A 55,681-nucleotide genomic window follows, 5' to 3' on the forward strand; every position below is an offset into this window, starting at 1 on the left:
GCGCATCAGCGGCAGGCGGGGCCGGGCGGGCCGGCCCCCCCCCCCCCCCCCCCCCCCCCCCCCCCCCCCCCCCCCCCCCCCCCCCCCCCCCCCCCGCGCCCGCCCCGCCCGGACGATCGCCGCGACCGGCCCTATGGCCAGCGCGATGAGCGTCCGCGTGATGGCCAACGTGACGGTCAGCGCGACGGTCCCCGTGACGGCCCGCGTGAAGGTGGTTTCCGCGACCGTCCCCGTGACGACGCCCGCGGCCCCCGCCGTGACGATGCGCGCGGACCGCGCCGCGACGACGCCCGTGGTCCCCGCCGTGATGACGCCCGTGGCCCGCGCCGCGACGAGGCGCCCCAGGCCGAGCCCGCCTACCGTCCGCTCAGCGGCATCCGCACCTACCGTCCCGCCGACGGTGGCGCCAGCCGCGAAATCCCCGTCAAGCGTGCTCCCGAGCCGCTGCAGGAGCAGGTTCCCGGTGGCGTGCGCATCAACAAGCGCCTGGCCGACATGGGCCTGTGCTCGCGCCGCGAGGCCGACGAGTGGGTGGACAAGGGTTGGGTCCGCGTCAATGGCGAACTCGCCGTGATGGGCCAGAACGTGGTGGCGGCCGACCGCATCACCGTCGAGCGCGAGGCGCGCGAGCGCCAGGACCAGCAGGTCACCATCCTGATCCACAAGCCCATGGGCTATGTCAGCGGCCAGGCCGAGGACGGGCACGAGCCCGCCGTGGTCCTGGTCACGCCCCAGAACCACTGGAACCAGGACACCAGCCGCACGCGCTTCAACTTCGCGCAGCTCAAGGGCCTGGCGCCCTGCGGCCGGCTGGACATCGACTCCGTGGGCCTGCTCGTCATGACCCAGGACGGCCGCGTGGCGCGCCAGATCATTGGCGAAGACTCGGAGATGGACAAGGAGTACCTGGTGCGCGTGACCTACGGCGACCGCGACATCGACGTGCAATCCGTGTTCCCGGCCGAGCAGCTGGCACGCCTGTGCCATGGCCTGTCGCTGGACGGCGAGGCACTCAAGCCCGCCAAGGTGGACTGGCAGAACCCCGAGCAGCTACGCTTTGTGCTGACCGAAGGCAAGAAGCGCCAGATCCGCCGCATGTGCGAACTGGTGGGCCTGCGCGTGGTGGGCCTCAAGCGCATCCGCATCGGCCGCGTGACGCTGGGCAACCTGCCTGTGGGCCAGTGGCGCTACCTGGGTGCACACGAGAGCTTCTGACACCGCGTGAGCATCCCCTGCGGCCCGTTGCGCACGTTTGCGCAACGGGCCGCACTCACTTGTGGCGGTGCCGGTGTTTGGAGTGCGCTCCATTCCCGGCAACCTGCTCGACAAGACCTACATGCCGGGCCTGGGCTCCTGCGGCGTCAGGCCTGCGACCACATCCGCAACAGGTTGTGGTACGTGCCGGACAGCGCGGAAAGCGCGGGGTCGCCCGGGTGGCGCACCGTCAGTTGCTGGATCTGCTGGTCCAGGTCGAACAGGATGCGGCGCTTCTCGTCCGAGGCCACGAGGCTGTGCGTCCAGAAGAAGCTGGCGTAGCGCGTGCCGCGCGTGACGGGGTTGACGCGGTGCAGGCTGGTGCCGGGGTAGACGATGGCGTCGCCCGCAGCCAGCTTCACGCTCTGGTGGCCGAAGGTGTCCTCCACGATCAGCTCGCCGCCTTCGTACTCGTCGGGCTCGCTGAAGAACACGGTGGTGGAGACATCGCTGCGCACCTTGATGGCCGTGCCGGGGATGGTGAAGATGGCGTTGTCTATATGGTTGCCATAGGTGCCGCCGCCCTCGTAGCGGTTGAAGCGCGGCGGCAGCACCTTCAGCGGCAGGGTGGCCGACATGAACAGCGCGCTGGCCCCCAGCTTGTCGAGGATGAGATTGCCTATCGCCTGGCCGGCCTGGCTGTCCAGCGGCAGCTGCAGGTTGGCCTTGACCTGGGCTGCCAGAGGGCCGGCCGTGGCGCGGCCGTCCTGCCAGGGGGCCTGCTCCAGCGCCTGGCGGCACTGGCGCACTTCGTCGGGGCTGAGCAGGGCGGGTATGCGGAGCATCATGGCAGGCGGTCTTCAGGGGGAATCAGCGAGTGTCCCGCAAAAAAGCCCCGCAGGCGGCGATGGCCTGCGGGGCTTTGCGGTGATCTGCGCAGCGTCAAGCCGCTGCGCGTTCGCCCGGGGCGATCAGCAGATCAGTACGTCCACTTGAGCGAGGCCACGGCCGAGCGGCCTGCGGCCATGGTCGCGTAGTGGGGCGAGCGGATGCCGCTGTAGTAGACCTTGTCGCCCAGGTTGTACAGGTTCAGCTGCACGGTCAGGTTGCGGTCGATCTGGTAGGCCACCATGGCGTCGTAGCGCGCATAGCCGCTGGCACCCTTGGTGACGATGCCGCCATCCACCGTGGACAGGATGTAGCTCTGGTTCACGCTGCTCTGGGCGTAGATGCCCAGGCCCACGGTCAGCTTGGCCATGGGCTTGTAGCTGGTCCACAGGCTGAAGCTGTGCTTGGGCGTGTTGGGGAAGGGCTGGCCATTGGCCACGCTGCCCGCGCCTGCGTTCTTCTGCTCGCTGTCCATGTAGGTGTAGCCGCCGAAGACGCTCAGGCCCGGCAGCACGCTGCCCGTAAAGCCCAGCTCCACGCCGTTGACCACCTTGTTGCCGCCCATGTAGGTGACGCCGTTTTCGGTGATGCGCGCATTGGTCACATCGTTGCGGAACAGCGCGGCGGTCAGCGCCAGGCGCTTTTCCATCAGGTCCCACTTGGTGCCCAGCTCGAGCGAGCGCGTCTTCTCGGGAGCGAGGTTGGCCAGCTGGTCGGTGGAGATGCCCAGGTCCTCGTTGCCGTTGCCCAGCATGGAGCCGCCGGGGCGCGAGGAGGTGCCGATGCTGGCGTAGATGCTGCCGTTGGTGGCCGGCTTGTAGACCAGGCCCAGCTGGTAGTTGAACAATGTGTCCGAACGGCTCAGGTCATAGGCCGGCGTGTTGCGGCCGGCGGGGCCGGAGGCGCTGAGTTTGTAGTGGTCCATGCGCAGGCCGGCATTGAGCAACCACTGGTCGTTGAACTTCAGCGTGTCGAAGCCGTACAGCGCCACGGTGTCGATCTGGTTGTGGCTGGGGTCGCCCAGCGTCACGGGCAGGTTCCACAGCGGGCTGCTGTCGGGGTTGTTCAGCGAGGCGCACCACAGGCTGGCGGCCGTGCAGGTGGTGTTGGTGGTCTGTACGGCAGCCGTGCGGGATTCTGCCTTTTCCTTGGACAGTTCCAGGCCGAACGAGTAGCTGTGGCCCACGCTGCCGGTCTGGGCCTTGCCCGTGAATTCCGAGAGGTTCTGCAGCGTCTTGATGTCGGCCACGCGTGCATTGCCACGGCGGAACACATAGCCATTGACGACATTGCCCTTGCTGTCGTCGGGCTGGGTCCACAGGTAGTCCTGTTCGGTCTTGCTGTAGCGCAGGCTGTTGCGGAACTTCTGGGTGTCGGTGAACTTGTGCTCCACGGTGGCCGTGAACAGGTCGCTCTTTTCCTTTTCGTAGTCGCGGCTGGTCAGGCCGTACCAGTTGTCGCGGTTGTTGCCGTAGGTGGGACGCACCACGCTGCCGCCGCGCAGGCCGGCCGCAGCCGTGCTGCTGTACAGGTAGGGCACGCCGCCATCGGGAATGTTGTCGGTCTGCAGGTGCTGCCAGGACAGCGAAACCTCGGTGGGCGTGCCCATGCCGAAGGTCACCGTGGGGGCAATGCCCCAGCGCTTGTTCTCGGGGCCGCTGCGGCCGGGAACGTCGGCGTCGTGCACCATGGCGTTCAGGCGCAGGCCCACGCCTTCGCCCAGCACGCGGTTGGCGTCGATGGTGGCGCGCCGGTAGCTGTCCGTGCCCAGGCCCACGTCGCCGCTGATGAAGTTCTCGTTCCTGGCCTTCTTGGTCACCAGGTTGATGGAGCCGCCCGCGCCGCCACGGCCTGCATAGGCCGAATCGGCGCCCTTGATGACTTCCACCGCTTCCAGGTTGAACACTTCGCGCGTGCCGGCCGCAATGTCGCGCATGCCGTCCACGAAGGTGCTGGCCTGGGCATCCATGCCGCGGATGAAGGGCTGGTCTCCCGAGGGGTTGCCGCCTTCGCCGTTGCCGAAGGTGATGCCGGGCGTGGACCGCAGGGCTTCCTGCAGGCTGGTCGCGCCGGTCTGCTTGATGATTTCCTCGTTGATGACCTGCACCGTCTTGGGCGTGTCCACCAGCGGGGCCGTGAACTTGGCCGAGGAGGCGTTGTCGGTCTTGACGGGCGCTTCGGTCGAAGACGTCACGTTCACGGTGCCCAGCGTGGTGCTGGTCTGCGCGAAGGCCGAGGTGCCCGCGAGGCACAGGGCAGCGGCAAGGGCCAGCTGGGTGAGGTTCGCGGGGGGGAGGATTTGTTGGATTTTGCTCATGTTCACTCCGATGAAAGCCCGCGGATTGTTATTGCGAATCACTAGTGTTCGGTTTCTGCTTCGTAAAGTTGGCCTGTTTGCCCTGGGTAAAAGTCCTTCGCGTTGCCGCCATGCAACAAACGAAAACCGTGTTTCACCAAAGATTCAATGAAAAAAGCGGCTGTCGCCAGCCGCTTGAGTCTGCTGCGAGGCGCCTGCAGCGCCCGTCCCTGGCCTTAATCGTTGGCCGGGTTGGCCAGCAGGGCCTTGTAGATCACGGCGCCGATCAGCGCACCCACGATGGGGGCGACCCAGAACAGCCACAGTTGCGAGATGGCGATCTCGGGACCGAACAGGGCCGGGCCCGTGCTGCGCGCGGGGTTGACCGAGGTATTGGTCACGGGAATCGAGATCAGGTGGATCAGCGTCAGGCACAGGCCGATGGCCAGCCCGCCAAAGCCGGCTGCCGCGCGCTTGGCCGTGGCGCCCAGGATGACCAGGATGAAGAAGGCGGTCATCACCACCTCGGTGACCAGGGCTGCCGTCATGCCGTAGCCGCCCGGCGAATGCGCGCCGTAGCCGTTGGTGGCAAAGCCGCCGATGTCGGCACCGGCCTTGCCCGTGGCGATCACATAGAGGATGGCCGCGCCCGTGATGGCGCCCAGCACCTGCGAGACGATGTAGCCCGGCAGTTCGCTCCAGGCAAAGCGCCCGCCCATGGCCAGGCCCACGGAGACGGCCGGGTTGAAGTGCCCGCCCGAGATGGGCCCGAAGGCATAGGCGCCCGTGAGCACCGTCAGGCCGAAGGCCAGCGAGACGCCGACCAGGCCGATGCCCACCTGCGGGAAGGCGGCGGCCAGCACGGCCGCACCGCAGCCGCCCAGGGTCAGCCACAGGGTCCCGAGGAATTCGGCGGACCATTTTTGAACAGAGCTGTGCATGGAAAATCTCCTGAAGCAGGCCCGCCATTGCGCCCGGGCCCTGCGCGCACCGTCCGCCGCACAGCGGAAAGTGGCGCAGTTATAGCCCTGCGCCAGCCCCGCCGTGAGGGCGAAAAAGTGAACAATCGTCCAGAGCCTGCGCCGCCACAGGGGCGGCGGGGTCTTGATAATGCGCTCGCCGGCCCGAGATGAGGGCTGATTTTTTCCCTGTTGTGAACCCATAGGACATAGGACACTGTCTGCATGAGCAAGCAAACCCATTCTTTTCAGGCCGAAGTTGCACAGCTGCTGCACCTGGTCACGCATTCGCTGTACTCCAACCCCGAGATCTTCCTGCGCGAGCTGGTCTCCAACGCCTCCGACGCCTGCGACAAGCTGCGCTTCGAGGCGCTGAACGATGCCTCCCTCTATGAGGACCAGCCCAACCTGGAAGTGCGCGTGTCCTTCGACGCCGCTGCCAAGACGCTGACCATTGCCGACACCGGCATCGGCATGAGCGAGCAGGAAGCCATCGACAACCTGGGCACCATCGCCAAGAGCGGCACCAAGGCCTTCATGGACAAGCTGTCGGGCGACCAGAAGTCGGACTCGCAGCTGATCGGCCAGTTCGGCGTGGGCTTTTACTCGGGCTACATCGTGGCCGACAAGATCACCGTGGAAACACGCCGCGCGGGCCTGCCGGCCTCCGAAGGCGTGCGCTGGACCAGCGGCGGCACGGGCGAGTTCGAGGTCGAGCAGATCGAGCGCCCCCAGCGCGGCACCAGCATCACGCTGCACCTGCGCCCCGAGGCCGAGGAGTTCCTCAACGCCTGGAAGATCAAGCAGGTCATCGGCAAATACTCCGACCACATCAGCCTGCCCATCCTCATGGAAAAAGAGGAGTGGAAGGACGGCGAGAACGACCAGCCCGGCACCATGGAGAAGACGGGCGAGTGGGAGACCATCAACAAGGCCAGCGCGCTGTGGACGCGTCCCAAGAAGGACATCACGGCCGAGCAGTACCAGGACTTCTACAAGGCCATCAGCCACGACTTCGAGAACCCGCTGACCTGGAGCCACAACCGCGTCGAGGGCAACACCGAGTACACGCAGCTGCTGTTCATCCCGGCCAAGGCGCCGTTCGACCTCTACAACCGCGACAAGAAGGCCGGCGTCAAGCTCTACGTCAAGCGCGTCTTCATCATGGATGACGCCGAGGCGCTGATGCCCGGCTACCTGCGCTTCGTCAAGGGCGTGATCGACTCGGCCGACCTGCCGCTGAACGTCAGCCGCGAGCTGCTGCAGGAAAGCCGCGACGTGCGCCTGATCCGCGACGGCTCGACCAAGCGCGTGCTGTCCATGCTGGAAGACCTGGCCAAGCACGATCGCCACGACGCTGCCGCTGACGCGGCTGCCGACGGCGTCACCGACGTGGTCAGCGAAGAGGACAAGGCCAAGGAAGGCAAGTACAGCCAGTTCTACGCCGAGTTCGGTCCCGTGCTCAAGGAAGGCCTGGGCGAGGACTTTGCCAACAAGGAACGCATCGCCAAGCTGCTGCGCTTTTCCTCCACCAGCCAGGACGAGGCCATCGTCTCGCTGGCCGACTACAAGGCCCGCATGAAGGAAGGCCAGGACGCGATCTACTACATCACGGCCGACTCCCTGACCGCAGCCCGCAACAGCCCGCAGCTCGAAGTCTTCCGCAAGAAGGGCATCGAAGTGCTGCTGATGGCCGACCGCGTGGACGAATGGGCCATGGGCTACCTGACCGAATTCGACGGCACGCCGCTGCAGTCCGTGGCCAAGGGCGCCGTGGACCTGGGCAAGCTGCAGGACGAAGAGGAAAAGAAGGCCGCCGAGGAAGCGGCCGAGACCTTCAAGCCCCTGCTGGCCAAGCTCAAGGAAGCGCTCAAGGACAAGGCCGAGGACGTGCGCGTGACCACGCGCCTGGTGGACTCGCCCGCCTGCCTGGTGGTGCAGGACGGCGGCATGAGCCTGCAGCTGGCGCGCCTGCTCAAGCAGGCCGGCCAGCAGGCGCCGGACGCCCGCCCCGTGCTGGAGGTCAATCCCGAGCATCCGCTGGTCAAGAAGCTGGACGGTTCGGTGCATTTCCATGACCTGGCCAACATCCTGTTCGACCAGGCCGTGTTGGCCGAAGGCGGCATGCCCGAAGACCCGGCCGCCTACGTCAGGCGCGTGAACGCGCTGCTGGCGTGAGTTCCTCACAAGGATTGCCTCGCCGCATTCCCTAGGCCTTAGTGCCTGCTCACTGCCGCGCCAGCGCGCGGCAGATCAGCATTACAAGCCGGTGCCAGCCAAGCTGCCACCGGCTTTTTCGCGTCTGCAATCCGTGAGGAAAACCGGTAGTCGTCGGTGGACTCACGAAAAACTCACAAATACCTCTAAATACTCACTTTTGTTAAAAATTCCAGATCATATTTACTTTTGGTAATAAAGAATCATCATGCCTCCTTTTGGTGCGTCCGGTAGTCGGCTTTCTGACAGAGCTGTTCCAGCTGGGCACCTCGTGCGTCCGTGCCTGCGGCATTCGGCGCTGTCAACGAAGCAAAAGAGAGGTTTGTATGGCTTTCACGAGAAAGGGCTGGCTGGCGCGTGCGCTGCTGTCCGGCGGCTTGCTGGCAACAGCGGCTGCCGTGGCGGCGCCGGCCGACACCGACATCCTGGTCAACCAGGACGGTCTCTATGACGGACAGGACGCATCGGCAGGCCCTGCCGGCGGCAACTTCACCTATGTGGCCAAGGTCAGGCACAACAACATCGGTCCCGACGCCGTAGGCGTCACCCTGACCGAGGTGCTGCCCGTGGGCGCCGTGTTCCAGGGCTACAGCAGCAGCCCGGGCGGCATCACCTGCACGGCACCCGCGGCTGGCACGGTGCTCACCGCAGGCAACAACACGCTGGTCTGCAACATCGGCAACCTGGCGCCCGCCGATGGCTTCAAATCCGTGGGCTTCGAGGTCATCCTGCCGACCGTCGGCACCAACTGGCGTGCCGTGGCCAGCGCGCGCATGGCCTCGCCCGACTACGACAACGACCAGAACAACACGCAGCTGGACCGCAACTTCACCACCACCGAGGCCGCCGATCTGGCCATCGCGATGGCGGCTCCCGCCAGCGTCGCCAACGGCGGCGCCTTCCAGTACACCATCGACGTGCAGAACAAGGGCCCGTCCGAGGTGCCCGCCGGTGGCCGTACCGTGGTGCGTTTCCCCGTGCCCAACGGCGCCGTGGTCACGGGCGTGCCCTCAGGCAGCGGCTGGAGCTGCACGCCGGCCTCGGGCTATCCGCTGATCTCGGGCGAGCTCAGCTGCACGCGCGGCGGCCCGGTGCTGCCGGGCGCCGTGCTGCCTTCCATCTCCGTGCCGGCCATCGCCAACATGAGCGGCACCATTGCCGGCGCTGCCAGCGTCAAGGGCTACAAGGACGCCAGCACGGAGATGCCGGACGGCCAGTCCGGCAACAACACCGCCAGCGCCGCCGTGGTCTCCAGCGGCAGCGAGTTCGTGGATGTCTCGCTGCGCAAGCAGGTGGCGCCCACGGTGCTGGATGCGCTGCAGGCGACCGAGGTCACCTACACGCTGCAGCCGCGTCGCGAAGGCGGCTCCATCGTGCCTCGTGACCTTACCGTCACCGACACGCTGCCGGCCGGCGTGACCTTCACGGGCTTCGACGGCAGCACGGCGCCCTGGAACTGCGGCCACAACAGCGGCACCATCACCTGCACCCATGCGGGCGAGTACCCGGTGGCCGGCTACGCCAACATGCAGGCCATCCGCTTCAAGGCCAGCGTGGCTGCGGGTGGAACGCCGGGTGCGCAACTGGTCAATCAGGGCGTGATCGGGGTTCCACCCGAACTCAACGAGCCCAACAAGACCAACAACACCGATAGCGCGGCGGTGAGCTTCAGCAACGATGCACGGCTGCGCCTCGTCAAGGCCGGCCCCAGCCGCCCGGTGCTGGCAGGTGAGGAGTTCCAGTACACGATCACGGTGACCAACAACGGTCCCATGCCTGTGCTGCCGAATCAGCTGATCACCGTATCCGACACCCCTGCGGACAACCGAATGACCGTCATCGGCATGTCCGGTGCGGGCACCGGCGCGGGTGACTGGACCTGCGCCGCCCAGAGCTGCACCTCGACCGCGGGCCTGGCCGTGGGCGCCAGCCGCCAGATCACGGTCAGGGCCAAGGTCACGCTGGCCTTGGGCCATCTGGACTTCACCAACAACGCCTCGGCGGGCGTGGTCGGCCGGGACAATGCATCGGCCACCACCTCCGCGACTGTCACCGTGTCTGCCGACAAGGTGGATGTGGGCATCGTCAAGAGCGTGGTCAGCCCTGTGCCGCCGGCCTCCATCAAGAGCGGTGAAGAGGTCACCTACCAGCTGGTGGTGAAGAACCACTCGGCCAGCACGACGGTGACGAATGTCCGCGTACGCGACTCGCTGCAGGCGCTGGTCAAGCAGACCGATGGCGTGCGCATCGTGGGCGGCAACCCGGTGGACGAGGCCGGCAATCCCGTGCCGTACACCTACCCGGGCGGCGGCTTTGTCTCCAGCCGCATCGTTTCCGGTGCCAACGCCAGCTGCGGCACCCCTTCGGGCGGCGTCAACAGCGAGACGCGCGATCTGACCTGCGACATCTCCTCCATGGCCCCGGAGGCCGAGGTGGTGATCGAGGTCAAGATCCGCCCCAAGCGCGCCACCACCGGCACCTATGCCAACGCGGCCTCGGCCCAGTCCCTGGACATCCATGACGCCGATCCCGGCAACGATTCCTCGACGGCCAGCATCACCGTGCAGGCCATCGCGGAAATCGCCGCGCAAAAGCAGGTCTCGCCCAAGGTGGCGGCTGCGGGCGAGCCGCTGACCTATACGGTCACGGTGCCCAACTACGGCCCCTCGTCGGCCGCCAATGTCACGCTCAAGGACGTGCTGCCTGCAGACGCCATCTTCATCGGCACGCCCACGGTCTCCGGCGGCGGCACCTGTACTCCGGCTGCCACCGATGGCGTGCAGGGCGGAACGCTGGAGTGCGCCTGGACCAATCCGCTGCCCACAGGCGCGCAGTACACCGTGAGCTACAAGATGCGCTCGCGCGGCGATCTGGCGGCCGACACGGAGATCCTCAACACGGTCGCCGTGGACACCGCCACCGAGGAACTGACCAAGGCCAACAACCAGGCCGAGGCTAAGGCCCGGCTCAAGCGTGCCGAGCTGGATGTGAACATCAGCATGCGCCACACGGCGGACGGCCTGGTGCTGGGTGAGGACACCGAATACACCATCACGGTGACCAACTCCGGCCCCTCCTACGCCACCCAGGTGGTCGTGACCGACAAGTTCCCCGCATCGGGCTCCACGGCCACCTTCAGCTACCAGAACGGCCTGGCGCTGGCCGGCATTCCCGGCGCCTCCGCATCCTGGTGCGGCGTGCAGCCGGCGCTGAACGCGACCAGCGGGCCTCTGCAGTGCACCATCCCCTCGCTGGCGCCGGGCCAGAGCATGACCATCAAGTTCAAGATGCGCGCACAGACCCTGCCCGACAAGGCATCGGGCGGCACCATCTACCACGAGGCCTCGGTCAAGCCCTTCGAGACGGAATGGCTGAGCAATGGCGGCGATGTGATCGTCAACAACACCACCACCGACCGGACCTCCACCAGCCGCCAGGGCAATGCCGTGGACCTGGGGATCGGCAAGCAGGGCCCCGCCGGCCCGCTGGACGATGGCGACACGGCCAGCTACACGCTGACCGTCACCAACTACGGCCGCGATCCGCAGTCGCCCGCGGGCGGCTCGGTGACCGACGTGCTGCCCGCCGGGCTGGAGTTCGTCTCGGCCTCGGCAGGCTGCAGCTACGCCAGCGGCACGCGCACCGTGACCTGCAGCGTGCCGCAGCTGGCCCAGGGCGGCACGGCGGTCTTCACGCTGGAGACAAAGCTGGACAAGCCCTACAAGGGCGCCCGCCCGCTGGTCAACTCGGCCACGGTCTCGGTGCCCGGTGACGGCAATCCCGACAACGACAAGAGCACGACCACCACGCCGCTCAAGCCGGGGCCGGGCGGCACGGCCAGCATTCCCACGCTGTCGCAGTGGGGCCTGATGCTGATGTCGTCCCTGCTGGCGCTGATGGCGCTGGGGACCATGCGCAGGCGCGAGCGTCGGTGATGCGCCCGTGACGGCAAGGGCCGGTGGCGTGATTCACGCACCGGCCTTTGTCGTCTTTGAGCGGTCCGAAGATAATGCGAGCCTATAGAGGGACACTGTTTCGCAACTGCCAGGTCGCAAGCCCGGCAACCAACACTCCAAGACCTGCCATGCTGCGTTTCTTTCTGATCTTTCTGGCCATCCAGCTGACGATGTTCGGGCTGAACCTGCTCAGTTGGGTGCAGCAGCACATCGTGCTGCCCTGGACGTCATTCCTGGCGCACATCTGCGCCTCGCTGGTGACCTGGTTCGACAGCACGGCCTCGGCCACGGGCAAGGTGCTGTGGAACACGGCCACGGGCTTTGGCGTCTCCATCGAGGCCGGCTGCAACGGCCTGGAGGCCTACATCGTGCTGTTTGCCGCCGTGATGGCCTTCCCCTCGTCATGGCGCCAGAAGCTGGTGGGCCTGCTGGCCGGCTTCGTGGCCGTGCAGGCCATCAATGTGCTGCGCGTCATCAGCCTGTTCTACCTGGGCCAGTGGAGCACCACGGCCTTCAACTTCGCGCATGAGTACCTCTGGCAGGCGCTGATCATGCTGGACGTGCTGGTGTTCTGGCTGCTGTGGGTGCGCTGGAGCGGCCGCAAGGCGCCGTCGCAGGATGACGGCGGCCAGCCGCCGCTGCCGCCCGCCGCTGCAGCTTCCGCCGCCGTGGCCGCCTGAGGAGCAGGCCATGATCGGACGCAATCCCATCTCGCGCTTCGCGGCCCTGGCCATGGGCGGCATCGTGGTGCTGACCCTGGCCTGGACGCTGGCGGCCGGCTGGCTGGCCGTGCCGGTGTCCGGCATGAGCAAGTGGGTGCTGGAGAACGCCGCCAACGGCTGGGTGCAGCGCGTGGACCTGGAGACGCCCCGCAGCCTGGTCGTCAATTCCTCGGTCCAGGTCTCCAACGAGCAGACCGGCTGGCGCCGCGCCGAGGCCATCGTCGAGGTCGATCCCGCCCGCTACGGCTACGGCCTGCCCGTGCTGGTGGCCATGCTGCTGGCGGCCTGGGGTCCGGGCCGGTGGTGGCGCATCCTGGTGGGGTATGTGGCGCTGCTGCCCTTGCAGACCTTCAGCGTGGTCTCGCAGGTGCTGATGCAGCTGTGCCTTGCGGCGCGGCTTGACCTCAACGTGCTGGGCATACAGACATGGCAGCTGGAGGCCATCGTCTACGCCTACCAGATGGGCGGGCTGATGGTGCCCACGCTGTGCCCGGTGCTGCTGTGGCTGGCGCTGGATATGGGCTTTGTGCGCCGCGTGCTGCTGCCGGCCTGGAACCGCAGCCGGGCGCCTGCCGCCGCGCCCCAGCCCATGGTGGCGCCCAAGCCCTCGGCCTGGCGCCAGACCGATGGCGCGGCCACTTCCACCGGCCATCCGCTGGTGTCTTCCAGCAGCGCGGCCACCCTGCCCAAGGCCAAGGCCACCAGCGGCACGCCGCAGCGCTGAAGGCCGTGCGCGGCCGTCTTCAGCCCTGCGCGGGCATGGGCGGCAGCAGGCCGCGCTCGGTGATGAAGTCGATCACCTCGCGCAGGCCCTTGCCGCTTTTCACGCTGCCCATCACATAGGGCTTGTGGGCGCGCATGCGCTGCGTGTCGGCTTCCATGATGGACAGGTTGGCGCCCACGTAGGGCGCCAGGTCGGTCTTGTTGACCACCAGCAGATCGCTCTTGGTGATGCCGGGGCCGCCCTTGCGCGGAATCTTCTCGCCGCCGGCCACGTCGATCACGTAGATGGTCAGGTCCGACAGCTCGGGGCTGAAGGTGGCGGCCAGGTTGTCGCCGCCGCTTTCGATGAAGACGATGTCCGCCTCGGGGAACTGGCGCAGCATGCGGTCCACGGCTTCAAGGTTGATGGAGGCGTCCTCGCGGATGGCCGTGTGCGGGCAGCCGCCGGTCTCCACGCCCATGATGCGTTCCGGCGGCAGGGCCTCGGCCACCGTCAGCAGGCGCTGGTCTTCCTTGGTGTAGATGTCGTTGGTGATGACCACCAGGTCGTAGTGGGCGCGCATGGCCTTGCACAGCATCTCCAGCAGCGTGGTCTTGCCGGAGCCGACAGGGCCGCCGATGCCGACGCGCAGCGGGGGGAGTTTCTTGGTGCGGGTGTTCATGGTGGACTTGGGGTGAGTGATCAGGACCGGAAGAGCCGGGAGTACTGGTGTTCGTGCCGTGCCTGCAGCACGCTCCATTGGGGCAGCATGGTGTCCAGCCGGGGCGGCGCCTCGCTGGCGCGGCGGCGTGCCTCGCCCACGGCCTGCTCCAGCAGCGGATGCAGGGCCAGCAGCAGGCTCTGGCCCGCCACCTGGCCCAGCGGCACGGCCTTGATGGCGGCGGCCACCTGGTTCTCCAGCCAGGCAAAGCCATAGGCCAGCAGGGCATGGTCCTCGTCGGCATCCACGGCGGCGCAGGCGCAGGCAAAGGCCGTGGGATAGGCCAGGCCCGGTCCCTCCACAAGGGCGCCCAGTTGTGCGATGCGGGGCGCAAAGGCCTCGCCGCCCCAGGGCACGGAGCGCAGCAGGCTGTGCAGCGACCAGCCCATCTGCAGCGTCTCGGCACGGGCCTCGCGGCTGTCGCGGCTGGCAATGAACCACTGGTTCCATTCGTGCACCGCCCCCTCGTCGCCTGCGCTCCAGGCCCGGCGCAGCAGCAGCCACAGCGGCGCCTCGCAGCGTGCAAAGCCGTGGGCCAGCGCATCGGCAATCCAGGTGCGCGCCGTGCCGGCATCCGTGACCAGGCCGTGCTCGATGGCGGCCTCCAGCCCCTGCGAATAGCTGAAGCCGCCCACGGGCAGCTGGGGCGATGCCAGGTGCAGCAGGGCGCACAGCCCCTGTATCGACAGGTCAGCCATGCGGATGGTCGTGGCCGTGCCCGTGTGCGCAGCAGCCTTTGTGATCATGGTCATGGCTGTGATCGTGGCCATGTTCATGCCCGTGGGAATGATCGTGTGAATGGCCGTGTGCGTGCCCATGGTCATGCAGCGCATACACGCTCTGCGCCAGCGCCTGGTCCTCGGCAAAGCTGGCGTCATGGCCGTGGCGGTGGCCGCCGCCATAGGCGCCGGCCTCGGGCTCGAAGGGCGCATCCACCAGGGCCACCTGCGCGCCCAGGCGCAGCAGCATGTCGTGCAGCACGGGGTCGTTTTCCAGGTGCAGGTGCGTGGGCGTGACCTCCACCGGGATATGCCGGTTGCCCAGGTGGTAGGCCGCACGCAGCAGGCCCAGCGGCGTGGCCGCCGTCACGCGCAACACCGCCTGGGGCGCCGCGCGCACGGCGACCAGGCTGCCATCCTCGGCCACCAGCACATCGCCGCCGCGCAGCACGCTGCCGCGCGCCAGCACCACGGCCAGCTCGCGCCCCGTGGAGTCCGTTGCCGCAAAGCGGCTCTTCTGGCGCATGTCCCAGTCCAGCTCCAGCGTGGCGGCGCGCCTGACCAGCACGGCGGCAAGGCCGCCGCCCTGGGGCATGTGTTTGTTGACGGTGAGCATGGATTGTTTCGTATTAACGTTCGTTATAACATTGCGAGGTCAATGACTTCCCTGGAGATTCCATCATGACCACTCTCAAACTCACCCAGGTCGGCAATTCCGTGGGCTTGATCCTGCCCAAGGAGATTCTGGCGAAGCTGAACCTGGGCAAAGGCGACACGGTGTATCTGACCGAGGTTGCCGACGGTGGCATCAAGCTTTCTCCGTATGACGAGGACTTCGGGCAGCAGATGGATGCAGCGCGCCTGATCATGAAAAAGCGGCGTGGTGTTTTGCGTGAGCTGGCGAAATGACCGGGAACATGCAGGTTTGGTTCTGGCTCAGCGAGGCCGTCATGCTGGCTGTTCACGAAGAGCAACTGACCGAGCATGGTGGCCCGGCGGGCGTGCGTGATGCCGGGTTGCTGGCATCTGCCCTGGCCAGGCCACGCCATCTGGCCGCTTATGGGGCGCCTGATGCGGCCGAGCTGGCAGCCAGCTATGGCTTTGGCATCGCGCGCAACCATCCCTTTGTGGATGGCAACAAACGCACAGCCTTTGTGGCGACCGAGCTGTTTCTCCATCTCAATGGCTGGGAATTGACGGCGGGTGACGAGTCCTGTGTGCTGACCATGGTGGCCTTGGCCGCAGGCGAACTGGACGAGGCCGGGTTCGCCCTCTGGATACGTGAGCACAGTGCGCCCTTGCCCCGCTGACCCCATTGCTCCCCCTTAAAAAAGAAAATACCGCTGCGCCATCGGCAGCTCGGTGGCGGGCTCGCAGGTCAGCAACTGGCCGTCGGCCACGACCTGGTAGGTCTCGGGGTCGACGCTGATGTCGGGCTGCCAGTCGTTGTGCACCATGTCGCGCTTGCTGACGCTGCGGCAGTTTTCCACGGCCACGGTGCGCTTGCGCAGGCCGTAGCGGTCGGCCACGCCGGCCTGCTGGGCGGCCTGCGAGACGAAGGTGAGGCTGGCCGCCGCCACGCCGCTGCCCTGGCCCGCGAACATGGGCCGGTAGTGCACGGGCTGGGGCGTGGGGATGCTGGCGTTGGGGTCGCCCATGGCGGCGCTGGCGATGCTGCCGCCCTTGAGGATGAGGCTGGGCTTGACGCCGAAGAACGCCGGCCGCCACAGCACCAGGTCGGCCAGCTTGCCGACCTCGACCGAGCCCACGACATGGGCGATGCCATGCGTGCGTGCGGGGTTGATGGTGTACTTGGCAACGTAGCGCTTGACGCGGAAGTTGTCGTGGCGCGCGTTGTCGCCCGGCAGGCTGCCGCGCTGGACCTTCATCTTGTGCGCGGTCTGCCAGGTGCGCAGCACCACTTCGCCCACGCGGCCCATGGCCTGGCTGTCGCTGGAGATCATGGAGAAGGCGCCCAGGTCGTGCAGCACGTCCTCGGCGGCGATGGTCTCGCGGCGGATGCGGCTTTCGGCGAAGGCGATGTCCTCGGCAATGGAGGCGTCCAGGTGGTGGCAGACCATGAGCATGTCCAGGTGCTCGTCCAGCGTGTTCACCGTGTAGGGCCGCGTGGGGTTGGTGGACGAGGGCAGCACGTTGGCCTCGCCGCAGACCTTGATGATGTCGGGCGCGTGGCCGCCGCCCGCGCCTTCGGTGTGGTAGGTGTGGATGGTGCGGCCCTTGAAGGCGGCCACCGTGGCCTCGACGAAGCCGCCCTCGTTGAGCGTGTCGGTGTGGATGGCGACCTGGGTGTCGGTCTCGTCGGCCACGCCCAGGCAGCAGTCGATGGCGGCGGGCGTCGATCCCCAGTCCTCGTGCAGCTTCAGGCCGATGGCGCCCGCCGCGATCTGCTCGCGCAACGGCGCGGCCTGGCTGGCGTTGCCCTTGCCCAGCAGGCCGATGTTCATGGGGTAGCCGTCCACGGCCTGCAGCATGCGCTCCATGTGCCAGGGACCGGGCGTGACCGTGGTGGCGAAGGTGCCCGTGGCCGGGCCCGTGCCGCCGCCGATCATGGTGGTCACGCCGCTGGTCAGCGCCTCGTCGATCTGCTGCGGGCAGATGAAGTGGATGTGCGTGTCGATGCCGCCGGCCGTGACGATCATGCCCTCACCCGCAATGATTTCCGTGCCGGGGCCGATGACGATGGTCACGCCCGGCTGCATGTCCGGGTTGCCGGCCTTGCCTATGCCTGCGATCAGCCCGTTCTTGATGGCGATGTCGGCCTTGACGATGCCCCAGTGGTCGATGATCACGGCATTGGTGATGACGGTGTCGGCGCAGTCGGCGGCCATGCGCTGGCTCTGGCCCATGCCGTCGCGGATGACCTTGCCGCCGCCGAACTTGACCTCTTCGCCGTAGATCGTGTGGTCCTTCTCGATCTCGATGACCAGGGCCGTGTCGGCCAGCCGCAGGCGGTCGCCCACGGTGGGGCCGAACATCTCGGCATAGGCCTGGCGCGTGATGCTTGCCATGAATGTTCCCTTTCAGAGAGGCCCCATCACCTTGGCATTGAAGCCGAAGATGATGCGGTCGCCGGAGATTTCCACCAGTTCCACCGTGCGCTCCTGGCCCGGCTCGAAGCGCACGGCCGTGCCGGCCGCGATGTTCAGCCGCCAGCCGCGTGCGGCGGCGCGGTCGAAGTGCAGGGCCTCGTTGACTTCGAAGAAATGAAAGTGCGAGCCCACCTGCACCGGCCGGTCGCCGGTGTTGGTGACCGTGAGGGTCTGCACGGGCCGGCCCGCGTTCAGCAGGATCTCGCCGGGCTCGGCGAGCAGCTCGCCGGGGATGATGCGCTCGGTCATGTGCGGCTCCCGCGTTCAGCCCGCCAGGGCTGCTGCGCCATAGCCCATGGCGGCCACGCCGGCCAGGCGTGCGGCCCAGGCCGATGCCGTGCCGCCGCGCATGGCCCGGCCAAAGGCCACGCCCAGCGCATGCAGCACCAGCGTGGTGGCGACCATGCCCGCCATGTAGGCCCAGAACACGGCTGCGGGCAGCGCGTGGGGGAAGACCTCGCCATGCGCGTATCCGTGGAACAGCGCGAAGGCGCCGGCCAGCACCATGGCCAGGGCCACGGGCAGGCGGCGCTGGGCCACCAACAGCAGGCCGAAGGCCAGCAGCGATGCGGCCACCATGGGCTCAACGGCCGGCAGCTCCAGCGGGGTCTGCGTCAGCGCCAGGCCCAGCGCCATGCAGGCGGCAAAGGCCACGGGCGGCAGCCACTGGCGCTGGAGCATCAGCCCGCACCACAGGCCCAGCGCCAGCATGGCCAGCAGATGGTCCAGGCCCGCGATGGGGTGGGACAGCCCGGCCATCAGAGCCTGCATGGCGCCGTCACCGGCGTGCAGGTGCGCACCTGCACCCGTATGGGCGCTGGCGGCCGTGGTGGCGGCCAGCAGGGCCGGGGCGAGCAGAAGGCGGGGATGGAACATGGCGGATCTCCTCAAACGATCGGATGGTGAACGGTGACCAGCTTGGTGCCGTCCGGGAAAGTGGCTTCGACCTGGATGTCCGGGATCATTTCTGGAATGCCCTCCATCACATCGGCGCGCGTCAGCACCGTGGTGCCCAGGTGCATGAGCTCGGCCACGGTCCTGCCGTCGCGTGCCCACTCCAGCACGGCGGCGCTGATCAGCGCCACGGCCTCGGGGTAGTTGAGCTTCAGGCCGCGCGCCTTGCGCCGCTCGGCCACCAGGGCTGCGGTGAACAGCAGCAGCTTGTCTTTTTCACGGGGCGTGAGTTCCATCGATGAGTCTCCGTTGATCAGGTCGCCCACAGGCGCGGGGGGCGGGCTGGTTGGTCCAGCAGGGCCGGGCGCAGCAGGCGCCAGCCTTCATGCAGCACGGCCCGTGCCGCCTCCATGCGCCGGGCCAGCACGCGCAGCAGCAGCACCGAGGGCGCGCCGCCCTGGCCGGCCAGCAGGCTGGCGCCGGCGCGCACTTCATCGCTCCAGGGCAGGCTGGCGGCCAGTTGCTCGCTCAATGGCTCCATGGCCGCCAAGGGTTCGGGGGCCACGGCCCAGAGGCTGGCCTGTATGGGGAAGCCGGCCCAGGCAACGGGGCTGGACAGCAGGGCATGGCCGGCGTGCAGTTCACCTTGCTCCAGCCACAGCGGCCGTCCGCCGCATGCGAGCCGGTTGTGAAGCTGCAGGCGCGCGGCAGCGCAGTGGGCGGCGCCGGTGTGGTTCCAGTGCTCGCCCGCGCCATAGCGGCCCAGCACCACGGCGTCCCAGCCGATGGCGCGCGCGCCCGGCGCAAGATCCAGGTCCAGCGCCATGGTGGCGTCGGCACCGGCGAACAGCATGTTTTCCTGTGGCAGCCATTCCAGGATGGCGCCTTCTTCCACGCGCAGCCGCACGCGCTGCGCGGCCGGGCGGCCCTGGGACTTGTACCAGCGCGTGGCGCCCGGTGTGGTCAACAGGGCGTGGGCGCCGGGCTCCACGGTCACATCGATCTGCAACTGGTCGCCGCCGGCCACGCCGCCGGGCGGATGCAGCAGCACGGCATGGCAGATGCCGGGGCCTTCAGGGTGCAGCGGCTTTTGCACGCGCAGCGGGCCGCTGTGGCGTGCGTGGGAAAGCACGCTGCCCTGACCGGCGCGGTGCCCGAAGCGCAGGTCCAGCATGGCCTGCCAGCCCGAGGCGCAAGCGGGCACGGCGGTGATCGGTAGCGCTGCGGACATGGGCGTGACGGGCGGTACAGGGCGTGGTGGTTGTAACGGCCTTTGTCATGCATTTAGCGTGCCAATCCGGTGCAGTGGCGGTTGCGCCATGTTGGTGCGCTGGCGCATCGGATTGGTGCGTTTCCTGCATGGCAAGGCGCGCAAGACGGCACGTTTGCAGTGCATTCTTGCGCAGCGTGCCGCAGGCTGGTGCTCTTTCTTACGCGCGGCCCTGTTGTCGATCTGCCTGGCCTGCTTGGCCAGTCTGGTGTGCCTGGCGCGCGAGGGACCTGTCCCAGGCCACGACGGCCAGCGTGGCCAGGCTCAGAATCAGGCCCGCCACGCTGGCACCTGTCCATCCCCAGTGCAGCCAGACCGCCGAGCCCACGGCCGAGCCTGCCGAGGCGCCGATGAAATAGCCCGTCATATAGACCGCATTGATGCGCGAGCGCGCCAAGGGTGCCAGCGCGTAGATCACGTTCTGGTTGCTGATGTGCAGGGCCTGCAGCGCGGCATCGACGATGAGCAGCCCCGCCAGGAACCACCACAGGCTGGTGCCGCCCAGCCACAGCGCCCCCCAGCCCGCCAGCATCAGCAGGCCGCCGGCCAACGTGGTGCGCTGCTCCAGCCCCCGGTCGGCCAGCCGGCCGGCCATGTTGGCCATGAGGGCGCCGGCCACGCCGACCAGGCCGATGAGGCCGATCTGCGCATCGCCAAACCCGTAGCCCGGCCCGGCCAGCAGCAGTGCCATGGTCGAGAACAGCACGCTCACCGTGGCAAAGCCCATGCCGCCGATCAGCGCCCGGCTGCGCAGGCGCGGCTGCTCGCGCGCCAGCGTGAGCAGGGAGCGCATCACCGCGCCATAGCCTATGGGCTGGGCCGGCTGCGCCAGGGGCAGCGCGCGCCGCAGCAGCAGGGCAACGCCGGCTGTGGCCAGGGCGCCCACCCAGTAGACGGCATTCCAGCCGCCCAGCTCCGACAACAGGCCCGCCACGCTGCGGGCCGCCAGGATGCCGATCAGCAGCCCGCTCATGACCAGCCCCACGGCGCGCCCGCTGGCGCCGGGCGCCGCAAAGCTGGCCGCCATGGGCACCAGCACCTGGGCCGCGACCGAGAACAGCCCCGTCATCAGCGTGCCCGCCGCCAGCAGCGCAAAGCTGTGCGCCATGCCGCTGGCCAGCATGCCCAGCGCGGCCAGCAGCATCAGGCCCAGCACCAGGCGGCGGCGTTCCAGCATGTCGCCCAGCGGCACGAGCAGCAGCAGTCCCAGCGCATAGGAGACCTGGGCCATGGTCACCGTCAGCGAGGCACGCGCCTCGCTGATGCCCAGGTCGATGGCGATGGAGTGCAGCAGCGGCTGGTTGAAGTAATTGGCGCCCGCGCACAGGCCGCAGGCCGTGGCCATGAGCAGCAGGGTGCTCTGGGGCAGCACGGGCGTGGCGGTGGCCTGCATGGGCGGCGAGGGCAGGGCGGGGGCCGGGGAGGATCTGTTCATCTGACGAATGCCTGTGTTATCTGCTTATGGGTGGCAAACGGATGGCTCAGACCCACAGCGGCGGCCGTGCGGGCTGGGCGTGGGCGGGCAGTGCGGCCACGGCATCGACCTCGATCAGCATGCCGGGCAGGGCCAGCCGGGGCACGGGGATCAGGGTGCAGGCCGGAAAGCGCGGCAGGGTATTGCTGGGGGCGCCATCGCCGGGGGGCGCCGTCGCTCCAATGCAGGCGCACGGCGGCCTGCCAGTCGTTGAAGCGGGCCTCCGAGTGGTCAACGATGAGCAGGGTCAGCTTGACCACCTGGCCCATGTCCGCGCCCGCCGCTTGCAGCGCCAGCTTGAGGTTGGACAGCGCCTGCTGCGCCTGGGCCGCGAAGCTGTCGGGCAAGTCGCCCGCCTGGTTCTCGCCGCCCTGGCCCGAGACGAAGGCCCATTGCGCCGGCCCGTGCACGGTGACCACATGGGTGTAGCCGTTGGGCGTGGCGTCGTAGAGGCCGGCGGGCTGCAGATGGTGCAGTTGCGGGGCCGTGGAAGCTGCGGGCTGTGCCGAGGAGGTGGCAAGTGCGTCGTGTGGCATGTATGGCTTGGAGTCTGAGAGTGGGCCGGACCGGGCGGCGAGGCTTGCCAGTGTGAAACCTCAACCAAAGTTGAGGTCAAATGCAGGCCTGCTTGGACCTATTTTTCCTGCGCCTATTTTCCTGCTGCCATGAATCTGTCTTCTGCCGGTGTCACCGCGTCCGACCATGACGGGCCGGCCATCCTCTCCGTGGGCGAAGTCGCCCGGCGCAGCGGCATCACCGTCTCGGCCCTGCATTTCTACGAGCGCCAGGGGCTGATCGAGAGCCTGCGCACGCCCGGCAACCAGCGCCGCTATGCGCGTGCCGTGCTACGGCGCGTGGCGGTCATCAGGGTGGCCCAGCGCATGGGCGTGCCGCTGGCCGAGATTGCCGAGGCGCTGCAGGACCTGCCCAGCGGCCGCACGCCCACGCAGGCTGACTGGGCCGCGCTGTCCGCACGCTGGCGCCATGCGCTGGATGCGCGCATCCAGGGCCTGACCCAGCTGCGCGACCAGATCGACGGCTGCATTGGCTGCGGCTGCCTGTCCCTCAAGGTCTGCCCGCTGCGCAATGACGGCGATTGCCTGGCCGAAGACGGGCCGGGACCGCACTTTCGCTGAACAGGCATGCGCCCTTGGCGGAACTAGTGCTTGGGCATGGGCAGCGTGGGCGTGCGCGTGCACATCCAGCACAGCCAGCCGGCCAGCGCGCCCATGACGATGCAGTAGGCGACCAGGGCCTGGGTGATGCCGATATGGTCCGAGAGCCAGCCCAGGCCCAGGATGGGCACGATGGTGCCCAGGTAGCCGACCACCAGGTACGTGGACAGCAGGCCCGTGCGCGTGGCCGGGGTGGAGACCTTGTTGACGATGGACATGCCCGCCAGGTTGCACAGGCCGTGGCCCGCCGCCGTGGTGATCACGCTGAGCGCGAACAGCAGGGCCGAGCCCGCGAAGCTGTTGACCAGCAGCAGGAGGTTGCAGGCCACCAGGCAGGCAAAGCCCACAATGGCCGAGCCCTTGGTCGGGCGCGGGCGCGCCAGGTACTGGAAGCCCGCCGAGAGGAACAGGATCACGCCGATGGACAGGCCCGAGACAGCCGGTCCGTGCCAGGGCACCATGCGCTGCATGAAGCTGGGCGCCAGCGATGCGAACAGGCTGAACATGCCGAATGCGCAGAACGCGCACATGCCGCCCAGTGCGTAGTGGCGCGCAAAGCGGCGCTCCGGCAGCGTGATGGTGGGCATGAAATCGCGCCAGTGCAGCGCGCGTGCCTGGGTGGATGCCAGCTCGGCCGGCTCGGCAATGCGCACCTGGTACAGCGCATAGACGGCCAGCAGCCCCAGCCCCAGCGAGGGAATGTAGGCCGTGACCAGCGGCCAGGGCAGCCACTGCGCGATAAGCCCGCCCACCACGGGGCCCAGCCCGAAACCGAAGGCAATGGTCAGGCTGGTGGTGGCCGCGGCGCGCTGCAGGTCGCCCCGGTTGTTGAGCCGGGTCATGCCTACCGAGGCCGAGGTGGTGATCAGCCCCGAAGCCACGCCGATCACCACGCGCCCCAGCGCAAAGCTGGGCACGTTCCAGGCCACGGCGGAGGCCAGCACGCCCAGCGTCATCAGGATCAGCCCGGCGCGCAGCACGGTGACAAAGCCGAAACGGTCGGTCAGCCGGCCCAGGAACAGCAGGCTGGCCAGCGCGCCGAACATATAGGCCACGAAGATCTGCGTGATGTGGCTGGGCTGCAGCCCCCAGGCCTGCTGGTACAGCGGGTACAGCGGGCTGGCCAGGGCCGTGCCCATGACACCCACGCACATGGAAAAACACACCCACGCATAGGGTGGCCAACGGGTTTGCATAGAAAAGGGAGCGAAAAGGGAGCGCGAAGAAAGCGAAGGGGAAAGCGGCGCCGCGCAGGCCTGGCGCCACCGGGGCGCCACGGCACTGTCCGGGAGCGCATGGAATCTGGAATGACCCGCAGGCCAATGGGTGAATTCTAAGAAACCCGCGTGTCCTGAGTGTTTCGCTGCCTCCGAGCCCCTGGCATGGACCCGGGCATACCGCTGGCAACGTGCGCCGGGCGGGCGGGTGTACCCTGTGGCCGTCCCTGTGTTTTCCCTTGTCCAGAGAGTCCGGCATGCCAGTTCCATCCTCCGCTTTCATGACCTCCCAGCCATCCCGCAAGGCAGCGTGGACCGCGCTTGGCGCCTGCGCGCTGCTGCTGGCCGGCTGCGGCTCGGTGGGCGGCGGTGTGGGCATCGGAATTCCGGTCGGCCCCGTGTCGGTGGGCGTGGGGCTGGGCAGCGGCGGGCTGAGTGCCGGAGTCGGCACGGGCGTGGGCCCGGTCGGCGTTGGCGTCGGCGTCAACCAGAGCGGCCAGGTGCTGGGCAGCGCAGGCGTGGGAGCCTCCACGGGTGTGGGCGGCGCGCGGGTCGGCGTGGGCGTGGGCTCATCCACCGTGCTGCACGATCCGCAGCGCTCCAACGTTCAACCGGCCCAGGAGCCAGCGCCTGCAGCCCCGCCTCAGACCCCAGCCGGCCAGGTGCAATGGCGTGATGCCAGCGGTCAGGTCGTGCCAACCTGCCGCGTCGATGGACGTTGCTGAGGTGCGAGAGAGGGGAACGGCGCGTAGCGCCTCAGGGGGTGTTTCCTGTCACCCAGCCCAGACGATGCGGTCGCGACCAGCGTTTTTTGCGAGATAAAGGCGCCGATCGGCATCCGCCAGCAGTTGCTGGGCACTGTTGGTGGACGAAGGCGCAATGCAGGCCACGCCCAGGCTCACGGTCAGCGCCTGGCCCAGGGGCGAGGCGGCATGGGGCAGGTCCAGCAGCCTGAGCGCATCGACGATGCCCTGCGCCACCAGCACCGCGCCATCCAGCGCCGTATGGGGCAGCAGGCAGACGAATTCCTCGCCCCCATAGCGCGCCAGCAGGTCGCCCGGCCGGTGCAGTGCGCCCTGAATGGCCTGGGACATCTGGCTCAGGCATTCATCGCCGACCAGATGGCCGTAGTGGTCGTTGTAGGCCTTGAAGTGGTCCACGTCGATCATCACCAGCGACAGCGGCTCGCCCAGGCGCTGCAGGCGCATGAACTCGCGCTCCAGCTGGGCACTGAAGAAACGCCGGTTGGCCACGCCCGTCAGCCCGTCGCTGTGCGACAGCAGTTGCAGCATCTGGCGCTGCTGCGCAATCTCCAGATGCGTGCGCACGCGTGCCTTGAGCACGGCCGGGCGAAAGGGCTTGGTCACGAAATCCACGGCGCCCAGGTTCAGTCCCAGTTCCTCGCAATGGGGCTCTGTCAGCGCGGTGAGGAAGATGATGGGTATATGCGCGGTCTGCAGGTCGGCCTTGAGGCGGCGGCAGACCTCGAAGCCATCCATCCCGGGCATGCGGATGTCCAGCAGGATGAGGTCGGGCAGGTACTGGCGGGCCAGGGTCAGCGCGTCCTCGCCGGTGTAGGCCACAAGCGGGCCGCACAGATCCTTGATCACCTGGCAGATGATGGTGGCGTTGTCTGGAACGTCGTCCACCACCAGCACCTTTTGCGCGGCAGGCAAGGGCTGTAGCGGGTCGGGCAGCGATGGTGGGAAGGCGGAGTAGGGCATGGCCGATGGGATTTCGGGCCGAGAATACCCCGGAACCCGCAGCCCTGGATAGGGCGCCGCGGGCCTGGACAATTTGTAAAGATATCTGTCTTCGGGAGGCAGGCAGCCCGGTGGCCTCAGGCGTATAGAGGCTCTTCCTGCATGGCCTCGATCTGCTCGTTGAGCATGTCCACCTGCCCGCGCCAGTAGTCGGGCGTGCCGAACCAGGGGAAGTTGATGGCAAAGATCGGGTCGTCCTGGCGCCGCGCCAGCCAGGCGCTGTAGTGGATGAGGCGCAGCGTGCGCAGCGGCTCGATCAGGGCCAGCTCGCGGCGGTCGAAGGGCCGGAACTGTTCGTACCCATCCAGCAGGGCGCCCAGCTGGCGCGTGCGCTGGCCCCGGTCGCCCGACAGCAGCATCCACAGGTCCTGCACGGCCGGGCCGGTGCGCGCATCGTCCAGGTCCACGAAATGCGGGCCGCCGCGGCCTTCGTCGTCCAGCGGCGTCCACAGCACGTTGCCGGGATGGCAGTCGCCATGCAGGCGCAGCGTGCGCGCGCTGTGCAGGCCGAAGTGGCCTGCAGCGCTCAGGCCGTCGGCAGCGGGTGCCATCAGCTCCAGGGCGCGCTGGCAGGCGGCCTTCCAGGTGGATTCCACCTCCAGCGGAATCATTTGCCGGTCCAGCAGCCATTGCATGGAGTCGTAGCCGAAGGTGGCCAGATCCAGCGCGGGCCGGTGCGCAAAGGGCCGGGCCGCGCCCACGGTATGGATGCGGGCCAGGAAGCGCCCGGTCCACTCCAGCACCTCGAAGTCGTCCAGCTCGGGCGGACGGCCTCCGCGCCAGGGGCTGACCGAGAAATCAAAGCCCGCGTGGCTGTGCAGCGTGGCGCCTTCCAGCACCAGCGGGGGCACGGCGGGCACTTCGGCGGCCGTCAGCTCGGCGCTGAAGGCGTGCTCCTCCAGGATCTGATCGCGGCTCCAGCGGCCCGGGCGGTAGAACTTGAGCACGACGCGATCGCCGTCTTCCAGTACGGCCTGGTAGACGCGGTTTTCGTAGGAGGCCAGGGCCGTGAGCCGGCCGTCGCCCCACAGGCCGACCGAGGCCAGGGCGTCGAGCACCACGTCGGGCGTGAGGCGGGCATAGGCGTGCGAGTTGTCGTCGGGGACGACATTCAGATCAGGATCGTGCGGTGTGGCGGACATGGGCCGATTGTCGCCGGGCTGGCTTAAGCTGTGCGGCTGCCTAGCCTTCGCCGATTCGCCCGCCGTGCCGCTGCTGCCCCATTTCCTGCAATCCCATGCCATAGCGAGCGCCAACGCCAGCGCCAGCTCCAGTGCAGCAGGCGCATCCGACGACTGGAGCGGCTGGCACCTGGGTCGGCGCCGCTATGCGGTCTGGGTGCTGGAGCTCCATGCGCTGGGCCCTGCCGAGGGCGAAGCCGTGCGCCGCGCCTGTGCGCAGGCGCGCCAGGCCCTGGCCGCTGCGCTGGTTCCTCGGTACGAGCGGCAGCTGCATGTGACCCTGGCCACGGCCGGCTTTCTGGATGGCGATGCGGCCCTGCCGGACGCCTACGGCGCGGCGGAACTATCGCGCGACTTGCACGCGCTGCAGGACCTGCCGGCCGCACCGCTGCAACTGGAATTCGGCGGCTGGGGCAGTTTCGAGATGGCGCCCTATCTGCAGGTGCGCGACCGCAGCCAGGGCGGGCCCACGCTGGGCATGCTGCATGGTGCACTCAGGCCGGCAAGACCCGAACTGGCGCTGACCGAGGCACTGCGCCCCTACGTGCCCCATGTGACGCTGGGCGCCTGGAACGCCGCCTGGCCACGCGTCCAGGTGCTGCAATGGATAAGCGGCCTGCCGGTGCTGGAGCACTGGCAGGCCGCCGTGGGCGAGATCGCGCTGGTCAGCTATGCAGCCGACGCCTTGCACGGCCCGTTGACCTGCCATGCACGCTACGACCTCCGGGGTCGCATGCTGCAATGGCGGGAGCGGCCGGGCTGGGCCTGATCAGACCAGGGTGATCTGCACGTCGATGTTGCCGCGCGTGGCGTTGGAGTAGGGGCAGACCTGGTGGGCTGCGTCCACCAGGGCCTGGGCGGCGGCCTTGTCCATGCCGGGCAGGCTGACCTTCAGGCGGGCAGCGATGCCGTAGGCGTTGGGGATGGTGCCCAGGTCCACTTCGGCGTCGATGGACAGGTCCTGCGGCAGGCTGATCTTCTGCTTGCCGGCCACGGCCTTGATGGCGCCGATGAAGCAGGCCGAGTAGCCTGCGGCGAACAGTTGTTCGGGATTGGTGCCCGTGCCGCTGGTGCCTGGCGAGGAAAGTGTCACGTCCAGGCGTCCGTCATCGGTGCGCGAGGCGCCGTCGCGGCCGCCGGTGGTGTGGGCACGTGCGGTGTACAGGACTTTTTCGAGCTGGGCCATGGTGTCTTCCTTTTGCAAAGTTGTCCGGCTGTGCGGACGGGTGGAGGAAATCGGCAATCCGTTGTCAGTCGCTGCGGCGCGGCGCCAGCCGCTCGCGCAGTGCGCCGAGTTGCTGCGTCAGCGCCTGCAACTCGGGCAGCGTGCACTGCGTGCTTTGCAGCACGCAGGCGGGAATCTTTTCAGCCGCATCGCGCAGTGCCCGGCCTTGCGCGGTGAGCGTGATGCGCACGCGGCGCTCGTCCTGCGCATCGCGCACCCGCTCCAGCAGGTTCGCGCCTTCGAGCCGCTTGAGCAGCGGCGTCAGCGTGCCCGAATCCAGGGTCAGCTGCTCGCCGACCTCCGACACGGTCAGGCCGTCGCGCTCCCACAGCACCAGCATCACCAGGTACTGCGGATAGGTCAGGCCGATGCCGTCGAGCAGGGGCTTGTAGAGCTTGGTCATGGCCAGCGACGCCGAGTACAGCGCAAAGCAGACTTGGTTGTCCAGGCGCAGAAGCTCTGGGGTGTCGGTGGGCAGGGCGTTGCGTGGCATGGGCTGAATTATTGCTGTCAATTAAATTGCACGCAACTTAATTGAGGAAATCCCTCCAGATCGGAGGGGGAAGATCGGGAGGGCGAGAAAGGCCTACCGGCCCGTGAAGCGCGCGGGGCGTTTCTCGATGAAGGAGCGCACGCCTTCGGCGGCATCCTCGCTGCTGGCCAGGCGCTGCTGCACGGGAATGAAGTCGGCCACGGCGGCGGCCTGGCCCAGCTCGATGGCCTTGAGCACATTGAGCCGCGTGGCCACCACGGCCTGCGGGGCCTGGGCGGCAATCCGCTCGGCAATGCGCAGGGCTTCGGCCAGTTCCTGGCCGGCCGGCACCACCTTCTGCACGAAGTTCAGGCGATAGGCCTCGGCGCTGTCGAACTCATCGGCCGTGAGCAGGTGCAGCATGGCATTGCCCACGCCCGCACGCTCGGCCATGCGCAGCGTGGCGCCGCCCGTGGGCATGATGCAGCGCTGCACCTCCAGTTGGGAAAAGCGGCAGTCATCGGCCGCGACCACGATGTCGGCGCCCAGCATCAGCTCGATGCCCACCGTGAAGCAAATGCCCTTGACCGCCACCACCATGGGCTTGGCGCGTCGCCGGTAGCCGACCAGGCCATAGTCGTGCGGCTCCACCAGGCCTTGCGGGATGGCCTTCCTGCCCGAGCGCAGGTACTCCGCCATCACCGGCAGATCCAGCCCCGCCGTGAAATGGCTGCCAAACGCATGCAGCACGCCCACGCGCAACTCGGGATCGTCGTCCAGGCGCGTATAGGCCTCGGCCAGCTGCTGGAACATGGGTGGCGTCCAGCCGTTGCGCTTGGCGGGGCGGTTGATCCCGATCAGCAGCACATGGCCGCGCACTTCGCAGCTGATGCAGCCTTCGGGCGGCGGGGTGGGGGTGTTGATGTCCATGGTTGTCTCCTGCGCATGGACCTTAGAGCAGGCCGCTGGAGGGCGCAGTCGCGCAGAAGACGGCCGGCCCGTGCGGGCCGGCAGGCAAAGGCCGTGTATCAGTAGCTGTACACGCCGCGGCCCGTCTTGCGGCCCAGGCGGCCGGCGGCCACCATTTCCTTGAGCAGGGGGCAGGCGCGGTACTTGCTGTCGCCGAATTCCTTGAGGTAGACCTCCATCACGGCCAGGCACACGTCCAGGCCGATCATGTCGGCCAGGGCCAGCGGGCCGATGGGCTGGTTGCAGCCCAGCTTCATGCCGGCGTCGATGTCCTCGGCCGATGCCAGGCCTTCGGCCAGCACGAAGAAGGCCTCGTTGATCATGGGCACCAGGATGCGGTTGACCACGAAGCCGGGGGCGTTCTTCACGGTGATGGGGCTCTTGCCCAGGCGCTCGGACAGTTCCTTGACCGTGGCGTGCGTCTCATCGCTGGTCTGCAGGCCGACGATGATCTCCACCAGCGCCATCATGGGCACGGGGTTGAAGAAGTGCATGCCGATGAACTTGTCGGCACGGCCCGTCACGGCGGCCAGCTGGGTGATGGAGATGGACGAGGTGTTGGTGGCGACGATGACGTTGGCATCCAGCAGGGCGTCCAGCTGCTTGAGGATCTTGACCTTGAGCTCGTAGTTCTCGGTGGCGGCCTCGATGACCAGTTGCGCGCCCTTGAGCGCCGCGTAGTCGGTCGATGTCTTGATGCGGGCCAGGGCGGCGGTCTTCTCTGCCTCGGTCAGCTTTTCCTTCTTGATCAGGCGGTCCAGGCTGCCCGAGACGGTGGCCACGCCCTTTTGGACGGCGGCCTCAGAGATGTCCACCATGACCACGTCGATGCCCGATACCGCGCAGGCCTGCGCGATGCCGTTGCCCATGGTGCCTGCGCCGATGATGCCTACGGTTTGAATTGCCATGACTGTCAGTCTCCTCAAACGAACAAAGTGAATGCGAACGTGAATGCGATCCGGCGATCGTAGCGGGATTCGGAGCATCCACCGGGTTTGCCCCGGCTTGCGGCGCCGCGCAGGCGACTGCAACAGTGGATGGCTACACCGCAGGGGAGGGGAGACATGCTGGACTACATCGTGATCGGAGGGGGATCGGCGGGCTCGGTGCTGGCCGGGCGGCTCAGCGAGGATGCCGAGACGCAGGTGGCGCTGCTGGAGGCCGGGCCGGCCGACTCCAGCGTGCTCATCCACTGTCCGGCGGGCATGGCCGCCATGGCCAAGGGCGGGCGCCACAGCTGGGGCCTGTCCACCGTGCCGCAGCCGGGCCTGGGCGGGCGGCGTGGCCACCAGCCGCGCGGCAAGGTGCTGGGCGGCTCCAGCGCGGTCAACGCCATGGTCTATGTGCGTGGCCAGCCGGCCGACTACGACCACTGGGCGGCCCAGGGCAACCCGGGCTGGAGCTGGAGCGAGGTGCTGCCCTATTTCCTGCGCGCCGAACACAACGAGCGCGGCGCCGATGCCTGGCATGGCGCGGGCGGGCCGCTGAACGTGGCCGACCTGCGCGATCCCAACCCGCTGTCCCGGGCCTTCGTGCAGGCGGGCGTGCAGGCCGGCCATGCGCACAACGCGGATTTCAACGGCCAGGCGCAGGAGGGCGTGGGCCTGTACCAGGTCACCCAGCGCAACGGCGAGCGCCACCACGTCGCCAAGGCCTATCTGGCGCCGCACCGTGCCAGGCCCAATCTGCGCGTGGAAACGGGTGCCCAGGTGCTGCGCATTCTGTTCGAGGGCCGGCGCGCCGTGGGTGTGGAGTACCTGCAGGGCGGTACGGTGCAGCAACTGCACTGCCGGCGCGAGGTGCTGCTTTGCGGCGGCGCACTGCTGTCGCCGCAGCTGCTGATGCTGTCTGGCGTGGGGCCGGGCGATCACCTGCGCTCGCTGGGCATCGATGTGGTCCACCATCTGCCCGGCGTGGGCGCCCATCTGCATGACCACCCGGATGTGGTGCTGGTGGTCGATGGCGCACAGCTGACCGACAGCTTCGGCCTGTCACTGGGCGGTGCGCGCAGATTGCTGGCCGCCGTGGGCCAATGGCGCAGCCAGCGTCGCGGCATGCTGACCACCAACTTTGCCGAGGCGGGCGGCTTCATCCGCAGCAGCCCTGGCGAGCCTGCGCCCGATCTGCAACTGCACTTCGTCGTCGCCAAGCTGGTGGACCACGGGCGCAAGACGGTCTGGGGCCATGGCTATTCGCTGCATGTCTGCGTGCTGCAGCCGGCCAGCCGCGGCAGCCTGCGCCTGGCCAGCGCCGACCCGCTGGCCCTGCCGCTGGTGGACCCGGCCTTTTTCTCCGACGCGCAGGACCTGCGGCGCATGGTGAACGGCGTGCGCCGCGCCCACGAGATCCTGGCCCAGCCGGCGCTGGCGGCCCTGGGCGGGCGCGAGATGCCGGCCTCGGCCGGCGCGCAGGATGATTCGGGCATCGAGGCCTTCATTCGCAGCCATGCCGACACCATCTACCACCCCGTGGGCAGCTGCCGCATGGGGCCGGGGCCCATGGACGTGGTCGATGCGCAGCTGCGTGTCTACGGCATCAAGGGCCTGCGCGTGGTCGATGCCTCGGTCATGCCGCGTATCGTCAGCGGCAACACCAATGCGCCCACGGTGATGATTGCGGAGAAGGCGGTGGACATGATCCGCGGGGGAGCCCTCTAGGTGCCTGGCGTGCGCCCGTGCGCCATGGCCTGCTCCGGGATGGAGGCCGACGGCTGCGGCCCCTGCTCCTCGGACGCGGCCACCGGGCTCAGCCGCACCTGCGTCCAGCAGTCGCGCCCGCGGCGCTTGGCGGCGTAGAGGGCGGCGTCTGCGGGGGCCAGCATCAGTTCCAGGCACAGGCCGTTCCAGGCCTGGGGTGCGTGGGCGCAGCCGGCGCTGAAGCGCACTTCGAAGCCCAGCACCTTGCGCGAGGCCTGCAGCAGCGCGGACTGCAGGCGGGTGCACAGGGTGTCCACGCCGTCGTCCGTGGTGTAGAGCAGCAGGCAGAACTCCTCGCCGCCCCAGCGCGCAGCGATTTCGTCGCTGCGCAGCTGCTGCTGCAGCAGGCGGGCGAACAGGCACAGCGTCTGGTCGCCCACGGCGTGGCCGTGCTCGTCGTTGACATGCTTGAAGTGGTCCAGGTCCAGCATCACCAGGGCCAGGGCCTGGCGGTGGCGCTGGGCATGGGCCAGCATGGCGGGTGCGCGCTCCAGCAGGGCGCGGCGGTTGGGCAGCCCGGTGAGCATGTCCTGCAAGGCCAGGTCGCGCAGTTGCTGGCTGGTCTCGTCGCGCCAGGCCACGAGCACGGCCACCATGAGCAGCGTGCTGCTCAGCGTGGTCAGCAGGGCGAAGATCTGGTTGGCGCCGCTGTCTGCGGTGAAGCTGGGCAGGAAGGGCGTGGCCAGGGCCAGGTAGCTGCGCACGAACAGCATCAGCCCCATGAAGGCGGCCACGCCGCACATCAGGTAGCGCCAGCTGCGCGCCACGGGCCGCTGTGGGTCCAGGCACAGGCCGGCCAGCGCCATCAGGCACAGGCCATGGACGGCGCTGAACCAGCCGGTGCGCAGGGCCGCCTGGGGCAGCAGCAGCGCAAAGCCCAGCGGCCCCAGCACGCACAGCGCGATCAGGCCGCGCTCCAGCAGCATCGGGCGCGGCCCCAGCCATTCACGCAGGGCGCGCGCCATCTGCCACTGGGCGGTGGCGGCCAACGCCGCCGCGCCCAGCGACAGCAGGTCACGTCCCATCAGGCCTTGGGGCAGGCGGCTGGCGATCAGGATGAGGGTCCAGGCCAGGGCCTGCATCAGGAAGAAGTGCTGCGCATGGCGCGCCGCACCGCTGACGCGACGCCCCATGGCCAGCGGCAGGGCGGCCGACATGGCCATCATGTTGATGGCCACGACGGCGGTCATGGAGAAAAAGTCCAGGGTGGGCAGCGTGGATGGCATGTGCGTCCCTGGATGGCGGTGCGAAGCGTGGCCCGAGGCAGGAGGTGGCCGGTGGCGGGGCGCTACTGGAACGCCACCTCCGCGAAGCTGCGCAGCTTGCGGCTGTGCAGGCGCTGGGTGCCGCCTTCGCGCAGTATGTCGATGGCGCGCATGCCGATGCGCAGATGCTGGTCCACGCGCTCGCGGTAGAAGTGGTTGGCCATGCCGGGCAGCTTGATCTCGCCGTGCAGCGGCTTGTCGGAGACGCACAGCAGCGTTCCATAGGGCACGCGGAAGCGGAAGCCGTTGGCCGCGATGGTGGCGCTTTCCATGTCCAGCGCCACGGCGCGGCTCTGGCTGAAGCGCAGCTGGGGCAGGTTGTTGGGCAGCAGTTCCCAGTTGCGGTTGTCGGTGCTGGCCACGGTGCCGGTGCGCATGATGCGCTTGAGGTCGGGGCCGTCCATCTGCGTGACGTCGGCCACGGCCTGCTGCAGTGCCAGCTGGATTTCGGCCAGCGCGGGAATGGGCACCCACAGCGGCAGTTCCTCGTCCAGCACATGGTCCTCGCGCACATAGGCGTGGGCCAGCACGTAGTCGCCCAGTTGCTGGCTGTTGCGCAGGCCCGCGCAGTGGCCCAGCATCATCCAGGCGTGCGGGCGCAGCACGGCTATGTGGTCGGTGATGGTCTTGGCATTGGCCGGACCCACGCCGATGTTGACCATGGTGATGCCGCTGTGGTCGGCGCGCACCAGGTGGTAGGCCGGCATCTGCGGCAGGCGCGGCGGCGGCGTGCCCAGCTCGTCATTGGGCTGGGCCGGCAGGCCGGTGCGGCGCGTGACCACGTTGCCGGGCTCGATGAAGGCCACGTATTCGCTGTCTTCCCTGGCCATTTCTGCGTGGCCCAGGCGGATGAATTCGTCGATGTAGAACTGGTAGTTGGTGAACAGCACGAAGTTCTGGAACCACTCGGGCTGGGTGCCCGTGTAGTGGCGCAGGCGGTGCAGCGAGTAGTCCACGCGCGGGGCGGTGAACAGGGACAGCGGCAGTGCCTCGCCGGGATGCGGGCGCCAGGTGCCGTTGGCAATGCCGTCGTCCATGGCTTCGAGGTCGGGCAGGTCGAACACGTCGCGCATCAGCTGGCGCCGCTCGCGCGTGAGCGTTCCCTCGATGTGGTCGTTCTCGGCGAACGAGAAGTGGATGGGAATGGGCTTGTCGCTCAGGCCCACCTCCAGCGGCACGCCGTGGCTTTTGATCAGCAGGCGGAACTGCTCGGCGTAGTAGCGCGAGAACAGGTCGGGCCGCGTGAGCGTGGCCTCATGCGTGCCCGGGCCCTCGACGAAGCCGTAGGCCAGCTGCGTGTCGGCGCGCGACACGGTGCTCGTGTGCATGCGAACGAAGGGGTAGTAGGCGTGGACGGGAGCGGCCGGGGTTTCGCCGGAGACGAAGCGCTGCATGTTCGAGCGAAGGTGCTCTATCTGCTCCCGGTAGATCTGCTGTACGTGCTCCAGGGCCCGCTGGGGGTCGGTGTGCAAGGTGGCTGCGGCCCTGGAGGCCTGCGAGGGGTTGTGAAGCAAAACCATGGGCTATTGTCGTTGGACTGGATGACTGTTGTGCAATTGCCAGGCGCGCGCCCTCTCGGCCGGCAGGGGCGGCGCCACAAGGTATCCCTGCATCATGCCGCAGCCCAGCTCGCGCAAAAGCGCCAATTGGGCAGGTGTTTCCACGCCTTCCGCCACGATGTCCAGGTGCAGGCTGTGGCCCATCTGCACGATGGCGGTGACAATGGCCGTGTCGTCCTCGCTATCGGGGACGTCGGCGATGAAGGAGCGGTCTATCTTGAGCTGGTTGATCGGGTGGCGGCGCAGGTAGGCCAGCGAGGAGTAGCCGGTGCCGAAGTCGTCGATGGCCAGGCCCACGCCCAGGGCCTGCAGCGCCTGCAAGGTGTCCTGCACCTGCCCGCTGGTGTGCATCAGCGTGGACTCGGTCAGCTCGATGTGCAGCCAGCGCGCCTCCAGCCCCGTTTCCTCCAGCACCTGTGCCACCTCGCGCGCCATGTCGCGCTGGCGGAATTCCAACGCCGAGAGGTTCACGGACAGCGGCACCGGCGCCAGGCCCTCGTCCTGCCACTGGCGCGCCTGGCGGCAGGCCTCGCGCAGCACCCAGTGGTCTATGGCCGAGATCAGGCCGCGCGCCTCGGCAAAGCCGATGAACTCGCCGGGCAGCACCAGGCCGCGCTGCGGGTGGCGCCAGCGCACCAGGGCCTCGAAGCCTGCCAGCCGACCATCGGCCGTGAAGGTCTGGGGCTGGTAGTACAGCTCGAACTCGCCGCGCTCCAGCGCGCCGCGCAGCTGCTGCTCCTGCATCAGCATCTGGGCCTGGGTGGCCTGGCCGTCCTGTGCGGGTGCATAGAACTGCAGGTTGCGGCGGCCGCTGTCCTTGGCCATGTGCATGGCGCTTTCGGCGCGGTTGAGCAGCTCTTCGGCGTTTTTCCCGTCGCCGGGGTACATGGCGATGCCCATGCACGGCGAGATCACCAGCGGCGTGCCATCGATGGCGCAGGGCGCCTCGATGATGCGCTGCAGGTGGCTGGCCTGTGTCTCGGTTTCCTGCGGATCGGGGTCGTCGGTGAGCACGACCACGAATTCGTCGCCGCCCACGCGCGCCACCAGATCATGGGCGCGCACGCTGCCGCGCAGGCGCTGGGCGACCTCGCACAGCAGCAGGTCGCCGGCCTGGTGGCCCAGCGAGTCGTTGATGGTTTTGAAATGGTCCAGGTCGATGAGGAGCACGGCCAGCGTGCGCTGCTTGACCGAAGCCAGCGACAGCGCCTGGCGCAGCATCTGGATCAGGCGCACGCGGTTGGGCAGCTGGGTGAGCTGGTCGTGCTGGGCCAGGAAGTCCATGCGCTCCTGCGCCAGCTGGCGCAGCGTGATGTCGCGCACCAGCACGATGCGGTAGGGCCCGCCCTCTGCCGGCATGGTCTTGGCCTCGATCTCCACGGGGATGCGGTGGCCGTCCTTGTGCTGGATGGCGCCGTCGAAGCGGTCCTCGCGGCCGCTGCGCATGTACTGCAGTGCGTAGAGGCGGAATTCGGGGCAGATGTAGTCGAGGATGGGGCGGCCGGTCAGCTCGTCCAGCGTGTAGCCGGCCAGGCGGGACAGGGCCTCGTTGCCGTCGATGATCAGGCCGTCGCGGTGCATGACGATGGCCTCGGTCGTGACCTCGGTGAACTTGCGCATGCGCTCTTCGCTGTCGCGCACCTTCTGCGCCACATGGTGGTGGTGGCTCACGTCGGTGATCTGCACCACGGCGCCCTGCAGCTGCCCGTGCTCGAAGTGCGGCATCAGCAGCGATTCGATATGGCGAGGCGGTCCATCCGGCTGTGGCACCTCGCGCTCGTAGCGCACATGTTCGCCGCGCAGGCCGCGCTCCACATGCTCGGCGATGAGCTGCCACACGGCTTCGCCCACGATCTCGCGCACGGTCTTGCCGACCGCCTCGGCGGGCGTCAATCCGAAATTGCGTGCGTAGTTGATGTTGGCGAAGCGGCAGCGCAGCGTGCGCGCATCGAAGTAGGCCAGCATGGCCGGAGCCGTATCTGCTATCAGCCGCAACAGCGCATCGTCGGGCCCCGTGTCTTGCGCATCGATGTTCTCTGGCATGCGTCCCCCTCGCTGGGGATTTATAGCGGAATCGCCGAGATTTTGATAGCGCTCTTGTGCGAGGGTGAGCGGCCGCTGACGCGTGGGAGCGCGTGCGGCTGTCGGGCATCGGGGGCCGCCATGGCGGCCTGTCTTTTTTTTGCAGCGCCGCATCACGTGCGGCGCGGCTTCTTTACTTGAGCAGGTCCTGCACCTGGCCCAGTGCAGTCTGGGCGCACTTGTCGTCCAGGTGGCCGCCGGGCGCGCCGCCGATGCCCACGGCGCCGATCACCTCGTTGCCCACCTTCACCGGCAGGCCGCCGCCCAGCAGCAGGTAGCCGGGAATGTTCACCAGGTTGGCGGCGCCGGGGTTCTTCTGCGCGCCTTCCATGATGGCCAGCGTGCTGTTCTTGGCCGATGCGGCCGTGTAGGCCTTCAGGCGGCTGGCCTCCAGCGTGTGGGGGCCCGCGTTGTCGGCGCGCTGCACGGCGCGCACGGTGCCGGCACGGTCCACCACGGTGGCGGTGACGGCATAGCCGTCGGCGGCGCAGGCGGCCACGCTGCGTGCGGCGATCTGGTTGGCCAGCTCCAGCGACATGTTCTTTTCCGTGCGCACGGCCTCGGCCTGGGCGGCGGTGGTGATCAGGCCCAGCGTCAGGGCAGCGAGGGTGGCAAGCTTGTTGGCGTGGCGTTGCATGGTCTTCTCCTTGGGGGTCGGTACGGCCCGGGCCACAAGCCCGGACGGCATGCATGCACTGTAGAAAATGCCGCCGCCGCGCACCATTCGGACGGTTACGCGCGGCGCTGCGTAGAAATACGGAGAAGCCAGGCGCGCTGCTGGGCGAGGAGGTGGCGCTTCAGGCGCCTGCCGCCGTGTCCGCCAGGCTGGCGTAGCGGCGTATGAGCTGGGCCAGGCTGGGCGCCTCCAGCTTGGCGAAGAGGTTGGCCCGGTGCGTTTCCACCGTGCGCGGCGACAGCTCCAGGCTGCGGCCTATCTCCTTGTTGGTCAGGCCCTGCACGATCAGCGCCAGCACCTCGCGCTCGCGTGCCGAGAGCTGGGCGAAGCGCTGCTGCGCATCGCGGTCGGCCTGCTGGCGTTCGCGCGACTGCACATGCTGGCGCACGGCGCCTTGCAGCGCGTCGATCAGCACCTCGTCATCCACGGGCTTTTCCAGGAACTCGGCCGCGCCGGCCTTGAAGGCGCGCCGGCACATGTCCACCGTGCCATGGCCGGTGAGCATGATCACGGGCTGGTCCACGCCCTGCTCCACCAGCCGGCCCAGCAGGGCCAGTCCGCCGATGCCGGGCATGCGCACGTCCATCACGATGGCGCCTATGCCCTGGCGGTCCAGCCCTTCGAGAAAGGCCAGCGGATCGGCCCAGCACTGCACGCGCAGGCCCACGGTGCCGATCAGCAGGGCCAGGCTGTCGCGCACGGCCTCGTCGTCATCGACCAGATGGATCAGCGGGGACAGGTCTTGGGCAGGCGCGGCGGTCATGGGTTCGGTGGTGGTGGTGTGGATACGGTGGGGGCGGCGCGTGCCGTGGATGCATTGGCGCATGCACTGGCGCACGCCGCAGGCAGCAGCAGCTCGAAGCGGGCTCCGCTGCCCGGTCCCGAGGCGGCCAGCTCCAGGCTGCCGCTCATGGATTCGGCCAGGCTCTGGCTCAACGTCAGGCCCAGGCCCAGCCCCTGGGCGCGGCCCGTGGCAAATGGGGTGAACAGGCGCTGGCGCATCTCGGGCGCCACGCCGGGTCCGCTGTCCTGCACCGCCACCAGCAGGCGGTTGTCGCGTCGTTCCAGTTCCACCCGCAGATGGCGTGTTGCGGGCGGCTGCTCGTCCATGGTCTGCAGCGCATTGACCAGCAGGTTGTGCAGTATCTGCTGCACGGCCACGGGGTCGGCCTGGGCGGCGGGCAGATCGGCGGCCTGCACTTTCATCTGCACCTTGACCTGGACCTGGCGGCGCCGCAGCTCGGGCTCCAGCAGATAAAGCGCTTCGGCAACGGCCTGGTTCAGATCCAGCGGCTCGGCCTGGGGCGCAAGCCCCGGTTGCTCCACCAGGCGGCGCAGCCGTCCTACCACGGCGGACGCGCGCTTGGCCTGCTCGGCCGCCTGCGTCATGGCCTGGCGGGCGGCGTCCATCTCGGGCGGGTCCTCGGCCAGCAGGCGGCGCGCTGCCTGGCTGTTGGACAGCACGGCCGTCAGCGGCTGGTTCAGCTCATGCGCCATGCCGGCGGCCAGTTCGCCCAGCGTATTGAGCCGAGCCACCTGGCCCAGCTGCAGCAACTGCTCGGCGCGGCGGCGGGCCACGCGCTGGCGCAGCAGGGCGCGCAGCGCTGCCACGGCCAGCGCGCAGCCCAGGGCCCAGCCCAGCATGGCCGTCCAGGGCAGCACCGAGGCGTCCAGCGGCTGGCGCAGGTACAGCACCAGCGGCTGGCTGGGCGAGGCCAGGGTCTTGCTCACCTCCCAGGACCATGTGTTCCAGCCTGGCGAGCCGGTGCTGCCTGGCTGGATCAGGAATTCCTGCCCGCCCAGGGCCAGCCAGGCGCGCACCGGGCTGGTGGCCGGTGGCATGGGCCATTCGTCGGCGGGAATGATGGAGCGCAGGTCCAGCAGCAATGCATAGCTGGCCGGCAGCCCGGCCTGCACCAGGTACAGGCGGCCCCGGGTGAGATCGGCCAGGGCCAGTTCGGCATGGCCGCTGGCCTGGGAGCGGCGCTCGGCCTCGGCCATGCCGTGCGGCCAGGGCGCGGGCCAGGACTCGCCTGCGGCGGCCGAGCGGCGCGCCACATCCAGCACCTGCGGATACAGGCGCGGCAACTGCTTCCACGAGGCCTGGTCGGGCGCGGGCTGGCGCGGCTGCAGCAGCGCCAGCGTGCCCAGGATGGCATCGTGCTGCACCATGCGCTGGCTCAGCAGCCGGTGGGCAATGCGGGCATCGGTATCGAAGACCTCGCGCAGCGACTGCAGGCGAGCGTGCGCCAGCCAGGCCGCGCCGCAGCCTGCGGCCACGGCCCAGGCCAGCACCCACCCCGCTGATCGCTGCCATCCATTCATGGCGCGGATTCTGGCATGCGGCCCGCGCAGGCAGTGGTCTAATCCGCAGCACCCCCACCTATCGCAGCGCAGCATGGCCGAGTCCACTCCATCTACCGCCAACGCACCCGACTGGATGGCGCCGCACAGCCTGCTGCGCATCTCGGTCGTTGTGGCACTGCTGACCATCGTGCTCAAGACCCTGGCCTGGTGGCTCACGGGCTCGGTGGGCCTGCTGTCGGACGCGCTCGAATCCTTCGTCAACCTGGCCGGTGCCGTGTTCGCGCTGACCATGGTCACCATCGCCAAGCGGCCGGCCGACACCGATCATCCCTATGGCCACCACAAGGCCGAGTACTTCTCTGCGGGCTTCGAGGGCATCCTGGTCATCGGCGCCAGCCTGGCCATCGCCTGGGCGGCGCTGGCGCGGCTCTGGAACCCGCAGCCGCTGGAGCAATTGGGCTGGGGCCTGGCGCTGTCCGTGGTCAGCTCCGCCCTCAACGGCCTGCTGGCCGTGGCCATGCTGCGTTCGGCGCGCCAGCACCGCTCCATGGCGCTGGAGGGGGATGCCCGCCACCTGCTCACCGATGTCTGGACCTCGGCCGGCGTCGTCATCGGCCTGATGGGCGCAGCGCTCACAGGCTGGCTGCGGCCGTGGCCATAGGGGTTGCGATCAACATCTGCGTGCAGGGCGCGCAACTGGTCTGGCAGTCTTCCCAGGGCCTGATGGACCAAGCGCTGGACGCGCCCGAGCGCCTGCGCATCGACACCGTGCTGGACCGCCACGCGCACCGCGAGCAGGGTGTGGTCTTTGACAACATCTCCAGCCGGCGCGCCGGCGAGCGCAGCTTTGCCGACCTGCACATGCATGTACCCGGCGACTGGAGCGTGGCCCGCGCCGCGCGGCTGCGCACCGAGATCGAGGCCGAACTGCTGCAAGCCGTGCCCGGCCTGTACGCGCGCATCGAGCTGCTGCCCCTGGGCATGCAGACCGCCATGGAAGCCGCTATCGAGGCGGCAGGCCAGGCGGACACTCCTTCCCCATCCACCGACAAGAACCCGAACCCCGAACAATGATCAGCATCCTGCAGCGCGTGAAACAGGCGCGCGTGGAAATCGACGGCCAGGTCGCCGGCAGCATAGGCCCCGGCCTGCTGGCCCTGGTCTGCGCCGAGCGCGGCGACACCGAGGCCGAAGCCGACAAGCTGCTGGCCAAGATGCTCAAGCTGCGCATCTTTGCCGACGACGCGGGCAAGATGAACCGCAGCGTGCAGGACCTGGACGGGCAGGGCGCCTGCGGCGGCCTGCTCATCGTCAGCCAGTTCACGCTGGCGGCCGACACCGGCGGCGGCAACCGCCCCAGCTTCACGCGCGCCGCGCCACCGGCCGAGGGCGAGCGCCTGTACGACTACATCGTCCAGCGGGCGCGCGCCCTGCACCCGGAAGTCGCCACGGGCCGCTTCGGGGCCGACATGCAGGTGCACCTGCTCAACGACGGGCCTGTGACCATTCCGCTGTCGATAGCTCCGGCCACCGCGGCATAGCGTGCCGCAGACCTGCTGTTCTGGGGCGGATTCTGGCGCGATTTGCGAGCGCGGCCTGGTCGGAACAGGCCTGCAAAGCCCGTATTCTTGCGGCCTCAGCATTCATCGACAGACCGACGACCATGAAGAACCATCCGTTCAAAGCCTCCACCCTGGCCCTTGCCATGAGCATGGCCCTGGCGTGGAGCGGCGCGGCCGGCGCCGACACCCTCAGGAAACCCGCGCTGGACGCCCTGGCCCAGGCCCAGCCGGCACCCACCGACTTCGCCAGCTTCCTGAAGCAGGCCGCGGCCGCGCAGCCTGCCATCGCCCAGGCCGTGCAGCGACATGCGGCAGGCCAGGCGCTTGCGGGGGAGGACCTCGATCACATCGCCCGCCTGCTGGGCCTGTACACGCGGCTCACGCAGGAGCAGGCCGTGCTGGCCAGCATCGAGCGCATGGTCGCCCTGCCCACCGTGCGCGATGCCAAGGTGCCGCCGCACGAAAGCCCGGCCATCCTGGCTTTCGGCGAACTGGTGCAGCAGATGGCCAGGGACTTCGGCCTGCAGTACCGCAACGTGGACAACCGCATCTTCGAAGTCACCCTGCCTGCGAACACCGCGAACACTGCGAGCGCCTCGAACGCGGGTGCCGATGAATTCGGCATCCTCACCCATGCAGACGTCGTGCCCGTCGTCCCTGCCGAATGGGTGCTGGACGGCCAGGCCATCGACCCCTTCAAGGTCACGCGCGTGGGCGACAAGCTCTACGGGCGCGGCACCATCGACGACAAGGGCTCCATCGCCACCGTGCTGTTCGCCATGAAGGCCGTCAAGGACAGCGGCCTGCCCCTGTCGCGCGGCATTCGCCTCATGATCGAGACCACCGAGGAAACCGGCGGCGACGCCATGAAGTACTACCAGGGCAAGACCGCGCTGCCCGCCTACAACATCGTGCTGGACAGCAAGTACCCCGCCGTCGTCGCAGAAAAAGGCTCGGGCGCGCTCAAGGCCGTATTCGACGACGTGAAGACCGACCCCGCCCAGCCCGCCATCACCGCCATGGCCGGCGCCGCCTCGGCCAACGCCATTGCGCAGACTGCCACCGCCACCATCACGGCCGGCGACGAAGCCGCCATCGAAGCCATCGCCGCGCGCCTGCAGGCGGCCAAGGGTGACTTCACCACCAGCTATGCAGGGCAGGGCGGGCCGTTCACCATCGACATCCAGCGCAGCGGCACCGCAGCCACCGTCAAGGTCACGGGCACCTCGGCCCACGGCTCGCGCCCTGAGGAAGGCGTCAACCCCGTGCCGCGCCTGACGCTGTTCCTGCAGCAGGTGCTCATGCCCACCGATGGCGTGGCCCTGGTCCAGCCCAATGCCTACAGCAACGCCCTGCGCTACATCAACGGCGCCTTCGGCCTCGACTACTTCGGCAAGCAGCTGGGCGTTGCCTATGCCGACGACTTCATGGGCCCGCTGACCCTGTCGCCCAACCTCATCAAGGCGGCAGACGGCAAGCTGGAAGTCACCACCAACGTGCGCATGCCGCGCGGCAAGACGCCCGAGCAACTGCGCACCGAAGTCGAGCAACGCATCACCCGCTGGAGCGCGGCCGCCAAGGTCCCCCTGACCCTGCAATACACCCAGGGCAACTGGATGGCGCGCGACCCCAAGGGCGCCTGGCTGTCCACCCTGCTCAACATCTTCGGCGACACCACGGGCCTGGACGCCAAGCCCGTGCCCACGGCCGGCAGCACCACGGCCAAGCTCATGCCCAACGCCATCAACTTCGGCCCCGCCATGCCCGGCAAGAAGTACACGGCGCACAACGCGCTCGAATACAAGGAACTGCCCGACCTGCGCGCCGACATGCAGATGTTCACGGAAATGCTGGTGCGCATCGGGAATCTGAAGCAGATGCAGTGAGGGGCTGCGGCTGCATCAGGATGGCCTTGGGCGGGCGGCATGCTTGTTGCCGGCCTGCGAAGAGCGGATTCCAGTCCATGAGATGACCGGATAGGCGCTGCCGTCTGTGCCCGGCATGGAAAACTGACGCGCCAGTTGCAATGATTCCGAGATCTGCGCCGCTCCTGGACCATACATGGCCTCCAGCTGTCGGCGCAGTCTTTGCTCGGCATCATGCACACTGGGACTCAACCAGGTTGCGGCAAGATGAGTTGCCAGCGTCTCCCTGTCATCATTGCGTTGTTCAACCCAGGGACTGCCCCGATGGTTGGGTTCGTATCTCTCCAGCAGTAGGCGTCCATCAGGTAGAGGCTGGGCTCGCCAGGTTTCGGAGAAATCCTTCTCTCGCAACGGATGGTTCACATAGAACCAGTCGCACGCCCATTGTTCGTTGTGTTCATCGAAGAATCCCGTCGTTGCGTTCAGCAGGAGCTCAATGGCCTTCTCGTCTTCCTTTGCAAATTGACAACGGCGTACAGGGTCGAATATCAGCCCTGCGTCCAGCGCAAACGTGAGGGCCAGTGCTGCATCGGAAGCCATCGGGCGCAGCAGGCAGGTTAGCCGGTCGTGCGGGTGCGTGAGGGGGCTGCCATAGGCGTCACTTTGTTGGAGGCCGGGCCTGATGAAACAAAGGGGCTGGTGTTGCAACGCGCGAAGGTTGCGATTCAGAAGATAGACATTTGGCCGGGATACAGGCGCCAGGCGATGGCGGTTCACCCGGCCAGCGAGCTGGATGATGGAGTGCATGCTGCTGGGCTCGACGACGGCCCAGTCGAAATCATGGTCCCTGCCAACTTCCTCCACCGGAGATGCCAGCACGATCAGCACCAAGTGACGCACATGCGCGGGAAGACTGGCTATTTCCTGTGCGATCAATGGATGCTGCGATAGCTCGGGATTGCCGCTGCGCTTGAGCAACAGATCGAGGGCTCGCTCCTTCAGGTAGCGCCGTGCGGGAATCTCGCTGGCATGGTAGGCGCAGATTTTGACCGCGATACCTTCAGGCCAGGCTTGGCTTGCCAGCTGATTTGCCAGCCGCTGCAATGGTTCTACGTTGGCCAGTCTGACGATTCCCACTGAGGCATGGACAAGGCGTCCATTGCTGCTGCAAGACCAGCCGTGATCCTTGTGTGCGGAAAGGCAGCTCTTTGCGACGATGCTTGGGAAGTCCTTTTGGGAATCGATCTGCACGATGCGACCCATGCGGTGAATGTCCGCGGCAACAGTCTTGGCAGACAGGCAAGCCATGCTTTCCTCGTACCACGGTCTGAAAGGCATGTCGCTTCCAGCATGGGCTAGCTGTCGCCCTGTTCCACTGCCTTGGTTGGAAATCAGCAGGGTATGGGGGGTCAAGGCTTCGAAGCCGTCGGCGCAATGCATCGCTATGCCGCTTCTCCAGGCCTGCTCGATTTTTTCGGCCAATACCGAGGACAGTGTTGCCGAGGAGATCACGACATTGCGCCCGAACATGCCAGCCATCTGCACCACGCGCAACACGGCAATGAGTCCCTGCGGGTCATAGGAATCTGCCTCATCGATCAGCAGGTCCGAATGCGCAATGCGCAACAGCGCCAGCACGTGCTGTGCCTGTCGCGTCGGATCGCCGGCCGCCACCAGATAGTCCATCGTTGCGACCAGCACGGGGGCCCCGAGCAGGGTTGCATTGGCATGGCCTTTACCCGGCCTGTCCAGTCCCTGCACCCAAATGGGCAGTTGCTTCAGAAAGCCTTCGCTGTCGCAGCCGCTGCTCGCATAGGCATCAGGCGTTGCCGCTTGGCTATCGTCCTGCTGCTCGTACATGTGGAGGGCCCGTGCCAGGGGGTCTCCGATCACACAGGCGCATTCATCGTCGCTGAGCTGCAATTCACTGCGGTAGGCACTGGCCGTCTGCAGCGTCAATGTCCTGAGGTTGAAGCCCGCTGTAATCCGCAAGGGATCGACCGAAGAGCGACAGGCCTGGAGCGCGCGCACATTGGCCCGTGTCTTGCCAGCCCCCGTGCTGGCCACATTGAAGATCAGGAAGGCGCTGTCTGAGGCATCACGGTTTCGGGTTCGCTCAATGAAGCTGCATGCATGGTCCTGCCAAGAGAAACGCGAAGGTTGAAGGCCGCCCGTGTTTCGCATGGCCCGGCGCTTGTCGGCATCCAGTGCGGGCAGGAGTTGTGGCCCGAAGAAGTCCACGCAGCTCAGGGCCATGCGGCCCACTTGTTCCAAGTGCCAGATCAGTGGTTGATTGAGAATTGCCTTGCCATCATCCCGCAGGGAGTTCGCGTAGGCACCTGACTGCAGATGGCTGCTTGGCCCGCCTGGCTCCTTGACGCGGATGGCAGAGACATGGTGATCGGCGAGTATCAGCGCCGCGCGCGCAATCAGGCCAGCCTTGTGCCAGTACGCAGGCTGCTGGCTGGGCTGGGCATCACCCTGCAGCAATTGGCGGCCCTCATCCAGCAAGGCTTGCCAGCGCCTGGTTTCATGTTCGTTCTGGAAACAGTTCTCCAAGCGACGCCATGGGGTCACCGTGGTCGCCGGGGAAATCCCGCTGACATGGTTGCGATGTGGAGAAACGACTTCCGATCCAGGTGGGTTGCGCCGCTGATCCCTGTCCTCGCGTGCTTCGTCTGCCGAAAACAATCGGTGATGGGTGGCCACGCTCATCAACGCGGCGGACTCAAAACTGTTCAGCCGCTCGAAAGGTCGCCAGGGCTGGTGACTCCTGTGGCTGCTCAACAGGTACTGGATTCCGTTGTCTTCCCAGGCCTGCCAGGCGGCCAGCCAGCCATCCCAGTGCAGGGATTGATGCTGAAGCATGTGGCTCAAGACCCAGGCAGAGACCCATTCGTGGCTGATCTCGTCGCGGAGCACTTTGGTGCTGCGAAGCTTGGACTGAAAGAACTGGGTCAGCTTGCCTATATCGTGAAACAGGCCTGCAAAAAATGCCAGGCGGCGTATTGTGGCTGCCATCCCGCGCGTCATATTACTGTGGGGCATAGGGGAATATGCCCTCAAAGACTGGCAGCACAAAGTCCTTCAATTCGTGGCTGCCGTCGGGTGCGGCTGAGTGAGTGCAATGGTCGCGCTTGAATTCCACCATATTGCGTTCCGGCATTCGGATGACATAGGAGCTTCCTTTGCGCACCAAAGCAAACTCTCGCGCCACTGCTTCCACCTGATCAGGTGTGAGTCGTCTATTGGGTATTACCTGGTAGTCGCGCTCGGTGCGGTCGATCCGGAGGTTGCGGCAATCCGTGCGATGGCCGTTGTGGTCCTTCAGCTTTCTTCCTTGCAAAGCGGAATTCACCTGCGCGTTGAGAATTCGTGCCAAGACAAAGAATTTTTGTTCGGCTCCGATCTGCTTTTTTCTGATATCCACATCGTGTGCGATCACGCGCCATTGATGGCCGAGCAACTCCAGCCCCAGGGGCAGCACAGTGCGCGTCTTGCGTGTCTCTCCTATACGAAGGCCCACGTATTCGATGTCCACGGCTGCTTTGGTCACACATGCCTTGAACAGGGTCATGACCATGCTTCTATCCTCCGGGCCCTGATACACGAAGCGCGGCGCATTGACCGCACAGACGGTCTCATAGCGGGTAAGGCCGAGCGCATAGGGTGGTGCGGCATTGTGCAGCAGGCTCAGGAAGGTCGTGCTGCACGCCTCTTCAGGAGGATGGGCGAAAAGCTTGGCCCGGACACCATGCGATGGAAGGTACTCCAGATAGCCCGGCCAATGAGCCACCGCTGCTTCCATATCTTTCTTCGCCGTCACGCCGCTGACATCGAATTCGCGCATGACCTCCGCCCTTGTAACCCGGGTGAGCAGACAGGCGCGGCGCAGGATGAACAACTGTCGATTGTCGATATTTGCCATGAAAAAGATAATTTTGTTTTCGATCTTTGCGATCTTTATAAGAAGTGGAAATTCTCTTTGGTATTGATTGATGGTAGAGCCTTGCGACCACAGAAGATCATATCCAGAATGGTGTCCATCTGTGATGGTTTGAGGAGGGCACCAACGTGCAATCTAGTGGATACGATTCAGAGGACGCACACCGATTTTTCCGTAGTTGGATGGATGCACATCACCTAGCACCGGCCGCATTGGATGAAGTGTTGGTGCGCCATGCCACCCGACAAGATTCATGGAAATCAATGGATGTGCGAGATCGCACAGGAAGCAGTCCTGTCAAAGCAACGCTGCTGGAATTGGCGAAGCTTTGGTTGCAGGCCTTGCTCCTTGTTTGGAACGAAAAGCCGGCGAATGCCAAAAAACTTGTCCAGTCCATGGAGGACGAGGCCCTGGCCCTGACTAGCGAATTGCCGGAGGAGGACTTCCATCAGGCCTTGTTGAAGCTGCGTTCAACGCTCTTTTGCGAAATGCTATGGGGCCACCCTCGTACCAAGGGTTTGGTGCGTCCCTCCTACGCTGACAGGCACGCTTTTGTCTCCACCCCTTTGCCTGAAGATCTGAATGAGTTCGATGTGCCCGCAGTCGTGAACTGCCTGGCAAATGCGACTGCCTCCGATCCCTCCGTCATGGCCGGGCGGCATGCATCGATGATCGAGGCCTTGAGCAAGCTGGGCCACTTCACGTCCAAGCCCACGCATACGTCAGCCAGCCCGATAGGCATCGTCCTGGGACCAGGGCAAAAAGGCATGGGGCCTTATCTGACCGCAGGCCTGCTTTTGGAAAAAGGCCATGCAATCAGGTTGGATCAGGCCATGAACGACAACACCGGGAAGACCACCGTATGTCTGGAGGCCCTCAATAAAGATGGCGATGGGCAGGCCGATCAGGCCACCGTATCCATGGTTCAGCAGTTGGCTGCCCAACTCTATGCCGATGGCTACGAGCATGGAACGCAGATCATTGATCCTCGTCTCAGGCAGATCCTGCTGCCTGCACAGGATGGTCGCTATCGTGCCCTGACACCGTTGACCTCCATGGGCCTATCTGCCTATCTGCACAGCCACTGGCAAAGAGAAAAATCGTATGCGCAACTGGTGTTCTATGGGTTCTCCTCCACCGCCATCAACAATTTCACGGCCATACGCAAAGTGGGGCACGCGCTGGAGCCAGAGCGCTCCGTCACAGGCATTCCAAACCGCGCGCTGGTTTTCGATGTCCCTCGCATAGATGAAGCGCACACGGTGCTGGCCCGCGTTCGCCACCTGGGCTACCGGATTCAACTGCCGAAGGCTGTCAGGGCCGAGCTGTTTGCACAGTACCAACGCCACACGGCAACGCTGCGCAGTGATTCTGTAAGGGCCATCGAGCTGGAGCGCCGCATCTGCCGCTCTGCACTCGCGCTCTTTTGGCTGCATGTGCTGGATCAGCGCGATCAATGCTGCGACGCGCTGGGGTCAATGAACGACGACGTACAGGAAGAGGTCCGGCTGCAGGTTGCCGGCCGCAGAGCCATTGACAGGTTTCTTGTTGCAGGAATGGACACGGCGGGTGGTGCCAGCGCGCGCGAACTGACCAAGGACATGGCCTTGCTGCTCTGGAGCCATCTGGCCCGCCTCAAGGATTCCCAGAACAAGACCCTGGGCCTGGGGACTATCGATCGCCAGCGTTTCATGCGATGGGCACCTAAAGCCATTGCCCTGCTGCTGAGCCAGCGCTGAAAGGAGACCTATCTTGTTCGTGCTGATCTCTAGGTTCAAGGTTGCGCACTACAACGCGCAGCAATGCAAGGACATCATCATGCCAGTGCCCATTCATGCTGCCGTCATGCTGGGCCATGCGCTGGGCGCGCGCCTTGGCAAACCTGTGCAGGGCGTTGCGCTTGTTCTGCATGAGGCAAATGTGGAGCAGGAGTCGCTTCCCGGCGCGGCAGGTGCACTGCTGGCCAATAAACGGGGTGCAACCACCTTTTATGTAGACAGACCCCATGGCGGTGGCTATGCCAGCACATCGCTTACGCCGGCGGCCATGTCGTACCAGATGCATGCCACCGCCAACGGTTGCTTTTCCATGGCTTTGGACCTTGGGGAGGCGCAAGTCGCTCCCGACGATGTCAAAGCGCTGCTGATGGAAATGCGCTTTGCCGGTGGTTGCCTGCAAGGGCCACCACAAGTGCAGGCCTTCGATACCCAGCGGCAGCTGTTGCAAGGCGTCAGGCCCGGTTATCTGGTCATGGATGCCGCCTGGCGCGCTGCCATCGCACTGGAGTCGAACCATCCCGCGCACGTCTTTCTGCATCGGCATGAAGGCGCTTACATCGTGCCCGCCGTGGTGGGCTACCACATGCTGACAGAACTCTCGAACCAGCGTCAGGGCATCCGGCGCATGGGCGATATGGAGTTGGAAGGCCATGCCTTTGCGGAGTCCATCACCGGACTGATCGAGTTTCGCCACATCAACCGTTTCAAGCACATGCCTGAAACCGCGCTCGAAGACATCGCCGACGACGAACTCGAACCGTGGGGTTACCTCGATTTCGAGGACGCTGGCGAGGTGGACCCAGAAGTCGTTGAGGTCGGCGAAGGCGATGCTTTTGAAGCTGTGGATGGCCCATTGGCGTTCGACGCACCGGATTCGCATGGCGCAGCCAGCGACTCCATGCAGGGCAATGAGCCTCAGCGGGGGCCAGGCAGCATTTTTTGGAAACACGGCTGGAGCCAGGACGGCACCAGCTTTCTGATACAGCAACTCTGAGGGGAAATCGCTATGGCAACGAAGAAGAAGTCTGGCTCTGGCTCTGGCTCTGCCAAGGTCGTGGCTGCGATGCGCGGCATCAATGTCTCCGACGCACCAATGTGCAGCATCGTGGGAAAAGAACTGCTGCCGCTTGAGGTCATGCGCCATGGCATCCGCGGTACCCAGAACTTAACGCCGGGAAAATTCGATCCAAACAAGCTCGCCAATATCCAAATAACGGAGACTGCCAAAACCCACCCTCAGGCCACGGGCATGCATCTGCGCTTTGCCTTGCAGGTCACTCCTCTTAGCAGGCTGTTGACGGCTTGCGACAGTGCGGAGGTCCGCGCGGACATCGAGCAGTTTCTAGCCCGCGCAGCAAACAGCGAGGAACTGATGGAGCTTTGCCGGCGCTATGCGCGCCGCGTGTTCAGTGGATCATTTCTCTGGCGCAACCTGACGCTGGCCCACTCCCTGGACATCCATGCCCGTTGCGCAGGTCAGACCGCACAGGCGCTTGGCGAGCGGCCATTCGAATTGGCTGAGCGCGGCTTCTCCGAGTACACGGAAGACGAGATGAAACTGGCGCGATGGCTGCAAAGCTCCTTTGCATCGCAGGCCGGCCTGGGGCAGGGCATTGAAGTGAGTGCCAAGGTGCACTTCTCCAATGCAGGAGCATTCGAGGTCTATCCCTCCCAGATGTACGTCAGTGGCAAGCCTCAGGGATTTGCACGTCCGCTGTACAAGCTCAACCCCGTTTCCCCTTCGGATCTGAACCGGGCACGCGGCGACAAGGACGTGCATTCCTTCATGGACAGCATCAATATGGGGCAGGCGGCCATCCGCGACCAGAAGGTGGGCAACGCCATCCGCACCATCGACACCTGGTACGCACCTGGCAATGTGCCTCCCATTGCCATCGAGCCCAACGGCGCCAGCCTGTCGGACAACGAGTTCCATCGCCGTCCTGAATCAGGCAACAGTTTTTTCAATCTGCTGCCAGGCATCAGGCAACTGACGCAAGACCTCAAGCCTGAAGGCAGTGGGATGCAAACCTCGCCCGATGCCATGTTCGTGCTCGCCGTGTTCATACGCGGTGGCGTGTTCGGAGATGCCGGCAAGTCCGGTAACGACTGATGCCGATCAGCCCATGAATGGAGATCGTGATGGACCACTACCTTGACATACGGCTGCGTGCGAATGCCGGGATCGGCACAAACGAACTGATGGCCACGCTGTTCTACAAGATCCATGTCTGGATAGCTCGCAATGCCAATGGCCGCATCGCCTTGAGCTTTCCGGACATGAAGAAGACACCGGGCGCGCGCCTGCGCGTGCATGGTTGCGAATCTGACCTGCAGGCCTTTTCATCGGGAGACTGGAGCCGAACTGTGATGCTGTGGATCGATCTGGCGCAGGTATGTCCTGTGCCTGCTGACACCAGACATTGCATGGTGGCTCGAATCCAGCGCAAATCTGCCCACAACATGCGGCAGCGTGCGATGCGCAGAGATGGTCTGACTCTGGAGCAGGCCATGGTACGGATTCCAGACACGGCCACCGAATCGCTGGACCTGCCGTACCTTTATGTGCAAAGCGCCAGTACGGGCCAGCGGGTGCGATTCTTTATTAAGCAGAGTCCTGCACAGCCTGTAGCCGTTAAAGGGGCGTTCAGTGCTTACGGCTTGGGCAAAGATGGCGCCACCGTCCCCTGGTTTTGATGTCATCCACTCCCAGAAAATCGGCAACGCCCTGCGCACCATCGACACCTGGTACGACGGCGCGCAGGACCTGGGCCCCATCGCGGTCGAGCCCTACGGCTCCGTCACTACCCAGGGCAAGGCCTGGCGCCAACCCAAGCAAAAGCAGGACTTCTACACCCTGCTGGACGACTGGCTGCTCAAGGACAAGGTGCCGCCCGTCGAGCAGCAGCACTTCGTGATGGCCGTGCTGATCCGTGGCGGCGTCTTCGGCGATGCGAGCTGATGGCCATGACCTCGCACTACATCGACATCACGCTGCTGCCTGACCCGGAATTCAGCCATGCCCACCTGCTGGGCGCGCTGGTCGCCAAGCTGCACCGCGCGCTCGTGCAACTGGGCAGCGCGGACATAGGCATCAGCTTTCCCGGCTACAGCCTGCGTCCACGCACTCTGGGCACCATCCTGCGCCTGCATGGCAGTGAAGCCGCGCTGCGCGGCCTGATGGAACAGCCCTGGCTGCAGGGCATGCGCGATCACGTGCACTGCACGCCGCCAGCTTTGGTGCCAGAGGGCGCCGTGCCCTACCTGGTGCAGCGCCGGCAATTCAAGACCAGCCCCGACCGCCTGCGCCGCCGCCGCATGCGGCGCAAGGGAGAAACCGCTGAACAGGCCGCGGCCGCTATCCCCGACAGCGTGGAGCGCACCCCGGACCTGCCCTACGTTCAACTGCGCAGCGCCAGCACCGGCCAGCCGTTTTGCCTGTTCGTGGAGCAGAAAGCGGTGCAGGGAACGGCGGGCCAGGAAGGCTTCAACACCTACGGGCTGAGCCTGGGAACTGCTGTTCCCTGGTTCTGATCCTTTTTTCTGGCGGCCTGAAGACTGCCTTGTAAATCAACAGCTTGGCGGATGCCCCGGAATTTTGGGTGTTCGCCTGCTGGAGGTGAAAGCTCTTTCAAAAACAATGGATTGGGGAATTTTTTGTCTAGTTCGCTGCCGCGTAGGCAGCTCAGAAAGTCACGACTCTGGTCAAGTTTTTCTCTGACCTGTTCGCTGCCGCGTAGGCAGCTCAGAAAATCGAGGAGGTCGTGGGCCTCTACAAAGACCAGTTCGCTGCCGCGTAGGCAGCTCAGAAAATCAGGTGGAAGGGCACGCCGTACATCTGCTGGTTCGCTGCCGCATAGGCAGCTCAAAAATTCGGGATTTGGCGCGTGCTCTTCCAGCCAGTGTTCGCTGCCGCATAGGCAGCTCAGAAAGACTGCGCCGTGCACAACGAGCCCGCCATGCCGTTCGCTGCCGCATAGGCAGCTCAGAAATGCGGGTACTCAGCGCATGACCTAGGCCCAGGGTTCGCTGCCGCATATCCGAGACCTCCTGACTCCCTCACGTCATTCCCTGCTCCACAAATTCCACAAAACTCGCACCTTCATCAAACCCCCTCAGGACCAACGACAGGCGTTTACCGTAGACAGAGTCCGGTCGGCTGAATGCTTGCACTGCTAATGCGACAGCAGCGCGGGCGCGGTACCACTCGTTGTCGAAATCGCGGCCGGAGCTGAACTCCATGCTTTTCATTCGCCGGATGTGATGCAGGGCGAGTTCTGCGACCAGTTCTACTTCAACATCGGTTTCGTCCCGTACGTTATCCGTGTCGGTGGTAGCAATCAGGACCTCCAGGCGGTGCTCGGCACAACGGATGGCAAGCGCCATCATTTGTTGTGAATCGGGGCATTGAGAGGTGCCGCGAGCATGGGCAGATGTGGCATGCATATCAAGTTCCTTTGTGCTCTCTCGGGAGGCTTGCATGTGAAAAGGCGCGGAGCGATGGCGAAGGCGTGCACACCCCCTGCCTTCGAGCGGGGCATACAATCACTCATCATCCAGATTGGTATCAAACAGTCATGAACAGTATTTTCAATACTAAAAATGACTTGTCAATACTTTTTAGGACTATCGATAAGAAAGATGTATGAACAACGCACTGGCTCAGCGGCTCATCAAGGCGCGTTCAAGTCATGGCTGGAGCCAAGCCGATTTGGCAGAGTCCAGCGGCGTAGCTGCTGCGCAGATCTCTCGGTACGAGCAAGGCCGTACGACGCCACGGCCTCCCGTTGTCGCCAAGTTGGCCAAGGCACTGGGGGTCCGATTCGAGTGGTTGGCGTTTGGACAGGATGACACCGCAGGCAAGGAGCCCGGATATCCGCCCGTGCAGGTCAAGCGAGTGGAGATCGAGGTGGAGGATGCTCTCCATGCGGCTGTGCAAAGGTTTGCCCAACGTACAGGAATGGCCTACGAGGTGTTCTGCGTTGCGCTGATGCGGGAAATGCTGGAGCGCTTCGAGCGGCAGCCGGCTGATCTGGAGGATTTCCTGAGACGTCATCAAAGAACCCAGCTTGCGCTCGAGGGCGCAGAGCATCAGGAACTTTCAATAGCGGTCCCCGTGCCCGAGTAGCCGCGCGCGCCAGGATGAGCCACCTCGCCTGAAACGCATCTGGCGCCTCGTCCTCCGCCGTAGGCTTTGCTGAGTGGGTGCTGATCCCGAGACCTCTTTGGCTTGGCGGCAATCTTCCACTTGACCCGGCCCGAGGGCTTGTGCGGCAGATGCGCTTGCCTTGGGGTGAGTTGCTGTTCACCTGCAATGCACTTGTACTCTGCAGCCCCGCCTCACTGCCTCCAGAAAAACACCCCCGCCATCACCAGCCCCGTCAGCACGATGCCCGCGCGCAGCCATTCGGGCGGGATGCGGCGCGCCAGGCGGGCGCCGCCGTAGCCGCCTGCGGTGGCGGCGATCATCATGATCAGGGCCTGCTCCCACTGCACGACGCCGCCGGCCGCATAGATGGCGACGGCAATGGCGGTGAGCAGGGCGGAGACCAGGTTCTTCATGCCGTTCATGGCGTGCAGCCTGGTCTGGCCCAGCAGGCCGAACAGGGCCAGCAGCAGGATGCCCAGGCCGCCGTTGAAGTAGCCGCCGTAGATGGCCACGGCCAGCATGCCGGCGCCGGCTTTGACGGGTGAGGCATGGGCTGCATGCTCGGCGCTGCCGCGCGACGCCATGCGCCTGAGCTGCGGCGCGAAGGCGAACATGGCGGTGGCGGCCAGCAGCAGCCAGGGGACGACCTTGCGGAACAGGTGGTCGGGCGTGACCAGCAGCAGGGCCGCGCCCAGCGAGCCGCCGATGAGCGACAGCACGATCACGCCGCGCATGCCCAGGCCGGGCGGCGGCTCCATGTCCTGGCGAAAGCCCCAGGCACCGGCCATGTAGCCGGGCAGCAGGGCGACGGTGCCGGTGGCGTTGGCGGCCACGGGCGGCACGCCGGTGAAGACTAGGGCGGGCAGGGTGAGGAAGCTGCCGCCCCCGGCGACGGCATTGAGCGCGCCGGCCACGAAGGCGGCGCTCATGAGCAGTGCGATGTCCCACATGGGTGTTGTCTCCTCCTGGGGCCAGGCATCGGCAGGCCGCCGTGGCCTTGCGCGGCCAGGCCGGTGTTATAGGTCGAGGCCGATCTTAGTGCCGGTCCATCGGCCGGGCTGTCGCACCGGCATGGCGGCGGGGTCAGGGCTGCTTTGCGCAAAAGGACAGGATCGCGCTGGCGTGGTGGCCGCCTGGCGACTAGGGCGGCTCCACCCCCGGGCCGGGCAGGCCCAGCGTGGCGCGCAGCAGGGCGACGCGTGGGTTGGCGACGGCGCTGCGGTAGATCAGCGCCACGGGGCCCATGGAGATGGCGGGTGTGACATGCACCCTGCGCACCCCCAGCGACCGGGGCGAGGCCTGCAGCGTGGAGTCGGGCACGGCGCTGAGCCCCAGGCCGGCCCGGACCAGTTGCAGGTTGGTGAAGGGGCTGGTGGATTCGATGACGGGCGTGGGCGCGATCACGCCTTCGCGGCGGAACACCTCTTCCATCATGCGGCGCAGCATGGAGCTGCGCGTGGGCAGGATCCATCGCTGGCGCGCCAGTTCCTCCCAGCGGTTGCTGCGCGCGTGGCCTGCAGGGTGGTCCGGCGGGGCGATGACGGTGAAGCCGGTGTCGAACAGTTTTTCGTAGCGCAGCGGCTGGCCTGCAGCCTCGGGCAGTTCGGTGGGGTAGCTGGTGATGAGGGCGTCGAGCTCGCCATCCAGCAGGCATTGCACAAGCAAAGGCAC

Annotated in this window: 49 protein-coding genes, 3 pseudogenes and 1 CRISPR repeat array (1 of these 53 cut by a window edge); of the genes and pseudogenes, 21 read left to right on the forward strand and 31 right to left on the reverse strand. The window is 66.7% G+C overall.

The genetic code is table 11. From position 1 onward, the window contains the following. Window positions 1–90: 90 nt before the first annotated feature. Window positions 91–1,215, forward strand: a pseudogene (locus tag KDK82_RS19500) (pseudouridine synthase); the annotation flags it as partial. Between the two features lie 146 nt (window positions 1,216–1,361). On the opposite strand, the gene KDK82_RS19505 reads toward KDK82_RS19500, so the two are convergent. From KDK82_RS19505 to aqpZ, 3 genes are all read right to left on the reverse strand, one after another. Continuing rightward, window positions 1,362–2,042, reverse strand: coding sequence for a Fe2+-dependent dioxygenase (locus KDK82_RS19505; RefSeq protein WP_012203103.1), 681 nt, complete (start codon window positions 2,040–2,042; stop codon window positions 1,362–1,364). A 131-nt stretch (window positions 2,043–2,173) separates the two neighbouring features. Next, window positions 2,174–4,399 (reverse strand): TonB-dependent siderophore receptor, encoded by a 2,226-nt coding sequence (locus KDK82_RS19510; RefSeq protein WP_088165956.1) that lies wholly within the window; start codon window positions 4,397–4,399, stop codon window positions 2,174–2,176. 215 nt (window positions 4,400–4,614) lie between these two features. Then, entirely contained in the window at window positions 4,615–5,319 is a 705-nt protein-coding gene (gene aqpZ, locus KDK82_RS19515) for an aquaporin Z (protein ID WP_088165957.1), read from the reverse strand. Between the two features lie 243 nt (window positions 5,320–5,562). Between aqpZ and htpG the strand changes: the two genes are divergently transcribed. The 4 genes from htpG to KDK82_RS19535 all read left to right on the forward strand — a co-directional run bounded on the left by htpG (window position 5,563) and on the right by KDK82_RS19535 (window position 12,956). Beyond that, window positions 5,563–7,515 carry a molecular chaperone HtpG gene (gene htpG / locus KDK82_RS19520; RefSeq protein WP_012203106.1) on the forward strand — a complete coding sequence of 651 codons (1,953 nt, stop codon included), beginning with the start codon at window positions 5,563–5,565 and terminating at the stop codon, window positions 7,513–7,515. A 365-nt stretch (window positions 7,516–7,880) separates the two neighbouring features. Further along, window positions 7,881–11,489, forward strand: coding sequence for an IPTL-CTERM sorting domain-containing protein (locus KDK82_RS19525; RefSeq protein ID WP_088165958.1), 3,609 nt, complete (start codon window positions 7,881–7,883; stop codon window positions 11,487–11,489). A 149-nt stretch (window positions 11,490–11,638) separates the two neighbouring features. Continuing rightward, window positions 11,639–12,190: an exosortase H gene (gene xrtH / locus KDK82_RS19530; RefSeq protein WP_063327363.1), complete on the forward strand. Its 552-nt coding sequence runs from the start codon at window positions 11,639–11,641 to the stop codon at window positions 12,188–12,190. A gap of 10 nt (window positions 12,191–12,200) precedes the next feature. Then, a complete protein-coding gene (locus KDK82_RS19535) occupies window positions 12,201–12,956 on the forward strand; it encodes an exosortase H-associated membrane protein (protein WP_013804334.1) in 756 nt (251 codons plus the stop codon). Between the two features lie 19 nt (window positions 12,957–12,975). On the opposite strand, the gene ureG is transcribed toward KDK82_RS19535, so the two are convergent. From ureG to ureE, 3 genes are read right to left on the reverse strand one after another with little or no spacing between them, the layout of a single operon-like run. Beyond that, on the reverse strand, window positions 12,976–13,617 hold the full coding sequence (ureG, locus tag KDK82_RS19540; protein ID WP_012203110.1) for an urease accessory protein UreG: 642 nt from the start codon (window positions 13,615–13,617) through the stop codon (window positions 12,976–12,978). A gap of 20 nt (window positions 13,618–13,637) precedes the next feature. Beyond that, the gene (locus KDK82_RS19545) at window positions 13,638–14,354 is read right to left on the reverse strand and encodes an urease accessory protein UreF (protein ID WP_034398124.1); all 717 of its coding nucleotides are present in this window, start codon (window positions 14,352–14,354) and stop codon (window positions 13,638–13,640) included. Then, complete coding sequence (ureE, locus tag KDK82_RS19550; RefSeq protein WP_088165959.1) at window positions 14,347–14,991, reverse strand: urease accessory protein UreE; 645 nt, start codon at window positions 14,989–14,991, stop codon at window positions 14,347–14,349. Before ureE ends, KDK82_RS19545 begins: the two co-directional genes overlap by 8 nt. A gap of 65 nt (window positions 14,992–15,056) precedes the next feature. Here ureE and KDK82_RS19555 point away from each other — a divergent pair, with 65 nt between their 5' ends. Beyond that, the gene (locus KDK82_RS19555) at window positions 15,057–15,284 is read left to right on the forward strand and encodes an AbrB/MazE/SpoVT family DNA-binding domain-containing protein (protein ID WP_016446570.1); all 228 of its coding nucleotides are present in this window, start codon (window positions 15,057–15,059) and stop codon (window positions 15,282–15,284) included. Continuing rightward, window positions 15,281–15,685, forward strand: a complete 405-nt coding sequence (locus tag KDK82_RS19560; protein ID WP_088165960.1) for a type II toxin-antitoxin system death-on-curing family toxin — start codon at window positions 15,281–15,283, stop codon at window positions 15,683–15,685. Before KDK82_RS19555 ends, KDK82_RS19560 begins: the two co-directional genes overlap by 4 nt. A gap of 15 nt (window positions 15,686–15,700) precedes the next feature. On the opposite strand, the gene ureC is transcribed toward KDK82_RS19560, so the two are convergent. The 7 genes and pseudogenes from ureC to KDK82_RS19595 form a co-directional block, all read right to left on the reverse strand. Beyond that, window positions 15,701–17,404: an urease subunit alpha gene (gene ureC, locus KDK82_RS19565; protein ID WP_012203113.1), complete on the reverse strand. Its 1,704-nt coding sequence runs from the start codon at window positions 17,402–17,404 to the stop codon at window positions 15,701–15,703. Between the two features lie 12 nt (window positions 17,405–17,416). Next, window positions 17,417–17,722 (reverse strand): urease subunit beta, encoded by a 306-nt coding sequence (locus KDK82_RS19570; protein ID WP_179217966.1) that lies wholly within the window; start codon window positions 17,720–17,722, stop codon window positions 17,417–17,419. Window positions 17,723–17,749: 27 nt separating this feature from the next. After that, complete coding sequence (locus KDK82_RS19575) at window positions 17,750–18,361, reverse strand: HupE/UreJ family protein (RefSeq protein ID WP_088165961.1); 612 nt, start codon at window positions 18,359–18,361, stop codon at window positions 17,750–17,752. Between the two features lie 11 nt (window positions 18,362–18,372). Next, complete coding sequence (locus KDK82_RS19580) at window positions 18,373–18,675, reverse strand: urease subunit gamma (RefSeq protein ID WP_012203116.1); 303 nt, start codon at window positions 18,673–18,675, stop codon at window positions 18,373–18,375. A gap of 17 nt (window positions 18,676–18,692) precedes the next feature. Continuing rightward, complete coding sequence (locus KDK82_RS19585; protein ID WP_088165962.1) at window positions 18,693–19,610, reverse strand: urease accessory protein UreD; 918 nt, start codon at window positions 19,608–19,610, stop codon at window positions 18,693–18,695. 199 nt (window positions 19,611–19,809) lie between these two features. Further along, window positions 19,810–21,084 carry an MFS transporter gene (locus KDK82_RS19590; protein ID WP_088165963.1) on the reverse strand — a complete coding sequence of 425 codons (1,275 nt, stop codon included), beginning with the start codon at window positions 21,082–21,084 and terminating at the stop codon, window positions 19,810–19,812. A gap of 46 nt (window positions 21,085–21,130) precedes the next feature. Further along, window positions 21,131–21,659 (reverse strand): annotated as a pseudogene (locus KDK82_RS19595) (RidA family protein). 129 nt (window positions 21,660–21,788) lie between these two features. On the opposite strand from KDK82_RS19595, the gene soxR reads away from it, so the two are divergent. Further along, on the forward strand, window positions 21,789–22,259 hold the full coding sequence (soxR, locus tag KDK82_RS19600) for a redox-sensitive transcriptional activator SoxR (RefSeq protein ID WP_013804325.1): 471 nt from the start codon (window positions 21,789–21,791) through the stop codon (window positions 22,257–22,259). A 23-nt stretch (window positions 22,260–22,282) separates the two neighbouring features. On the opposite strand, the gene KDK82_RS19605 is transcribed toward soxR, so the two are convergent. Further along, entirely contained in the window at window positions 22,283–23,452 is a 1,170-nt protein-coding gene (locus tag KDK82_RS19605) for an MFS transporter (RefSeq protein ID WP_088165964.1), read from the reverse strand. Between the two features lie 320 nt (window positions 23,453–23,772). On the opposite strand from KDK82_RS19605, the gene KDK82_RS19610 reads away from it, so the two are divergent. Further along, window positions 23,773–24,240: a hypothetical protein gene (locus KDK82_RS19610; protein ID WP_071954279.1), complete on the forward strand. Its 468-nt coding sequence runs from the start codon at window positions 23,773–23,775 to the stop codon at window positions 24,238–24,240. A 48-nt stretch (window positions 24,241–24,288) separates the two neighbouring features. On the opposite strand, the gene KDK82_RS19615 is transcribed toward KDK82_RS19610, so the two are convergent. Together KDK82_RS19615 and KDK82_RS19620 are read right to left on the reverse strand one after the other, a co-directional pair. Beyond that, window positions 24,289–25,239, reverse strand: coding sequence for a diguanylate cyclase (locus tag KDK82_RS19615; protein ID WP_088165965.1), 951 nt, complete (start codon window positions 25,237–25,239; stop codon window positions 24,289–24,291). 116 nt (window positions 25,240–25,355) lie between these two features. Beyond that, the gene (locus KDK82_RS19620) at window positions 25,356–26,420 is read right to left on the reverse strand and encodes a serine/threonine protein kinase (RefSeq protein ID WP_088165966.1); all 1,065 of its coding nucleotides are present in this window, start codon (window positions 26,418–26,420) and stop codon (window positions 25,356–25,358) included. On the opposite strand from KDK82_RS19620, the gene KDK82_RS19625 reads away from it, so the two are divergent. After that, window positions 26,419–27,228, forward strand: a complete 810-nt coding sequence (locus KDK82_RS19625; protein ID WP_088165967.1) for a 2'-5' RNA ligase family protein — start codon at window positions 26,419–26,421, stop codon at window positions 27,226–27,228. The two genes, KDK82_RS19620 and KDK82_RS19625, sit on opposite strands and share 2 nt — an antisense overlap. On the opposite strand, the gene KDK82_RS19630 is transcribed toward KDK82_RS19625, so the two are convergent. The 4 genes from KDK82_RS19630 to KDK82_RS19645 form a co-directional block, all read right to left on the reverse strand. Further along, entirely contained in the window at window positions 27,229–27,645 is a 417-nt protein-coding gene (locus KDK82_RS19630) for an organic hydroperoxide resistance protein (protein ID WP_012203126.1), read from the reverse strand. It abuts the gene before it with no gap. A gap of 64 nt (window positions 27,646–27,709) precedes the next feature. Continuing rightward, window positions 27,710–28,177 (reverse strand): MarR family winged helix-turn-helix transcriptional regulator, encoded by a 468-nt coding sequence (locus KDK82_RS19635; RefSeq protein ID WP_088165968.1) that lies wholly within the window; start codon window positions 28,175–28,177, stop codon window positions 27,710–27,712. 93 nt (window positions 28,178–28,270) lie between these two features. Continuing rightward, on the reverse strand, window positions 28,271–29,086 hold the full coding sequence (locus KDK82_RS19640; protein ID WP_012203128.1) for a crotonase/enoyl-CoA hydratase family protein: 816 nt from the start codon (window positions 29,084–29,086) through the stop codon (window positions 28,271–28,273). 98 nt (window positions 29,087–29,184) lie between these two features. Continuing rightward, window positions 29,185–30,033 carry a 3-hydroxybutyryl-CoA dehydrogenase gene (locus KDK82_RS19645; RefSeq protein WP_088165969.1) on the reverse strand — a complete coding sequence of 283 codons (849 nt, stop codon included), beginning with the start codon at window positions 30,031–30,033 and terminating at the stop codon, window positions 29,185–29,187. Window positions 30,034–30,189: 156 nt separating this feature from the next. Here KDK82_RS19645 and KDK82_RS19650 point away from each other — a divergent pair, with 156 nt between their 5' ends. Beyond that, window positions 30,190–31,782: a GMC family oxidoreductase gene (locus KDK82_RS19650; RefSeq protein WP_088165970.1), complete on the forward strand. Its 1,593-nt coding sequence runs from the start codon at window positions 30,190–30,192 to the stop codon at window positions 31,780–31,782. On the opposite strand, the gene KDK82_RS19655 is transcribed toward KDK82_RS19650, so the two are convergent. From KDK82_RS19655 to KDK82_RS19680, 6 genes are all read right to left on the reverse strand, one after another. Then, window positions 31,779–33,047, reverse strand: a complete 1,269-nt coding sequence (locus tag KDK82_RS19655; protein ID WP_088165971.1) for a GGDEF domain-containing protein — start codon at window positions 33,045–33,047, stop codon at window positions 31,779–31,781. The two genes, KDK82_RS19650 and KDK82_RS19655, sit on opposite strands and share 4 nt — an antisense overlap. A gap of 62 nt (window positions 33,048–33,109) precedes the next feature. Beyond that, window positions 33,110–34,606, reverse strand: coding sequence for an AMP nucleosidase (locus KDK82_RS19660; protein WP_034390135.1), 1,497 nt, complete (start codon window positions 34,604–34,606; stop codon window positions 33,110–33,112). 3 nt (window positions 34,607–34,609) lie between these two features. Then, window positions 34,610–36,688 (reverse strand): bifunctional diguanylate cyclase/phosphodiesterase, encoded by a 2,079-nt coding sequence (locus tag KDK82_RS19665; RefSeq protein WP_034390137.1) that lies wholly within the window; start codon window positions 36,686–36,688, stop codon window positions 34,610–34,612. Window positions 36,689–36,860: 172 nt separating this feature from the next. Beyond that, window positions 36,861–37,364 (reverse strand): heme-binding protein, encoded by a 504-nt coding sequence (locus KDK82_RS19670; RefSeq protein ID WP_179217946.1) that lies wholly within the window; start codon window positions 37,362–37,364, stop codon window positions 36,861–36,863. Window positions 37,365–37,524: 160 nt separating this feature from the next. Further along, the gene (locus KDK82_RS19675) at window positions 37,525–38,166 is read right to left on the reverse strand and encodes a response regulator transcription factor (protein ID WP_013804314.1); all 642 of its coding nucleotides are present in this window, start codon (window positions 38,164–38,166) and stop codon (window positions 37,525–37,527) included. Further along, complete coding sequence (locus KDK82_RS19680; protein ID WP_088165973.1) at window positions 38,163–39,728, reverse strand: sensor histidine kinase; 1,566 nt, start codon at window positions 39,726–39,728, stop codon at window positions 38,163–38,165. The genes KDK82_RS19675 and KDK82_RS19680 overlap by 4 nt, the downstream gene beginning before the upstream one ends. 73 nt (window positions 39,729–39,801) lie before the next feature. On the opposite strand from KDK82_RS19680, the pseudogene KDK82_RS19685 reads away from it, so the two are divergent. The 3 genes and pseudogenes from KDK82_RS19685 (at window position 39,802) to KDK82_RS19695 (ending at window position 43,158) form a co-directional block, all read left to right on the forward strand. Then, window positions 39,802–40,784, forward strand: a pseudogene (locus tag KDK82_RS19685) (cation diffusion facilitator family transporter). Further along, entirely contained in the window at window positions 40,781–41,251 is a 471-nt protein-coding gene (gene dtd, locus KDK82_RS19690) for a D-aminoacyl-tRNA deacylase (protein ID WP_012203138.1), read from the forward strand. The pseudogene KDK82_RS19685 and the gene dtd overlap by 4 nt, the downstream one beginning before the upstream one ends. A gap of 122 nt (window positions 41,252–41,373) precedes the next feature. Continuing rightward, window positions 41,374–43,158, forward strand: coding sequence for a dipeptidase (locus tag KDK82_RS19695; protein WP_088165974.1), 1,785 nt, complete (start codon window positions 41,374–41,376; stop codon window positions 43,156–43,158). A gap of 15 nt (window positions 43,159–43,173) precedes the next feature. Here KDK82_RS19695 and KDK82_RS19700 read toward each other — a convergent pair whose 3' ends face one another. Then, window positions 43,174–46,158, reverse strand: a complete 2,985-nt coding sequence (locus tag KDK82_RS19700) for a CRISPR-associated endonuclease Cas3'' (RefSeq protein ID WP_179217947.1) — start codon at window positions 46,156–46,158, stop codon at window positions 43,174–43,176. A 13-nt stretch (window positions 46,159–46,171) separates the two neighbouring features. Beyond that, a complete protein-coding gene (locus KDK82_RS19705; RefSeq protein WP_088165976.1) occupies window positions 46,172–47,065 on the reverse strand; it encodes a WYL domain-containing protein in 894 nt (297 codons plus the stop codon). A 230-nt stretch (window positions 47,066–47,295) separates the two neighbouring features. Here KDK82_RS19705 and KDK82_RS19710 point away from each other — a divergent pair, with 230 nt between their 5' ends. From KDK82_RS19710 to cas6f (KDK82_RS19735), 6 genes are read left to right on the forward strand one after another with little or no spacing between them, the layout of a single operon-like run. Then, a complete protein-coding gene (locus tag KDK82_RS19710; RefSeq protein WP_143343492.1) occupies window positions 47,296–48,822 on the forward strand; it encodes a hypothetical protein in 1,527 nt (508 codons plus the stop codon). A 13-nt stretch (window positions 48,823–48,835) separates the two neighbouring features. Continuing rightward, complete coding sequence (locus KDK82_RS19715) at window positions 48,836–49,855, forward strand: hypothetical protein (protein WP_088165978.1); 1,020 nt, start codon at window positions 48,836–48,838, stop codon at window positions 49,853–49,855. A gap of 12 nt (window positions 49,856–49,867) precedes the next feature. Further along, window positions 49,868–50,974 carry a type I-F CRISPR-associated protein Csy3 gene (csy3, locus tag KDK82_RS19720; protein WP_088165979.1) on the forward strand — a complete coding sequence of 369 codons (1,107 nt, stop codon included), beginning with the start codon at window positions 49,868–49,870 and terminating at the stop codon, window positions 50,972–50,974. Between the two features lie 29 nt (window positions 50,975–51,003). Beyond that, window positions 51,004–51,558 carry a type I-F CRISPR-associated endoribonuclease Cas6/Csy4 gene (cas6f, locus tag KDK82_RS19725; RefSeq protein ID WP_179217949.1) on the forward strand — a complete coding sequence of 185 codons (555 nt, stop codon included), beginning with the start codon at window positions 51,004–51,006 and terminating at the stop codon, window positions 51,556–51,558. Then, window positions 51,533–51,823, forward strand: coding sequence for a type I-F CRISPR-associated protein Csy3 (locus KDK82_RS19730; protein ID WP_256974518.1), 291 nt, complete (start codon window positions 51,533–51,535; stop codon window positions 51,821–51,823). Before cas6f (KDK82_RS19725) ends, KDK82_RS19730 begins: the two co-directional genes overlap by 26 nt. Window positions 51,824–51,828: 5 nt before the next feature. After that, window positions 51,829–52,395: a type I-F CRISPR-associated endoribonuclease Cas6/Csy4 gene (gene cas6f, locus KDK82_RS19735; protein WP_034366869.1), complete on the forward strand. Its 567-nt coding sequence runs from the start codon at window positions 51,829–51,831 to the stop codon at window positions 52,393–52,395. Window positions 52,396–52,525: 130 nt separating this feature from the next. Further along, window positions 52,526–52,853: direct repeats of the CRISPR family, unit length 28 nt; unit sequence GTTCGCTGCCGCGTAGGCAGCTCAGAAA. A gap of 67 nt (window positions 52,854–52,920) precedes the next feature. Here cas6f (KDK82_RS19735) and KDK82_RS19740 read toward each other — a convergent pair. After that, the gene (locus KDK82_RS19740; RefSeq protein WP_088166345.1) at window positions 52,921–53,307 is read right to left on the reverse strand and encodes a hypothetical protein; all 387 of its coding nucleotides are present in this window, start codon (window positions 53,305–53,307) and stop codon (window positions 52,921–52,923) included. 199 nt (window positions 53,308–53,506) lie between these two features. Between KDK82_RS19740 and KDK82_RS19745 the strand changes: the two genes are divergently transcribed. Beyond that, window positions 53,507–53,989, forward strand: coding sequence for a helix-turn-helix domain-containing protein (locus KDK82_RS19745; RefSeq protein ID WP_088165981.1), 483 nt, complete (start codon window positions 53,507–53,509; stop codon window positions 53,987–53,989). A gap of 212 nt (window positions 53,990–54,201) precedes the next feature. Here the strand turns inward: KDK82_RS19745 and KDK82_RS19750 are convergent, their stop codons facing one another. Continuing rightward, complete coding sequence (locus tag KDK82_RS19750; protein ID WP_088165982.1) at window positions 54,202–54,960, reverse strand: sulfite exporter TauE/SafE family protein; 759 nt, start codon at window positions 54,958–54,960, stop codon at window positions 54,202–54,204. A 190-nt stretch (window positions 54,961–55,150) separates the two neighbouring features. Further along, window positions 55,151–55,681, reverse strand: partial view of a LysR family transcriptional regulator gene (locus KDK82_RS19755; RefSeq protein WP_088165983.1) — the 3' portion only. Its footprint extends 414 nt past the window's final position; only the last 531 of its 945 coding nucleotides appear in the window; the start codon falls outside the window, past its right edge; its stop codon occupies window positions 55,151–55,153.

Source organism: Delftia sp. K82 (assembly GCF_002193035.1).
In the GTDB taxonomy this organism is placed as follows: Bacteria; Pseudomonadota; Gammaproteobacteria; order Burkholderiales; family Burkholderiaceae_C; genus Comamonas; species Comamonas acidovorans.

What these genes read in the sequence shown, in the direction of transcription:
- KDK82_RS19660 (WP_034390135.1), bottom strand. Translation starts at nt 34,606, where the DNA reads ATGGTTTTGCTTCACAACCCCTCGCAGGCCTCCAGGGCCGCAGCCACC.
- KDK82_RS19745 (WP_088165981.1), top strand. Translation starts at nt 53,507, where the DNA reads ATGAACAACGCACTGGCTCAGCGGCTCATCAAGGCGCGTTCAAGTCAT.
- cas6f (WP_034366869.1), top strand. Translation starts at nt 51,829, where the DNA reads ATGACCTCGCACTACATCGACATCACGCTGCTGCCTGACCCGGAATTC.
- KDK82_RS19510 (WP_088165956.1), bottom strand. Translation starts at nt 4,399, where the DNA reads ATGAGCAAAATCCAACAAATCCTCCCCCCCGCGAACCTCACCCAGCTG.
- KDK82_RS19605 (WP_088165964.1), bottom strand. Translation starts at nt 23,452, where the DNA reads ATGTGCGTGGGTGTCATGGGCACGGCCCTGGCCAGCCCGCTGTACCCG.
- soxR (WP_013804325.1), top strand. Translation starts at nt 21,789, where the DNA reads ATGAATCTGTCTTCTGCCGGTGTCACCGCGTCCGACCATGACGGGCCG.
- KDK82_RS19505 (WP_012203103.1), bottom strand. Translation starts at nt 2,042, where the DNA reads ATGATGCTCCGCATACCCGCCCTGCTCAGCCCCGACGAAGTGCGCCAG.
- KDK82_RS19730 (WP_256974518.1), top strand. Translation starts at nt 51,533, where the DNA reads ATGGCGCCACCGTCCCCTGGTTTTGATGTCATCCACTCCCAGAAAATC.
- KDK82_RS19655 (WP_088165971.1), bottom strand. Translation starts at nt 33,047, where the DNA reads ATGCCATCCACGCTGCCCACCCTGGACTTTTTCTCCATGACCGCCGTC.
- xrtH (WP_063327363.1), top strand. Translation starts at nt 11,639, where the DNA reads ATGCTGCGTTTCTTTCTGATCTTTCTGGCCATCCAGCTGACGATGTTC.
- KDK82_RS19640 (WP_012203128.1), bottom strand. Translation starts at nt 29,086, where the DNA reads ATGGACATCAACACCCCCACCCCGCCGCCCGAAGGCTGCATCAGCTGC.
- KDK82_RS19670 (WP_179217946.1), bottom strand. Translation starts at nt 37,364, where the DNA reads ATGCAACGCCACGCCAACAAGCTTGCCACCCTCGCTGCCCTGACGCTG.
- KDK82_RS19625 (WP_088165967.1), top strand. Translation starts at nt 26,419, where the DNA reads ATGGGCCGATTGTCGCCGGGCTGGCTTAAGCTGTGCGGCTGCCTAGCC.
- KDK82_RS19705 (WP_088165976.1), bottom strand. Translation starts at nt 47,065, where the DNA reads ATGGCAAATATCGACAATCGACAGTTGTTCATCCTGCGCCGCGCCTGT.
- KDK82_RS19580 (WP_012203116.1), bottom strand. Translation starts at nt 18,675, where the DNA reads ATGGAACTCACGCCCCGTGAAAAAGACAAGCTGCTGCTGTTCACCGCA.
- KDK82_RS19700 (WP_179217947.1), bottom strand. Translation starts at nt 46,158, where the DNA reads ATGGCAGCCACAATACGCCGCCTGGCATTTTTTGCAGGCCTGTTTCAC.
- KDK82_RS19675 (WP_013804314.1), bottom strand. Translation starts at nt 38,166, where the DNA reads ATGACCGCCGCGCCTGCCCAAGACCTGTCCCCGCTGATCCATCTGGTC.
- htpG (WP_012203106.1), top strand. Translation starts at nt 5,563, where the DNA reads ATGAGCAAGCAAACCCATTCTTTTCAGGCCGAAGTTGCACAGCTGCTG.
- KDK82_RS19750 (WP_088165982.1), bottom strand. Translation starts at nt 54,960, where the DNA reads ATGTGGGACATCGCACTGCTCATGAGCGCCGCCTTCGTGGCCGGCGCG.
- KDK82_RS19635 (WP_088165968.1), bottom strand. Translation starts at nt 28,177, where the DNA reads ATGCCACGCAACGCCCTGCCCACCGACACCCCAGAGCTTCTGCGCCTG.
- KDK82_RS19525 (WP_088165958.1), top strand. Translation starts at nt 7,881, where the DNA reads ATGGCTTTCACGAGAAAGGGCTGGCTGGCGCGTGCGCTGCTGTCCGGC.
- aqpZ (WP_088165957.1), bottom strand. Translation starts at nt 5,319, where the DNA reads ATGCACAGCTCTGTTCAAAAATGGTCCGCCGAATTCCTCGGGACCCTG.
- csy3 (WP_088165979.1), top strand. Translation starts at nt 49,868, where the DNA reads ATGGCAACGAAGAAGAAGTCTGGCTCTGGCTCTGGCTCTGCCAAGGTC.
- KDK82_RS19665 (WP_034390137.1), bottom strand. Translation starts at nt 36,688, where the DNA reads ATGCCAGAGAACATCGATGCGCAAGACACGGGGCCCGACGATGCGCTG.
- KDK82_RS19740 (WP_088166345.1), bottom strand. Translation starts at nt 53,307, where the DNA reads ATGCATGCCACATCTGCCCATGCTCGCGGCACCTCTCAATGCCCCGAT.
- KDK82_RS19615 (WP_088165965.1), bottom strand. Translation starts at nt 25,239, where the DNA reads ATGCCCTACTCCGCCTTCCCACCATCGCTGCCCGACCCGCTACAGCCC.
- KDK82_RS19590 (WP_088165963.1), bottom strand. Translation starts at nt 21,084, where the DNA reads ATGAACAGATCCTCCCCGGCCCCCGCCCTGCCCTCGCCGCCCATGCAG.
- ureE (WP_088165959.1), bottom strand. Translation starts at nt 14,991, where the DNA reads ATGCTCACCGTCAACAAACACATGCCCCAGGGCGGCGGCCTTGCCGCC.
- KDK82_RS19680 (WP_088165973.1), bottom strand. Translation starts at nt 39,728, where the DNA reads ATGAATGGATGGCAGCGATCAGCGGGGTGGGTGCTGGCCTGGGCCGTG.
- cas6f (WP_179217949.1), top strand. Translation starts at nt 51,004, where the DNA reads ATGGACCACTACCTTGACATACGGCTGCGTGCGAATGCCGGGATCGGC.
- KDK82_RS19695 (WP_088165974.1), top strand. Translation starts at nt 41,374, where the DNA reads ATGAAGAACCATCCGTTCAAAGCCTCCACCCTGGCCCTTGCCATGAGC.
- ureC (WP_012203113.1), bottom strand. Translation starts at nt 17,404, where the DNA reads ATGGCAAGCATCACGCGCCAGGCCTATGCCGAGATGTTCGGCCCCACC.
- KDK82_RS19585 (WP_088165962.1), bottom strand. Translation starts at nt 19,610, where the DNA reads ATGTCCGCAGCGCTACCGATCACCGCCGTGCCCGCTTGCGCCTCGGGC.
- KDK82_RS19645 (WP_088165969.1), bottom strand. Translation starts at nt 30,033, where the DNA reads ATGGCAATTCAAACCGTAGGCATCATCGGCGCAGGCACCATGGGCAAC.
- KDK82_RS19555 (WP_016446570.1), top strand. Translation starts at nt 15,057, where the DNA reads ATGACCACTCTCAAACTCACCCAGGTCGGCAATTCCGTGGGCTTGATC.
- KDK82_RS19560 (WP_088165960.1), top strand. Translation starts at nt 15,281, where the DNA reads ATGACCGGGAACATGCAGGTTTGGTTCTGGCTCAGCGAGGCCGTCATG.
- KDK82_RS19610 (WP_071954279.1), top strand. Translation starts at nt 23,773, where the DNA reads ATGCCAGTTCCATCCTCCGCTTTCATGACCTCCCAGCCATCCCGCAAG.
- KDK82_RS19650 (WP_088165970.1), top strand. Translation starts at nt 30,190, where the DNA reads ATGCTGGACTACATCGTGATCGGAGGGGGATCGGCGGGCTCGGTGCTG.
- ureG (WP_012203110.1), bottom strand. Translation starts at nt 13,617, where the DNA reads ATGAACACCCGCACCAAGAAACTCCCCCCGCTGCGCGTCGGCATCGGC.
- KDK82_RS19545 (WP_034398124.1), bottom strand. Translation starts at nt 14,354, where the DNA reads ATGGCTGACCTGTCGATACAGGGGCTGTGCGCCCTGCTGCACCTGGCA.
- KDK82_RS19620 (WP_088165966.1), bottom strand. Translation starts at nt 26,420, where the DNA reads ATGTCCGCCACACCGCACGATCCTGATCTGAATGTCGTCCCCGACGAC.
- dtd (WP_012203138.1), top strand. Translation starts at nt 40,781, where the DNA reads ATGATCAGCATCCTGCAGCGCGTGAAACAGGCGCGCGTGGAAATCGAC.
- KDK82_RS19535 (WP_013804334.1), top strand. Translation starts at nt 12,201, where the DNA reads ATGATCGGACGCAATCCCATCTCGCGCTTCGCGGCCCTGGCCATGGGC.
- KDK82_RS19575 (WP_088165961.1), bottom strand. Translation starts at nt 18,361, where the DNA reads ATGTTCCATCCCCGCCTTCTGCTCGCCCCGGCCCTGCTGGCCGCCACC.
- KDK82_RS19630 (WP_012203126.1), bottom strand. Translation starts at nt 27,645, where the DNA reads ATGGCCCAGCTCGAAAAAGTCCTGTACACCGCACGTGCCCACACCACC.